Annotated in this window: 65 protein-coding genes and 1 tRNA gene (1 of these 66 only partly in view); 35 read left to right on the top strand and 31 right to left on the bottom strand. The window is 69.3% G+C overall.

The genetic code is table 11. From position 1 onward, the window contains the following. The 3 genes in view from SK224_RS16395 to mscL are tightly spaced (at most 34 nt apart) and all read left to right on the top strand, a layout consistent with a single transcriptional unit that may run on beyond the window. A protein-coding gene (locus SK224_RS16395; protein ID WP_320435711.1) for a 5-formyltetrahydrofolate cyclo-ligase crosses the window boundary here: on the top strand, nt 1–571 show its 3' portion. The gene continues 35 nt to the left of window position 1, outside the view; only the last 571 of its 606 coding nucleotides appear in the window; its start codon lies beyond the left edge, outside the window; its stop codon occupies nt 569–571. 21 nt (nt 572–592) lie between these two features. Beyond that, on the top strand, nt 593–886 hold the full coding sequence (locus SK224_RS16390) for an FmdB family zinc ribbon protein (RefSeq protein WP_320435710.1): 294 nt from the start codon (nt 593–595) through the stop codon (nt 884–886). 34 nt (nt 887–920) lie between these two features. After that, entirely contained in the window at nt 921–1340 is a 420-nt protein-coding gene (gene mscL / locus SK224_RS16385; RefSeq protein ID WP_320435709.1) for a large conductance mechanosensitive channel protein MscL, read from the top strand. 4 nt (nt 1341–1344) lie between these two features. Here mscL and SK224_RS16380 read toward each other — a convergent pair whose 3' ends face one another. Both SK224_RS16380 and SK224_RS16375 read right to left on the bottom strand, forming a co-directional pair. Then, the gene (locus SK224_RS16380) at nt 1345–1524 is read right to left on the bottom strand and encodes a hypothetical protein (RefSeq protein ID WP_309735962.1); all 180 of its coding nucleotides are present in this window, start codon (nt 1522–1524) and stop codon (nt 1345–1347) included. Beyond that, on the bottom strand, nt 1511–5206 hold the full coding sequence (locus SK224_RS16375; protein WP_320435708.1) for an AAA family ATPase: 3696 nt from the start codon (nt 5204–5206) through the stop codon (nt 1511–1513). The genes SK224_RS16380 and SK224_RS16375 overlap by 14 nt, the downstream gene beginning before the upstream one ends. Before the next feature lie 198 nt (nt 5207–5404). Between SK224_RS16375 and SK224_RS16370 the strand changes: the two genes are divergently transcribed. After that, nucleotides 5405–5923, top strand: a complete 519-nt coding sequence (locus SK224_RS16370; RefSeq protein ID WP_320435707.1) for a methylated-DNA--[protein]-cysteine S-methyltransferase — start codon at nt 5405–5407, stop codon at nt 5921–5923. A 21-nt stretch (nt 5924–5944) separates the two neighbouring features. Here SK224_RS16370 and SK224_RS16365 read toward each other — a convergent pair whose 3' ends face one another. Both SK224_RS16365 and SK224_RS16360 read right to left on the bottom strand, forming a co-directional pair. Further along, the gene (locus tag SK224_RS16365; RefSeq protein ID WP_320435706.1) at nt 5945–7561 is read right to left on the bottom strand and encodes a sodium:solute symporter family transporter; all 1617 of its coding nucleotides are present in this window, start codon (nt 7559–7561) and stop codon (nt 5945–5947) included. Next, the gene (locus SK224_RS16360; protein WP_320435705.1) at nt 7558–7911 is read right to left on the bottom strand and encodes a DUF485 domain-containing protein; all 354 of its coding nucleotides are present in this window, start codon (nt 7909–7911) and stop codon (nt 7558–7560) included. The genes SK224_RS16365 and SK224_RS16360 overlap by 4 nt, the downstream gene beginning before the upstream one ends. A 131-nt stretch (nt 7912–8042) precedes the next feature. Between SK224_RS16360 and SK224_RS16355 the strand changes: the two genes are divergently transcribed. Both SK224_RS16355 and SK224_RS16350 read left to right on the top strand, forming a co-directional pair. Continuing rightward, a complete protein-coding gene (locus tag SK224_RS16355) occupies nt 8043–8891 on the top strand; it encodes a LuxR C-terminal-related transcriptional regulator (protein WP_320435704.1) in 849 nt (282 codons plus the stop codon). 27 nt (nt 8892–8918) lie between these two features. Continuing rightward, nucleotides 8919–9266 carry an Lsr2 family protein gene (locus SK224_RS16350; RefSeq protein WP_320435703.1) on the top strand — a complete coding sequence of 116 codons (348 nt, stop codon included), beginning with the start codon at nt 8919–8921 and terminating at the stop codon, nt 9264–9266. 6 nt (nt 9267–9272) lie between these two features. Here the strand turns inward: SK224_RS16350 and SK224_RS16345 are convergent, their stop codons facing one another. Beyond that, the gene (locus SK224_RS16345) at nt 9273–9662 is read right to left on the bottom strand and encodes an ester cyclase (protein WP_320435702.1); all 390 of its coding nucleotides are present in this window, start codon (nt 9660–9662) and stop codon (nt 9273–9275) included. A gap of 86 nt (nt 9663–9748) precedes the next feature. Here SK224_RS16345 and SK224_RS16340 point away from each other — a divergent pair, with 86 nt between their 5' ends. The 3 genes from SK224_RS16340 to SK224_RS16330 are packed head-to-tail and all read left to right on the top strand — an operon-like array spanning nt 9749 to nt 11912. Next, nucleotides 9749–10705, top strand: a complete 957-nt coding sequence (locus SK224_RS16340; protein WP_320435701.1) for an epimerase — start codon at nt 9749–9751, stop codon at nt 10703–10705. 42 nt (nt 10706–10747) lie between these two features. Continuing rightward, nucleotides 10748–11194, top strand: a complete 447-nt coding sequence (locus SK224_RS16335) for an SRPBCC family protein (protein ID WP_309735945.1) — start codon at nt 10748–10750, stop codon at nt 11192–11194. Between the two features lie 37 nt (nt 11195–11231). Then, nucleotides 11232–11912, top strand: a complete 681-nt coding sequence (locus SK224_RS16330) for a helix-turn-helix domain-containing protein (RefSeq protein ID WP_320435700.1) — start codon at nt 11232–11234, stop codon at nt 11910–11912. On the opposite strand, the gene SK224_RS16325 is transcribed toward SK224_RS16330, so the two are convergent. Further along, a complete protein-coding gene (locus SK224_RS16325; RefSeq protein WP_320435699.1) occupies nt 11888–12286 on the bottom strand; it encodes a VOC family protein in 399 nt (132 codons plus the stop codon). The two genes, SK224_RS16330 and SK224_RS16325, sit on opposite strands and share 25 nt — an antisense overlap. Nucleotides 12287–12367: 81 nt before the next feature. Here SK224_RS16325 and SK224_RS16320 point away from each other — a divergent pair, with 81 nt between their 5' ends. Both SK224_RS16320 and SK224_RS16315 read left to right on the top strand, forming a co-directional pair. Further along, a complete protein-coding gene (locus SK224_RS16320) occupies nt 12368–13174 on the top strand; it encodes an alpha/beta hydrolase (RefSeq protein WP_320435698.1) in 807 nt (268 codons plus the stop codon). Between the two features lie 39 nt (nt 13175–13213). After that, a complete protein-coding gene (locus tag SK224_RS16315) occupies nt 13214–13891 on the top strand; it encodes a HEAT repeat domain-containing protein (protein WP_320435697.1) in 678 nt (225 codons plus the stop codon). A gap of 12 nt (nt 13892–13903) precedes the next feature. Here SK224_RS16315 and arr read toward each other — a convergent pair whose 3' ends face one another. Together arr and SK224_RS16305 are read right to left on the bottom strand one after the other, a co-directional pair. After that, nucleotides 13904–14320 (bottom strand): NAD(+)--rifampin ADP-ribosyltransferase, encoded by a 417-nt coding sequence (gene arr, locus SK224_RS16310; RefSeq protein ID WP_320435696.1) that lies wholly within the window; start codon nt 14318–14320, stop codon nt 13904–13906. A gap of 37 nt (nt 14321–14357) precedes the next feature. Then, complete coding sequence (locus tag SK224_RS16305; RefSeq protein WP_320435695.1) at nt 14358–14732, bottom strand: hypothetical protein; 375 nt, start codon at nt 14730–14732, stop codon at nt 14358–14360. Between the two features lie 290 nt (nt 14733–15022). Between SK224_RS16305 and SK224_RS16300 the strand changes: the two genes are divergently transcribed. Then, entirely contained in the window at nt 15023–16291 is a 1269-nt protein-coding gene (locus SK224_RS16300) for a sodium:proton exchanger (protein ID WP_320435694.1), read from the top strand. 5 nt (nt 16292–16296) lie between these two features. Beyond that, nucleotides 16297–16965 carry a metal-dependent transcriptional regulator gene (locus SK224_RS16295; RefSeq protein ID WP_320435693.1) on the top strand — a complete coding sequence of 223 codons (669 nt, stop codon included), beginning with the start codon at nt 16297–16299 and terminating at the stop codon, nt 16963–16965. Nucleotides 16966–16991: 26 nt separating this feature from the next. On the opposite strand, the gene SK224_RS16290 is transcribed toward SK224_RS16295, so the two are convergent. Beyond that, the gene (locus SK224_RS16290) at nt 16992–17195 is read right to left on the bottom strand and encodes a GNAT family N-acetyltransferase (protein WP_320435692.1); all 204 of its coding nucleotides are present in this window, start codon (nt 17193–17195) and stop codon (nt 16992–16994) included. A gap of 352 nt (nt 17196–17547) precedes the next feature. Between SK224_RS16290 and SK224_RS16285 the strand changes: the two genes are divergently transcribed. After that, a complete protein-coding gene (locus SK224_RS16285) occupies nt 17548–18069 on the top strand; it encodes a hypothetical protein (RefSeq protein WP_320435691.1) in 522 nt (173 codons plus the stop codon). Between the two features lie 191 nt (nt 18070–18260). Further along, nucleotides 18261–18581 (top strand): hypothetical protein, encoded by a 321-nt coding sequence (locus SK224_RS16280; RefSeq protein WP_320435690.1) that lies wholly within the window; start codon nt 18261–18263, stop codon nt 18579–18581. 21 nt (nt 18582–18602) lie between these two features. Here SK224_RS16280 and SK224_RS16275 read toward each other — a convergent pair. The 3 genes from SK224_RS16275 to SK224_RS16265 all read right to left on the bottom strand — a co-directional run bounded on the left by SK224_RS16275 (nt 18603) and on the right by SK224_RS16265 (nt 21125). Further along, a tRNA-Arg gene (locus SK224_RS16275) sits at nt 18603–18677 on the bottom strand. Nucleotides 18678–18734: 57 nt separating this feature from the next. Continuing rightward, the gene (gene poxB / locus SK224_RS16270) at nt 18735–20468 is read right to left on the bottom strand and encodes a ubiquinone-dependent pyruvate dehydrogenase (protein WP_320435689.1); all 1734 of its coding nucleotides are present in this window, start codon (nt 20466–20468) and stop codon (nt 18735–18737) included. A gap of 66 nt (nt 20469–20534) precedes the next feature. Next, entirely contained in the window at nt 20535–21125 is a 591-nt protein-coding gene (locus tag SK224_RS16265) for a TetR/AcrR family transcriptional regulator (RefSeq protein ID WP_320435688.1), read from the bottom strand. Between the two features lie 142 nt (nt 21126–21267). Here SK224_RS16265 and SK224_RS16260 point away from each other — a divergent pair, with 142 nt between their 5' ends. From SK224_RS16260 to SK224_RS16245, 4 genes are all read left to right on the top strand, one after another. Continuing rightward, a complete protein-coding gene (locus SK224_RS16260; protein ID WP_320435687.1) occupies nt 21268–21864 on the top strand; it encodes a DUF6230 family protein in 597 nt (198 codons plus the stop codon). Further along, nucleotides 21855–22337, top strand: coding sequence for a DUF6114 domain-containing protein (locus SK224_RS16255; RefSeq protein WP_320435686.1), 483 nt, complete (start codon nt 21855–21857; stop codon nt 22335–22337). The genes SK224_RS16260 and SK224_RS16255 overlap by 10 nt, the downstream gene beginning before the upstream one ends. After that, nucleotides 22334–23035 (top strand): hypothetical protein, encoded by a 702-nt coding sequence (locus tag SK224_RS16250; RefSeq protein WP_320435685.1) that lies wholly within the window; start codon nt 22334–22336, stop codon nt 23033–23035. Before SK224_RS16255 ends, SK224_RS16250 begins: the two co-directional genes overlap by 4 nt. A 113-nt stretch (nt 23036–23148) precedes the next feature. Then, nucleotides 23149–23427: a Fe-S cluster assembly protein HesB gene (locus SK224_RS16245; RefSeq protein ID WP_320435684.1), complete on the top strand. Its 279-nt coding sequence runs from the start codon at nt 23149–23151 to the stop codon at nt 23425–23427. A gap of 47 nt (nt 23428–23474) precedes the next feature. On the opposite strand, the gene SK224_RS16240 is transcribed toward SK224_RS16245, so the two are convergent. From SK224_RS16240 to SK224_RS16220, 5 genes are all read right to left on the bottom strand, one after another. After that, nucleotides 23475–26879: an error-prone DNA polymerase gene (locus SK224_RS16240; RefSeq protein WP_320435683.1), complete on the bottom strand. Its 3405-nt coding sequence runs from the start codon at nt 26877–26879 to the stop codon at nt 23475–23477. After that, nucleotides 26879–28417 (bottom strand): DNA polymerase Y family protein, encoded by a 1539-nt coding sequence (locus tag SK224_RS16235; protein ID WP_320435682.1) that lies wholly within the window; start codon nt 28415–28417, stop codon nt 26879–26881. Before SK224_RS16235 ends, SK224_RS16240 begins: the two co-directional genes overlap by 1 nt. Beyond that, entirely contained in the window at nt 28418–29101 is a 684-nt protein-coding gene (locus SK224_RS16230; protein ID WP_320435681.1) for a hypothetical protein, read from the bottom strand. Between the two features lie 143 nt (nt 29102–29244). Beyond that, the gene (locus tag SK224_RS16225) at nt 29245–29838 is read right to left on the bottom strand and encodes a cysteine hydrolase family protein (protein ID WP_320435680.1); all 594 of its coding nucleotides are present in this window, start codon (nt 29836–29838) and stop codon (nt 29245–29247) included. Next, entirely contained in the window at nt 29835–30770 is a 936-nt protein-coding gene (locus SK224_RS16220) for a DMT family transporter (protein ID WP_320435679.1), read from the bottom strand. Before SK224_RS16220 ends, SK224_RS16225 begins: the two co-directional genes overlap by 4 nt. A gap of 40 nt (nt 30771–30810) precedes the next feature. On the opposite strand from SK224_RS16220, the gene SK224_RS16215 reads away from it, so the two are divergent. Continuing rightward, entirely contained in the window at nt 30811–31308 is a 498-nt protein-coding gene (locus tag SK224_RS16215) for a MarR family winged helix-turn-helix transcriptional regulator (protein ID WP_320435678.1), read from the top strand. Between the two features lie 5 nt (nt 31309–31313). Here SK224_RS16215 and SK224_RS16210 read toward each other — a convergent pair whose 3' ends face one another. From SK224_RS16210 to SK224_RS16200, 3 genes are all read right to left on the bottom strand, one after another. Next, nucleotides 31314–31811, bottom strand: coding sequence for an HNH endonuclease (locus SK224_RS16210; RefSeq protein ID WP_320435677.1), 498 nt, complete (start codon nt 31809–31811; stop codon nt 31314–31316). A gap of 299 nt (nt 31812–32110) precedes the next feature. After that, nucleotides 32111–32995 carry a M23 family metallopeptidase gene (locus SK224_RS16205; RefSeq protein ID WP_320435676.1) on the bottom strand — a complete coding sequence of 295 codons (885 nt, stop codon included), beginning with the start codon at nt 32993–32995 and terminating at the stop codon, nt 32111–32113. Nucleotides 32996–33221: 226 nt separating this feature from the next. Further along, the gene (locus SK224_RS16200) at nt 33222–33923 is read right to left on the bottom strand and encodes a metal-dependent transcriptional regulator (RefSeq protein WP_320435675.1); all 702 of its coding nucleotides are present in this window, start codon (nt 33921–33923) and stop codon (nt 33222–33224) included. A gap of 96 nt (nt 33924–34019) precedes the next feature. Between SK224_RS16200 and serC the strand changes: the two genes are divergently transcribed. Then, nucleotides 34020–35132, top strand: coding sequence for a phosphoserine transaminase (gene serC, locus SK224_RS16195; RefSeq protein WP_320435674.1), 1113 nt, complete (start codon nt 34020–34022; stop codon nt 35130–35132). Nucleotides 35133–35242: 110 nt separating this feature from the next. Here serC and SK224_RS16190 read toward each other — a convergent pair whose 3' ends face one another. Both SK224_RS16190 and SK224_RS16185 read right to left on the bottom strand, forming a co-directional pair. Beyond that, complete coding sequence (locus SK224_RS16190) at nt 35243–35971, bottom strand: DUF3027 domain-containing protein (protein ID WP_320435673.1); 729 nt, start codon at nt 35969–35971, stop codon at nt 35243–35245. Next, the gene (locus tag SK224_RS16185; RefSeq protein WP_137419171.1) at nt 35955–36338 is read right to left on the bottom strand and encodes a cold-shock protein; all 384 of its coding nucleotides are present in this window, start codon (nt 36336–36338) and stop codon (nt 35955–35957) included. Before SK224_RS16185 ends, SK224_RS16190 begins: the two co-directional genes overlap by 17 nt. 117 nt (nt 36339–36455) lie before the next feature. Here SK224_RS16185 and SK224_RS16180 point away from each other — a divergent pair, with 117 nt between their 5' ends. From SK224_RS16180 to SK224_RS16155, 6 genes are all read left to right on the top strand, one after another. Then, nucleotides 36456–36731 (top strand): multidrug ABC transporter ATPase, encoded by a 276-nt coding sequence (locus SK224_RS16180; RefSeq protein ID WP_137417650.1) that lies wholly within the window; start codon nt 36456–36458, stop codon nt 36729–36731. Between the two features lie 2 nt (nt 36732–36733). After that, nucleotides 36734–38455, top strand: coding sequence for a helicase-associated domain-containing protein (locus SK224_RS16175; RefSeq protein WP_320435672.1), 1722 nt, complete (start codon nt 36734–36736; stop codon nt 38453–38455). Between the two features lie 47 nt (nt 38456–38502). Continuing rightward, nucleotides 38503–40164: a DNA repair helicase XPB gene (locus tag SK224_RS16170; protein ID WP_243233495.1), complete on the top strand. Its 1662-nt coding sequence runs from the start codon at nt 38503–38505 to the stop codon at nt 40162–40164. Nucleotides 40165–40220: 56 nt separating this feature from the next. Further along, the gene (locus SK224_RS16165; RefSeq protein WP_137417653.1) at nt 40221–40907 is read left to right on the top strand and encodes a response regulator transcription factor; all 687 of its coding nucleotides are present in this window, start codon (nt 40221–40223) and stop codon (nt 40905–40907) included. A 134-nt stretch (nt 40908–41041) separates the two neighbouring features. Next, nucleotides 41042–42670 carry a HAMP domain-containing sensor histidine kinase gene (locus SK224_RS16160; protein WP_320435714.1) on the top strand — a complete coding sequence of 543 codons (1629 nt, stop codon included), beginning with the start codon at nt 41042–41044 and terminating at the stop codon, nt 42668–42670. A gap of 109 nt (nt 42671–42779) precedes the next feature. Continuing rightward, nucleotides 42780–43067 (top strand): WXG100 family type VII secretion target, encoded by a 288-nt coding sequence (locus SK224_RS16155; protein WP_137417655.1) that lies wholly within the window; start codon nt 42780–42782, stop codon nt 43065–43067. A 78-nt stretch (nt 43068–43145) separates the two neighbouring features. Here the strand turns inward: SK224_RS16155 and groL are convergent, their stop codons facing one another. From groL to SK224_RS16130, 5 genes are all read right to left on the bottom strand, one after another. Next, nucleotides 43146–44765 (bottom strand): chaperonin GroEL, encoded by a 1620-nt coding sequence (groL, locus tag SK224_RS16150; RefSeq protein WP_320435671.1) that lies wholly within the window; start codon nt 44763–44765, stop codon nt 43146–43148. A 182-nt stretch (nt 44766–44947) separates the two neighbouring features. After that, nucleotides 44948–45151, bottom strand: a complete 204-nt coding sequence (locus tag SK224_RS16145) for a cold-shock protein (RefSeq protein WP_137417657.1) — start codon at nt 45149–45151, stop codon at nt 44948–44950. A 135-nt stretch (nt 45152–45286) separates the two neighbouring features. Beyond that, the gene (locus SK224_RS16140) at nt 45287–45889 is read right to left on the bottom strand and encodes a LytR C-terminal domain-containing protein (RefSeq protein WP_320435670.1); all 603 of its coding nucleotides are present in this window, start codon (nt 45887–45889) and stop codon (nt 45287–45289) included. Between the two features lie 46 nt (nt 45890–45935). Next, a complete protein-coding gene (locus SK224_RS16135; RefSeq protein WP_320435669.1) occupies nt 45936–46205 on the bottom strand; it encodes a DUF3263 domain-containing protein in 270 nt (89 codons plus the stop codon). A 9-nt stretch (nt 46206–46214) separates the two neighbouring features. Beyond that, nucleotides 46215–47219: a DUF2332 domain-containing protein gene (locus SK224_RS16130; RefSeq protein ID WP_320435668.1), complete on the bottom strand. Its 1005-nt coding sequence runs from the start codon at nt 47217–47219 to the stop codon at nt 46215–46217. A 69-nt stretch (nt 47220–47288) separates the two neighbouring features. Here SK224_RS16130 and msrB point away from each other — a divergent pair, with 69 nt between their 5' ends. Beyond that, entirely contained in the window at nt 47289–47696 is a 408-nt protein-coding gene (gene msrB / locus SK224_RS16125; protein WP_274285921.1) for a peptide-methionine (R)-S-oxide reductase MsrB, read from the top strand. Nucleotides 47697–47716: 20 nt separating this feature from the next. Beyond that, complete coding sequence (locus SK224_RS16120; RefSeq protein WP_320435713.1) at nt 47717–48232, top strand: nitroreductase family protein; 516 nt, start codon at nt 47717–47719, stop codon at nt 48230–48232. Here SK224_RS16120 and SK224_RS16115 read toward each other — a convergent pair whose 3' ends face one another. Further along, nucleotides 48233–49180 (bottom strand): DMT family transporter, encoded by a 948-nt coding sequence (locus tag SK224_RS16115; protein WP_320435667.1) that lies wholly within the window; start codon nt 49178–49180, stop codon nt 48233–48235. It abuts the gene before it with no gap. A gap of 132 nt (nt 49181–49312) precedes the next feature. Beyond that, entirely contained in the window at nt 49313–49828 is a 516-nt protein-coding gene (locus tag SK224_RS16110; RefSeq protein WP_320435666.1) for a MarR family winged helix-turn-helix transcriptional regulator, read from the bottom strand. Nucleotides 49829–49882: 54 nt separating this feature from the next. Here SK224_RS16110 and SK224_RS16105 point away from each other — a divergent pair, with 54 nt between their 5' ends. From SK224_RS16105 to SK224_RS16095, 3 genes are all read left to right on the top strand, one after another. Beyond that, complete coding sequence (locus tag SK224_RS16105) at nt 49883–50254, top strand: hypothetical protein (protein ID WP_320435665.1); 372 nt, start codon at nt 49883–49885, stop codon at nt 50252–50254. Then, entirely contained in the window at nt 50251–50592 is a 342-nt protein-coding gene (locus SK224_RS16100) for a hypothetical protein (protein WP_320435664.1), read from the top strand. The genes SK224_RS16105 and SK224_RS16100 overlap by 4 nt, the downstream gene beginning before the upstream one ends. Nucleotides 50593–50855: 263 nt before the next feature. Beyond that, complete coding sequence (locus SK224_RS16095) at nt 50856–51119, top strand: hypothetical protein (protein WP_320435663.1); 264 nt, start codon at nt 50856–50858, stop codon at nt 51117–51119. On the opposite strand, the gene SK224_RS16090 is transcribed toward SK224_RS16095, so the two are convergent. After that, complete coding sequence (locus SK224_RS16090) at nt 51112–51342, bottom strand: DUF3263 domain-containing protein (protein WP_320435662.1); 231 nt, start codon at nt 51340–51342, stop codon at nt 51112–51114. The two genes, SK224_RS16095 and SK224_RS16090, sit on opposite strands and share 8 nt — an antisense overlap. 40 nt (nt 51343–51382) lie before the next feature. Here SK224_RS16090 and SK224_RS16085 point away from each other — a divergent pair, with 40 nt between their 5' ends. The 3 genes from SK224_RS16085 to SK224_RS16075 are packed head-to-tail and all read left to right on the top strand — an operon-like array spanning nt 51383 to nt 52003. Beyond that, nucleotides 51383–51511, top strand: a complete 129-nt coding sequence (locus tag SK224_RS16085; RefSeq protein ID WP_320435661.1) for a hypothetical protein — start codon at nt 51383–51385, stop codon at nt 51509–51511. Next, a complete protein-coding gene (locus SK224_RS16080; RefSeq protein ID WP_320435660.1) occupies nt 51508–51654 on the top strand; it encodes a hypothetical protein in 147 nt (48 codons plus the stop codon). The genes SK224_RS16085 and SK224_RS16080 overlap by 4 nt, the downstream gene beginning before the upstream one ends. A gap of 22 nt (nt 51655–51676) precedes the next feature. After that, on the top strand, nt 51677–52003 hold the full coding sequence (locus SK224_RS16075) for a hypothetical protein (protein ID WP_320435659.1): 327 nt from the start codon (nt 51677–51679) through the stop codon (nt 52001–52003). Here SK224_RS16075 and SK224_RS16070 read toward each other — a convergent pair whose 3' ends face one another. Next, nucleotides 52004–52894 (bottom strand): tyrosine-type recombinase/integrase, encoded by an 891-nt coding sequence (locus SK224_RS16070; RefSeq protein WP_320435658.1) that lies wholly within the window; start codon nt 52892–52894, stop codon nt 52004–52006. Nucleotides 52895–53247 lie beyond the last annotated feature (353 nt).

Here is a 53247-nt window from a genome sequence, read left to right as displayed (position 1 = left end):
CGTCAAGCGCGCACTCCGCGCCGACCTGCGGGAGCGGCGGCAGACCCTGTCGGCCGCCGCGCGGGAGAGCGCGGGCGCGGGAGTCCACCAGCAACTCGACGCCCTGACGTCGGCCCACCACGTGACGTCGCTCTCGTGCTTCCTGTCGACCAATGCCGAGCCCGATACGCGTGAGTTCGTGCGCGAGGCCGTGCGTCGCGGCATCCGCGTGCTCCTGCCCGTCACGCGGGTAGACGGTCTGCTCGACTGGGCCGTCGCCACGGAGGACGGCGAGATCGCGGAGGGCCTGTTCGGCCTGCCCGAACCCGTGGGCGAGCTGCTCGGTCCCATCGCCGTCAACGACGTCGACCTGATGATCGTGCCCGCCGCCGCCGTCGACCGCCGTGGGATGCGGCTGGGATGGGGGCGTGGCTACTTCGACAAGACCATCGGGTCGATGCAGAAGTGCCCGCCGGTGTACGCGGTCGTGTACGACTCCGAGATCCTCGACGACGTCCCGACGGATGTGCACGACCAGCCCGTCGACGGCGTCGTCACCCCCACCCGCACCCTGACGCTGCGCGCCCGCTGAGCGCCTGACCCCGGAGGCACCATGCCCACCTACGCCTATGCCTGCAAGTCCTGCGAACACCGCTTCGACACCGTCCAGTCCTTCTCCGACCCCGCGCTGACCGAGTGCCCCGCATGCGGCGGCGTGCTGCGCAAGGAGTACGGCTCGATCGGCGTCACCTTCAACGGCTCCGGCTTCTACCGCACGGACTCGCGCGCCGGCACGTCCGGCTCGAGCGCGACCGGCACGTCGGGTGGAGACTCCGGCTCGTCCGGGGCATCATCGAGAGCGGGAGCCACCGCTCCCGCTGCTCCCGCCGCCCCCGCGGCATCCTGACCAGCCGGACGCCGACGAGATGAGGAGAGATTCGATGATCAAGGGTTTCAAGGAGTTCATCCTCCGCGGCAACGTGATCGACCTCGCGGTCGCAGTCGTCATCGGAGCGGCGTTCACCGCTGTGGTCAACGCGATCGTCGCGTCGATCATCACGCCGCTCATCGAGATCTTCTGGAAGGCCGATGAGAACGGTGTTCCCGGCATCCCGGTCCCCGACATCTACGGCGGCACGGTCACGTTCCCCATCGGCGGGCTCATCACCGCGATCGTGAGCTTCTTCGCTGTCGCGATCGTCGTCTACTTCGCGTTCGTCATGCCGATGAATCTCTGGAAGGCACGCCAGGCCGCGCGCGCCGGTGTCCGCGAGCCCGAAGCGGCTCCGGCTCCCACCGAGCAGGAGCTGCTCGTGCAGATCCGCGACCTGCTCGAGCAGCAGAACAAGACCCGGCCCTGACGCCTCAGTAGTGCGGCGGCACCTCGCGCCGCATCCGCTCGTCGTTCGGGCCCGCCTCAGACGCTGCGGATGCGGCGTCGTCGCGTGTGCTCTCGGGCTCATCGACCGCGCCGGGCGCCGGCGTGAGCCGAGCGCGCCGCGCTCCTGTCACGCGGACGACGCGCTGACGCTCACTCGGCGACATCGATGGGCTGCGTGCTCGCCTGCGGCGATGCACCCGCCTCGACGCCCAACAGCGTCGACACGCGCGCCGCGACCGCCGCGGGATCGCTGTAGAGGTCGAAGGCGTGCACGCGCAGGTAGTGCCACCCGAGCCGCCGCAGGATCTGCGGGCGCAGACGCAACGACTCGCGCAGGGACTCGGGACGCGTCTCCGGGTCGCTCTCGACCACGACGGCCTTGCCGTCATGACCCGCCACCAAAGGCAGCAGCCCGCGATAGTCGAGATCGACCTTGATGCCCTTCGCACGTAGCTCACGGGCGAGAGCGCGGGTCAACGGGTCGGCGAGATCCTCGAGGCGCGTCTCACGCGCTCGAGCCGCCACTCCGCCGAGGATGCTCATCAGCGTCGCCGCGCCGTGCTCGAGCCGGCCGTCCTCGAAAGCGCTGGGACGGATGGAGGAGACGATCACCATCGATCGACGCGCGCGAGTCATTCCGACCGTGAGTAGCCGCTCGCCATCCGCCGTGGACAGGTCACCGAAGTCGCTGAGGACGCGGCCGTGCTTGGTCAGCCCGAATCCGAGCGAGAAGACCACCCGGTCCCGGCTCTCCGCGACCGACTCCTCGAGCGTCAGCACCGCAAACGGCTCGGCCGTCTCGCGCGACACGAAATCGGCCACGTCGGCGCGGCCCGCGAAGGCCACATCCACGGCCGCACGGATGCGTTCGGCGTGCCGCCTACTGGCCGTGACGACCATGAGGCTCTCACCGGAACGGTTGACTGCGTGTTCGGTCACGAGCGTCACGACGCGCGCGACCTCGGCGTCCGGGCTCTCGACGGCTCCGGAGATCGGGTCCGGGGTTCCCGTTCCGCCCTCGACGTAGTCGACGCTGAGGCTTCCCCGGCCGAGGTAGGCACCCGCCCAGGGCAGCGAGACAAGCTCTCCGCCGTAGAACGCGTCGTTCACGAGTTGCGCGAGGTCTTCCCCTCCGGCCCGGTAGCTGCGAGTGAGGGTGGCGACATCGAGCAGCTCCGCCATTCGCTCGAACACGGAGACCTCGTCGAAGGGCTCATCGAACTCGTCCGCGACCGCCCGCTCGCCTGCGCCGACGGCGAAGGGGGTCGGCTTCTGTGTGACCGGGTCGCCGAAGAGCACCACCTGGCGGGCGCGGCGCAGCGCAGGCGCCGCTTCCGCGAGGCAGAGCGCGGCCGCATCCGCGATGATCACGACGTCGAACGGCGGGTGATCGGGGATCTCGGGCACTTCGTAGGGCGAGGCGAGCCACACCGGCGCAAGAGTACGCATGAGCGTCGGCGCCGCCCGGACCAGCTGCTCAGGTGCCGAGACACCGCCCTTCAGCGCCTGCTTGAGAGCGACAGCCTCGTCGGCGTGATCGACCAGGCCGATCTTCCACTGCGTCGCGAGCTGCGCGGCGAGGACGGGCCCGGATGCGGCGGCGTGCGCTTCGTCCACGAGCCGGAAGTCGCGTTCGAGACGGTCCAGAACCGCGGTGTTCGCTCCGAGGAGCGCGCGATCGGTGCGAAGGAGATGCTCGAGAGCGGACTGCCACCACGCGAATTCGAGTTCGGCCGCGACCTGGTCCTCTGGCGCGTGGCGCACCGACAGTTCGGTGAGCAGAGGTGCGAGGCCCATGCGGTCGAGTTCGGTGCGCAGCGTGGCACGCTCGACGAGGTTCTCGAAGTACGACGACTCGGCGGCGAGACCGGCGAGCACGCGCATGAGCTGCGCCACCGGGAGCGAGGCCAGCCGACTCGACTCGCGACGCCGCAGGATCTGGTCGAGTTCGCCGAGCTGCGCGTGCACGCGCTGCCACGCGACGTGCACGTCGGCGAGACCGACCGGCACCTCGGGCACGACGCCCGCGTCGACCAAGCGTTGCCAATCCGCACGCTGCTGCTGAATGCGCACGAGCGACTCGTACATGTCGCCGACGTGCACCCCGGGGCGCACGTACTCACGCGACAGGCGCTTGAGCCGACGTCGATTGGCGCTCGACATCTCGGCGGAATCCCGTTTGGGCGCGTGCGCCTGGATGAGCTCCACGAGCGGACGCTCGAAGACGCTCGGGCTGAACTTGTCGAGAGTCTCGCGGATGCCCTGCAACAGCCGCAGATAATCGCCGAGCTCGTCGATCGTGCGGAAGGGCCGCATCCTCGTCTGCGCGATCAGCTCGTAGCCGCGCTCGAGCAGGCTCGGGACCTCGCGACCGCTCAGCTTGCCGGCGAGCGCGTGCGCCGCGCGTGCCGATTCGGTGGTGTCGAAGCTCACGCCGTACCAGGGCGAATCGTCGGGACCGAAGCGGAACTCCCCCAGCTTCGCGGCGGCCACGAGCTTCGCCGCCGCCTGTGGCCGCGCGTCGCGCAGTGCTTCGAGGGTGGCGATGTCGAAACGGGCAGTGGTCGACGGAGCCGGCGACAGTGCGCTCAGCTCGGTCAGCCGGCGCACGACCTGGAGGGCCGACGTGCCGAGGCTGGGATGCGAGGCGGTCAGCGCGCCCCGGTAGTCGCGCAGCACTGTACGCAGTCGCAGCAGAGCGTCGTCGATCTCCGCGACCTTCGGCGGCTGAGCCTTCTCATTGCGTCCGATCGCGCGGATCAGATCCCGATGCAGGTGTCGCGGGGTGACGGCGAGCGCATCCAAGCCGATGCCGGCGAGGCGATGGCGGACGCCGTCGAGGGTCGAGCGGCGAGCGCTGACCACGAGCACGCGACGACCGCTCTGCACGAGAGCGCCGATCGCGTTGATGACGGTCTGCGTGCCTCCGGTGCCCGGCAGGGTGTGCACCGCCAGCGAGTGACCGGCCGCGATGCGCGCGAGCACGGCTTCCTGCTCCTCGTCCGCATCCAGCAGGAGCGTGTCGGCGGCGGGGGTGCGCTCGTCGGGGCTCGTGACGCGGGGAAGCGCGGGACGCACCGAGAGGCGCGCCCGCTCGTCGGGATGCCCCGCGAGCGCGTTCAGCACCGGGTGGTCGAGGTCGGCGGTGTCGCGCGCCATACCCGAGCCGACGTCGACGAAGTTGGAGACGACCAGACGCGGGACGACGGTGAAGGTCGGGATATGGGTCGTGAGTGCCCGCAGGTGGTCGATCACGGGCTGCGGCCGGAACACCGCGCCGTCGTGAGCGAGGCCGGCGAGGGCTGCCGAGTCCAGGTGGATGCCGAAGTGGGTCCCCAGCGCGCGAACGAGCTCGGGGTTGACGACGAAGGAACCGTGGAGCTTGAGTTCGAAGTCGGTGTGGTGCCGACGGATCGCGAGCGGTCGCAGCAGGACCGGAGCCGTGCACATGATGCCACCGATGCGCCACGAGGCCATTCCGACGGCGAGCGAGACGGTCTCCAACCCCCGCGCGGTGCGCAGTTCGACGTTCTTGGCAGTGATCCGCTCCGCCGCCATCCGCGCCGTGCGCAGGGCGACCTCGTCGCGGTAGAGGTTCGACAGCAGCGTCGACCGGCCGGTCAGAAACTGCGGCAGGCTCCCCGGGTGCGCCTTGTTGATGTCGATACCGCGCTCGGGCGAGTCTTCATAGAAGAGGAGTGTCGAACGCCCGCCGAGCAGGGCGGCCTGTGCGCGCAGCCGCGCCCGCTCCGGGTCGGCTACGTGCGCGACGACGACACCCGGCTCTGCGACGCCGAGATCACTCGGGCGCACCGGATTCGTCGCCTCGTCTGCACCAGAGATCATGGTGCCTTCTCCACGCCACACACGTGTCACCATAGGCGTGAGATGGGCGAGCGGGGCTCAACCACGGCCGAGTTTCGCCGGATTCGCGACACGCCGGAGGGACCGGCCGTTCCTCCCCACAATCACCCGGCCCGCGCGTTGTCCGCCGGGCGGACGCGCTCCCCGCGGGAGGAATGAGCGCACGAGGAGGATGAGCACATGACCCCGACCGGCTTCCGCATCCATCCCACGCCCCTCGGCGACGCTCTCCTTCTCACGAGCGACGCCGGCCTCATCGGCTTCGAGTTCCTCGCCGCGCCGCTCGGCTCCGCCCTCGCTGCGTGGACCCAGCGTCTGGGCCGGGAGCCTGCACCGATCGACGACGATGCCGACACGCTGCTCGGGCAGGTCGACGAGTACTTCGAAGGGACGCGCACGACGTTCGAGGTCGAGTTGGACCTGCGTCTCGTCAGCGGCTTCGCCCGCGATGCGCTCGAGGCGATCTCCCGCATCCCTTACGGCGAGACGGCCAGCTACGGCGAGATCGCGATGGAGGCCGGCTCGCCGCGGGCGCATCGCGCGGTCGGATCGGCGTGCGCCCACACGCCGGTCTCGCTCGTCGTCCCCGCGCATCGCGTCATCCGTTCCGACGGATCGATCGGCGAGTACGGCGGGCGCCCCGAGCACAAGCGCTACCTGCTCGATCTGGAGGCCGCGCATCGTCCGGCGGGCGTGTAGGCCGCCCGCCGGACGATGTCGCTAGTGGTCGACGGCCTTCTCGGCGCCGAACCCGGTGAGCGAGCGCACCTCCATCTCCGCGGCCTTCTTCCGATCCTCGGCACGGCGTGAGGTCACCGACCCCAGCCACCCGAGGAAGAAGCCCAGCGGGATCGAGATGATGCCGGGGTTGTTGAGCGGCCAGATCGCAACGCCGACGTCCTTGAACACGCTCGTGGGCGTGCCCCAGAACACCGGCGACAGCACGATCAGCACGATCGCCGCCCCGAGTCCGCCGTACATGCTCCATACCGCTCCACGCGTCGTGAACCTGCGCCAGAACAGCGAGAACAGGATGGTGGGCAGATTCGCCGATGCGGCGACGGCGAAGGCCAGCGCAACCAGGAAGGCCACGTTCTGCCCCTGCACGCCGATGCCGCCGATGATGGCCAGCACACCGATCACGATGACGGTACGTCGCGCGACCTTGACCTCGCCGTCCGGGGGCACGTTGCCCTTCTTCACGACGCTCGCGTAGATGTCGTGCGCGAACGAGGCCGCCGCCGTGATCGTGAGGCCGGCGACGACCGCGAGGATCGTCGCGAACGCCACCGCGGAGATGAAGCCGAGCAGCACGGGGCCGCCCAGGTAAAGGGCCAGAAGCGGGGCGGCGGAGTTGACGCCGCCGGGCGCGGCCGCGATCGTCTCGGGCCCGACCATCGCGCCCGCACCGTAACCGAGCACGAGGGTGAGCAGATAGAAGAGGCCGATCAACCAGATCGCCCAGACCACCGAACGCCGCGCTTCCTTGGCGGTCGGCACCGTGTAGAAGCGCATGAGCACGTGCGGGAGTCCCGCGGTACCGAGCACGAGCGCCAGCGCGAGCGAGATGAAGTCCCAGGGGTTCTTGCCGTACTGGAGGCCGGGAGCGAGCACAGCGTCACCCTTCGGCGAAGCGGCAACCGCGCTCTCGAGCAGCGTGTTCAGGTTGAATCCGTTGATCGCGAGCACCCAGACGGTCATCACGACAGCACCGCCGATGAGCAGGAATGCCTTCACGATCTGCACCCACGTCGTGCCCTTCATCCCTCCGATGAGTACGTAGACGATCATCAGCACCCCGACCACGGCGACGACGATCGACTGCCCGATCTGGTCGCCGATGCCCAGCAGCAGCGAGACCAGGCCACCGGCGCCCGCCATCTGCGCGAGCAGATAGAAGAAGCACACCGCCAGAGTCGTGATGGCCGCTGCCATCCGCACCGGCCGCTCCTTGAGGCGGAAGGACAGGACGTCTGCCATTGTGAAGCGTCCGGTGTTGCGCATCAGCTCCGCCACGAGCAGCAGGGCGACCAGCCACGCCACCAGGAAGCCGATCGAGTAGAGGAACCCGTCGTAGCCGTTGATCGCGATGGCTCCGCAGATGCCGAGGAAGGACGCCGCCGACAGATAGTCGCCGGCGATCGCGAAGCCGTTCTGCGGCCCCGTGAACGAGCGGCCTGCCGCGTAATAGTCGGCGGCGGTCTTGTTGTTGCGCGACGCGCGGATGACGATGAACAGCGTCACCGCGACGAACGCCGCGAAGATCGAGATGTTGAGGACGGGATCGTTCTCGACCGTCTGGACAGCTGCGTGGATGGCCCCGAAGACCTCGTTCATCGTGCACCCGCCTCTCGCCGCTCCAGGTCCTCGCGGATCGCGCGCGACTGCGGGTCGAGGCGCCGATTGGCATAGGCGACGTAGGCCATGGTGATGGCGAAGGTCGAGACGAACTGGCCGAGTCCCAGCAGCAGGCCGACGGTGATGTCACCCGCGACGCGCGTGGCCATGAAATCGGCCGCGAACGACGAGAGCAGCACGTAGGCGAAGTACCAGAGCAGGAACGCAATCGCGAGGGGGAACACGAACGCGCGCTGCGCTCGTTTCAGGCGTTGGAACGGGGGTGATTCCTCCACCTCGATGTAGTCGATTCCCGCGCCGTCAGCGGCGCGGTCGTGCGATTCAGTCATGTGGCCTCCTTGCCTCATGCCGCGGATGCGGGGGGTCCATCCGAGCCGTCGTCGCCTCTTCGCGGCGATGGTAGGGTCGACGCTACGAAAATCGGCAACGAGGCCGACACCCCCGGAAGTAGGTAGCACCTATGTCCCCCGGAACCACCAGCGATCTCCAGTTGATGACGCGTGCCGTCCACGACCTGGTCGCCCGTACGCGCTTCCCCGTCGCCTTCGGCGGGCTCGTCCGCGAGCACTCCGTGCACGTGAGTTCCATCGTCGGAGCGCGCGGCCGGACCATCGAAGGCCTCATCGTGCGCGAACAGCGGGGGCTCGGGGGAAGGGCTCTCACGGAGAAGCGCCCGCGCCTCGCCCTGGACTACCGGAGCGCACGCGGGATCACCCACGACTACGACGGACCGATCCTCGGCGAAGGCATCGCGACGCTCTTCGCGGTCCCGGTCGTCGCGGCGGGTCGTACCCGCGGCGTGCTGTACTGCGGCTCGTGGGGCCAGACGGCCGTGGACGAGCTGACGGCGGCACCGGCTCTGAAGATCGCCGACGCCCTCGCGTCGGAGCTCCGCATCCGGGACGAGGTCGCTCGCCGTGTCGAGCGCGCACAGGATGCCGCCCCCGAAAGCCCGTGGGACGCCGCCGCGCGCGAGCAGGTGCGGGAGAGCTTCGCGGAGCTGCGTGCGATCTCCGCGACGGTCAGCGACGCCGCACTGCGTGAGCGCCTCGCCGCCGTCGAACGCCGCCTCGCCGAGGTCGCGGCCGGTGACCAACCTGCACCGTCGGCGCCGGTGCAGCTCTCACCGCGGGAGCTGGACGTTCTCGCGTGCGCCGCGCTCGGGTCGACCAATGCGCAGATCGCTCAGGAGCTCGCATTGAAGGAGACGACCGTCAAGTCGTACCTCGCGGCGGCGATGTCGAAGCTGGAGGCCACGACGCGGCACGCGGCCGTGGCGAAGGCGCGCCGGGCGCGGCTGCTGCCGTGAGCAGCCGGCGATCTGTATGGTGACGTCATGGCGCGCAGAATCGTCCACCAGCTCGTAGACGACCTCGACGACTCCGTTCTGGAGGTGGGCGAGGGCGAGACCGTACTCTTCTCCCTCGACGGCATCGCCTACGAGATCGACCTCTCGGATGCGAACGCCGCCGCTCTGCGCGATGCGATGGCTCCGTATGTGTCGGCAGCCCGCCGTATCTCGTCGGCGCGGTCGACCGCGAGCGTCAAGCCGCGTGCTCGATCGGCCTCTTCGTCGCGGGATCTCGCCGCGATCCGAGAGTGGGCGAAGGCCAACGGCCACCAGGTGTCCGAGCGCGGGCGCATCGCCGCATCCGTCATGGACGCGTACGACGCCGCGCGCTGACGCCCGCTATGCCCCGAGCTGCTGGCGCAGCTCGGCGTCTCCGGTTCCGGTGAACTCGGCGATGCGGCCGCCGACCACCCGGTACATCGCGAACTCCGCGACGTTCACGTGGCGACGTGTCGCCGAGATGCCGCGGTAGACGCCGGCGTGGGTTCCACTGCCGCGCAGGTGCGCCGCGATCCTGTCGTCCTCGATCACGAGTTGGATGCGACGCCACTGCCAATCCGGGAAAGCGTGGAACAGATCCGCGAGATCGCCGATCCACGCATCGCGCCCGCCGGGCAGATGCGCACGACGAACGTCGGGAGCGACGAGGCCGCGCACGGCATCCAGGTCGTGACGATTGCAGGCGTCGAGGTACTCCGCATGCCACTCGCGCAGTTCCCACGGCTCCATCCGCTCCATTATCGCGGCCTCCGTGGGGCCGAGCCGCGAGGCGACGGTACGGTCGGAGCACGGGCGGCCGACAGAGGGTGGAGTGCATGGCGGACAAGCGGGTGGCGGTCGTCGCGGGAGCGAGCGGATTCGTGGGGCGCGAGATCGTCGAGGCGTTGCGAGCCGACGGATACCGGATACGACGCATCGGTCGCACAGAACACGTGGCCTGGAACGATCCTCGTGCGATCGTCGACGCGCTCGACGGCGCGGACCTTCTCATCAATCTCGCCGGCAAGTCGGTGAACTGCCGGTACAACGACGTCAACCGGAATGAGATCCTGCGTTCACGCGTCGAGACCACGCGGGCCCTCCGCCACGCCGTGGCTGCGGCAGAGAACCCGCCCCCGCTGTGGTTGAACGCATCGACGGCGACGATCTACCGGCACGAGGAGCAGCGCGCCAACGACGAAGCCTCCGGCGTTCTGGGCGAGGGATTCTCCGTGGATGTCGCGCGCGAGTGGGAACGCGAGTTCTTCGCCGACGAGCTGCCGCGCACGCGCCGCGTGGCGCTGCGAATGGCCATCGTGTTCGGCGATGGCCCCGCGCCCGACATGCTGCGCCGACTCGCCCGTTGGGGACTGGGTGGACCGCAGATCGATTCGCCGTGGTTCCCCCACCGCCGCTACCGCGGCATCGGGCCGCATCCGAGCGGATCCCCCCGCTCCGGCTGGCACCGGACACGTGGGCGACAGAGGTTCAGCTGGATCCACATCGATGACGTGATCGGAGCCGTCCGGTTCCTCGGCGAGCACGAGGAGATCACCGGCGCCGTGAACCTCGCGAGCCCGGAGCCGACCGACAACCGCACCCTCATGCGCGCGCTGCGCCAGAAGACCGGCATGCCGATCGGACTGGCCGCGTGGCGCTGGATGCTGGAGCCCGCGATGTGGGTGCTGCGCACCGAACCGGAACTCGTGCTCAAGAGCCGATGGGTCGTTCCGGGCGTGCTCGACGCCGCCGGGTACACCTTTCGACGGCCGCATCTCGAGGATGCGATCTGACCGTCAGCCACCCGGACGGCATCGCACACGAGGAGTCACAGCATGGTCTCGAGTTTCACCGTCATCACCCGCGCTCCGGTGCCCGTCGAGCGACTGTTCGATCAGTCGCTGAGCATCGACGCGCACCTCGAGTCGATGGCACGTTCCGGTGAGCGCGCCGTCGGCGGAGTCACGAGCGGCCTCATCGGTCTAGGAGAGAGCGTCACATGGAGCGCGCGGCACTTCGGTTGGCGCTTCCGGATGACATCCGAGATCACCGCGCTCGATCGTCCTCGGCGCTTCGTCGACGAGCAGGTGCGGGGGCCGTTTCGCCTCTTCCGTCACGAGCATCGGTTCGAGACGCGCGATGGGCAGACAGTCATGACCGACGTCCTCACGATCGCGTCTCCCCTCTTCGGTCGGCTGGCCGAAAGACTCGTGCTGGTCCCGTATCTGCGGCGGCTCATCCGGCAGCGCAATGACGTTCTGGTTCGGGCAGCGGGAGTCTGACCGCACGCCTGTCGCAGCCTGGGGACACAATGGCAGCGTGTACACCGAACGCGCACTGCCCGATGGATCGGCGCTCTGGCGCTCGACCGGCGGCGCGGGCGGCGCAGTGCCCGCCGACGGATGCGTCGATCTCATCCTGCTCGCCGATCACGTCTATGTCGCCGGCCCCTCGACGCGGTGGATCGCCGCCGTTGCCGACCCGGCGAACGGCTCGTTCGGACTGCGACTGTCGCCGGGCCGCGCGCACGGGCTCCTCGCCGCCGCTCTCCCCCAGCTGACCGACCGGCTCGTTCCCCTCGCCGAGACCGTGGCAGCAGACGAGGCGCGTCGCCTGCGCGAGCGGATGGTCCGCTTCGGCGACGGGCCGCATCCCATCGCGGGTCTCGTCGAGATCGCGTCCCGCGCCGACGTCGAGAACGTGTGGTCTCGTGCGGTCCAGGTCGGCGCTCGGCGCGCGGTCTCCGCGGCCCGTGTCGCCGCGGAGATGAACGAGACCGAGCGCACCTTCCGGCGCCGCATGCGTGAGCGCTTCGGCTACGGGTACGCGACCCTGGTGCGCATCGAGCGAGCGCGTCGCGCGCGGCAGCTCCTGCAGGGCGACCGCACGCTCGCCGACGTCGCCGCGGCGGCGGGTTACGCGGACCAGTCGCACCTCACGCGGGAGTTCCGGCGACTGGTGGGCGCGAGCCCCGCTCAGTTCGCGTCGAGCGCGGCGTAGAGATCGATCGAGTTGCCGTCGGGGTCGAGGAGGGTCGCGTACCGCTGACCCCACGGCGCATCCCACGGTGCGACGTGACCCGCGTAGCCCGCCTCCACGAGCCCGGCGAACACCGCATCCACCCGATCCGGCATCCCCTGGTCGAACGCGAGCGCGATCCGATGACCCCCGGATGCGGGCTCGTAGGCAGGGTCGAAGCCGCGGATGGTGTCAACCGTGTCCCATGCGAGGGCGACCCCGTCATCCAGCCGCGCATCGACATGCGGGGCGTCATCCTGCCCTTCCGGGACGTCGACCCCGAGCGAGCGGTAGAACGCGAGCGAGGCGGCCATGTCCTGCGTGACGATGCCGATGAATCCGAGTCTCAGTGCCATGGGTTCCACGCTAGGTGTGCGTGGCTGCCACGTCTTGAACCGAACGGCCACGATGTCGCAGACGCGACATACGCTCGAGCAGTGATCGCACACACCTCCGGATCCGGCCGCCCGATCGTCATCATCCACGGCTTCGGCGTCGATCACCGCATCATGCTTCCCCTGGAGGAGGCGATCGGCGACCTGCCCTGGCGACGTGTCTACCTCGATCTGCCATGGGCGCAGGGCGCACCGCCGTCTGATGCTGCGAGCGCTCTCGACGTCGCCTCGTCGGTCATCGACGACGTACGCTCTGCGCTCGGTGAGGCGCCGTTCGCCATCATCGGCAACTCTTTCGGCGCGATGATCGGCCGCTACGTCGCGCACGAGATGCGCGAACAGATGCTGGGGCTGGCCACGCTCGCCGGTGTCTTCGAGCCCCGCCATGACGCGCGCATCGTGCCGCCGCGGCAGGTGCTTCGTGTCGACGCGGCCGTACTCGACGCTGCCGGTGATGCTCGCGGCGACTTCGCGGAGGTGAGCGTCGTGCAGGATGCGGCATCGTTCGCCGCGTTCACCGAGTACGTCCTTCCCGGTCTGCGCGGCTCCGATCCGGCCGTCATCGATCGCATCGCGGCCGACTACACGCTGCCCGCGGTTCCCGAGCTGGCGCACCCCGAGCCGTTCACCCTGCCGGCGCTGCACCTTTTCGGGCGGCAGGACGACGTGGTGGGTTACGAGGACGGATGGCACTTTCGCGACCACTATCCGCGCGGCACCTACGCGGTCCTGGACCTCGCGGGGCACAACGTGCACCTGGAGCAGCCGCAGATCACGACCGCGCTGATCCGTGACTGGCTGCGGCGCATGGATGCGGAAGCCGCATCCACGCATTCTCCCGGCGCCTGACGTTCCCTCGTCGCCTCGCCCGGGGATACGGTCAGCAGTATGACCGACTGGCAGGAGCGGTTGCATCAGCTGCCCCTCGAGGAGTGGGCGACGCTGCTCGACGGGAACTCGGGCCTGCCCGGCCCACGCGCCAACACCGCTCTGGCCGCGGCGTTCGCGATGGTCGCTGACGAATCGGCTCTCCGCGCGCTCGGCTCGCGTGACGACGAGTTCACCGCGATGTGTGTCGCTACAGCCTACGGCGCTCGCGCCGACGCGTCGGAGTACGCCGCCGCCGCTCTGCGTGCCGCATCCGATGGGCGGTGGCGCGTACGCGAAGGCGTGGCGACGGGACTGCAGCTCTTGGGTGATCGCGACTTCGCGCGGCTGACCGAGATCGTCACCGCGTGGGCAGAGTCGAACGACCCGCTCGTGCAGCGCGCCGCGGTGGCGGGGATCTGCGAGCCGCGTCTGCTGCGCTCCCCCGCATCCGCCGCCGTCGCCGACGCGGTCTGCGAGCGCGCGACCGCGTCGCTGGCCCGGCGGCCCCTCGCCGAGCGCCGAGATGCGGACGTTCGGACGTTGCGGCAGGCGCTGGGCTACGGCTGGAGCGTGGCGATCGCCGCCGATCCTGCACCAGGTCTGGCCGCCTTCCTGGCGCTCGACGCATCTGATACCGACGTGGCGTGGATCATCGCAGAGAACCGCAAGAAGAAGCGTTTGTCCGTCCTGCTGTGACCGAAGGCCCGCTCAGTTGATGATCTGCGCGTCCGGGTTCTCATTCAGCGCATCGATGCGTTCCCGCCAGGACTGCAGCGCTTCGGGCGTCAGGCGGGTCCAGTCGGTCACTTCCCGAACGATCCGCAGCGGCGCAGCACTGCGGTAAGAGCGCGTGGGATTGCCGGGGAACTTCTTGTCCGTCACGTTCGGATCGTTCTCGAACGGACCCGTCGGCTCCACCTCGTAGACGTGCGGGATCTCATCGTCGCCTCGCGCCGCGATCTCTGCCGCGAGGCCCGCGCCGTCCACCAGCGCCGTGAAGTAGATGTGATTCATCACGACCTCGGGACGATAGTTCGAGCGGTGTCCCGCGACCAGCAGGTCACCGGGCGACAGATGCACTCTGGTGCCGTGGAAGAAGGGTCCGTCGTCGAGTGCATCGCTCACTCGGAACAGGGTAGTCCTGCGGACGGAGGGATCGCCGCTAGAGGTTCCGATCCGCCTTGCACTGATCCCGGATCGCCTCGAATGCGTCGGATGCGGCCTGGAACGCCGCCATGCCGGCAGGATTCGAGGGCGCGGCGGTCACCGCATCGAGCGCCTTGTCGGCGTCCTTCATCTTCGCCAGCATCCATTCCGGTGCGCCGGTCGAGGCGCGGCTCACCGCATCCCGCACCGCAGCGCGCCCCTCGGCTACCGCACCGTCCGCGCGTCCGGGAGTCTCGGCGAAGCTCGCGTACTCCTGCCACGAGTTCATGACGTTGAGGCAGGCCTCCGCGCTGGTGCGCGCGGAGCCGGAGGCGCATCCGGCCAGCGCCAGTACGGCGAGCAGGGGCAGGACGGCGAGACGGCGAGACACGCTGCCCAGATTAGGAGCCGAACTTAGGCGCTGGTTGACAGTCCGACGCGGGCGATGTGTGACGACCCACACTCAGGGTTGTGCGTAGACACACCACCCCGCCCGCGACGAGGGTAAGGGGCGAAGGGGAGTAGTTCCGTCCGTCATGCGGACGAGCGACGTCGACACACTGGCGGTCACGGAGACCGGCCCGGCAACGCACCTCGGTTCCGAGGCGAACGAGACCTTCGGTCGATTCGTCGCGACCGAAGCGCTCCCGGGCGCGGGTCGCGCGTGAGAGAAGGAACCCCGTGACCCGCACCGCGTGGATGAAGATCGTGCTCTGCCTGGCGATCGCCCTGCCTGCCATCGTCTTTCGTACCACTGGTTTCATGCCGAACCCGGTGTTCGACATGTTCGTCTTCGGAGCCGCAGTGGTCGCGGCGTCGTTCCTTCTGGCGTGGGGAGCGGAAGCCGCGCAGAAGGACATCTCGGGTGCGCTGGCGATCGCTCTCCTCGCCCTGATCGCCGTCCTCCCGGAGTACGCCGTCGACCTCTACTACGCCTTCCGGTCCGGGTCCGAGCCGGCCTACGAACAGTTCGCGGCAGCGAACATGACGGGCTCGAACCGCTTGCTCCTCGGCTTCGGCTGGGCCCTCGTGGTCATCGTCGCGCTCTGGGTCGCGCGCCGGGCGCGACGCGGTGCGGGAGGCGCGGCTGAGAAGGTGCGCTCGCTCGTTCTCGACCCGTCGATGCGCCTCGACATCGGGTTCCTCGCGATCCTGGCGATCATCGCCTTCGCCATTCCCGTGATGGGTTCCATCCCCATCTGGTACGGCGCCGTCCTCATCGCCGCGTTCGGCTTCTATCTCTGGCGCGCGAGCCAGGTGCACGACGACGAGGAGGAAGAACTCGTGGGCATGGCCGGCAGGATCGCGGCGCTGCCGCGTACCGGCCGCCGGTGGACGGTGGCCGTGCTCTTCGTCGTCGCCGCCGCGATCATCCTGATGTCGGCGGAACCGTTCGCCGAGTCGCTCGTGTCCGCGGGCTCCTCGCTGGGCGTCGACAGCTTCTTCCTCGTCCAGTGGCTCGCCCCGCTCGCCTCCGAGGCGCCCGAGTTCATCATCGCGGTCATGTTCGCGCTGCGCGGCAAGGGCGCCTTCGCGATCGGAACGCTGATCGCCTCCAAGGTCAACCAGTGGAGTCTGCTCGTCGGCTCGCTGCCCGTCGCCCACGTGCTGGGCGGCGGCAGCACCGGCGGGTTGCCGCTGGACGCTCGGCAGATCGAGGAGTTCACCCTGACCGCGACGCAGACCGTGCTCGGCGTCGCGATCATCATCGGCCTGCGCTTCCACCGATCCGCAGCCATCGCGCTGGCCGCGCTGTTCGCCGTGCAGTTCTTCGTGACGGACACGACAGGACGCTACGTGCTCAGTGCCGTGCATCTGCTCGCCGCGGTCCCCGTCCTCTGGGTGCACCGCCGCGATATCGTCCCGACCCTCGCGGCGCCGTTCCGACGCGAGAAAAACCCCCTCCCGAGCGCCGAAGAACGAGTCCTCGAGAACGACCTGCGAGGATGAGCGGGATGTCCGACCCGCACCCCTCGCGTCTCGTCGAGGACTACCTCACCCTGATCTGGAAAGCGCAGGAGTGGCCGTCCGCCGAGCCCTCCACGACCGACTTGGCCCGTCAACTCGGCGTGACCGCATCCACGGTGTCGGCCAATCTCAAGAAGCTCAGCAGGCAGGGTCTGATCGAGTACCAGCCGTACGGTCGGATACGTCTGACGCCGGCCGGATCGGAGCTCGCTGTGCCGATCGTGCGGCGTCACCGCCTGATCGAGACCTATCTCGTGGAGCGGTTGGGGCTCGGGTGGGATGAGGTCCATGAGGAGGCGGACCGCCTGGAGCACGCGGTGTCCGAGCTCGTCCTCGACCGCATAGATATCGCGCTGGGTCACCCGGAGCACGACCCGCACGGGGACCCGATCCCGAAGGCCGACGGAACCGTTCCGGCGATCGATGACCAGGCGCTCCCCGATGCGCCAGCGGGGATCCGCGTACAGGTGAGCCGGGTACGCGACCGCTCCCCCGAGGTGCTTCGTCACCTCGAGGACGTCGGCATCCGCGTGAATCGGGCCCTGACCGTGCAGCGCGTGAATCGCGACGCCGGAGTGGTCCGGGTCGAGATCGATGCGACATCCGTCGACCTCAGCCTCACCACCGCGGAGGCCGTGCGCGTGGCTCGTTCCTAGCGAGGCAAGGTACGACGGAGCGGGCCTCAGAGGTGCAGCAGCGTGCGGGACGAGGTGAAGCCCGCGCGTTCGTACAGCGGCACCGCGCGGTCCGAGCTGTGCACGACGACCCGCTCCGCTCCGCGAGCGGTCGCCTCATCCACGACATGGGCGATCAGTCGCTGACCGATCCCCCGTCCGCGATAATCCGGATCGACGTAGACACCCTGAAGGTCGGCGGTGACACGCATCAGCGCTCGAGGGCTCGGCACCCTCTCGGTGAGCACCACCTATGCCGCGCCACGGATGCCGCCGGCAACCTCGGCGACGTAGCACTCGTGCTGCGCGGCGCGCGGCCGCTACGGCGGTGTTTCGTCCCGCGAGACTGCATTTCGAGCACGAGATCACGGGTAAACCCCGTGATCTCGTCGCGAAGATGCAGTCTCGCGATGACGGATGCGGGTTGAATGGCGCACGGTGACGCAAGCGAGAGGACGTGCGTGATGCAGTCGATGTCCGCGGATGCGAACGACGCGTGGCCGCCCGGTATGACGGTCACGGTGAAGAACGACTCCGATGCGCTCCTGGAGCTGCTCTGGGTTCGTGAAGCATGGAACCTCCGACCGACCGGTGACGTCCCTCCGCCGTTGGCGACGAGCCCCCATCGCATCGGACGGGCGGCTCCCCCCGGAATGGGCGGAAGAGTGGCCGCGGCTCTGGAGCGCGTGCCTCGAGCACGCGGGCCGCTCGACGGAAGCGGAACTCATCGCGCGGCTGGGGAAGACGCCGCTCGGATCGGTCGAGAGAGCGGAACTTCTCACACGACTGCTGGGGCCGAGTTGGCGCGACAGCTTCGGCGACGACGCGTTCGATGAGTCATACGTCGCGTGGCGGCAGGAGGTGTTCGAGGGCATCCGCGACGCAGGCGCCGCCCCGCTGGAGGAGAGTCCGGAAAGGCGCGCGGTGACAGAACTGACGGCGGCCTGGCGTGTGGGCCTATCGGTGATCGTGACGATCCCGTGCACCGGCGAGTACACCCGGCGTGTCTCCGACACCGCCTTACTCCTCACCGAGGGGACGCGTCAGGCCCCTCGCCGTTACGCAGCCGCTCTGACAGGCTTCTGATCTACGAGACGAGACGGAGGAGCGATATGAAGAGGCGAAAGCTGAACGCAGGAGGAGCCGCCGTTCTGGTGGCGACGCTGACGGCGTGCACACCAGCGGCACCGGCTCCATCGCACACCCCCCTTCCCACGACATCGGCCAGTGCATCGGACGCCCCCTCTGACCAGGAGCGGTTCGCTACGCAGGGAGACATGGTCCTGGCCCGTTACCCCAGCGCGGCCCCGGCCGGCGACTTCTCGGGGAGCCGGGACGAGACCGTCACCCTGCCCGCAGCGCAGCTGGCCGCGCCGGTCGAGGTCGTTCTCCTGCTCACCTGCACCGGCGATAGCGCCTACTCGGTGACCGTCGAACAGACCAACCCGAACACGGTGGGTGCCGTCTGCGGAACGGCGGGCACATCCATCGCTGCCGTGCCGCTCGATGACCCGTCGGCAGCGACGACCCTACGAATCGACGTCCCCGACGGAAGCGACTTCTGGCTCAGTGCCTATTACGCCCCGGAGAAGGGGTGAGCACCGACAAGCAGAGCGCGATGGTGCCCCTGGAGGGATTCGAACCCCCGACCCGCTCCTTAGGACGGAGTGGCTCTTCCACTGAGCTACAGAGGCTGGCCCGTCGAGTCTATCGGCAGCGACGCGACGGACAGGTGCCGCGATGACGCTGCGTCAGTCGAAGAGGCGTCGCCAGAGGTTCGTGTCGGCCAGATCCAGCAGTTCGTCGCCACGACCCGAGAGCACGGTGCGCAGCGCCCACAGCGAGAAGCCCTTGGCCTGCGCCGCGGTGATCGACGGCGGCATCGACAGCTCCTCGCGGGCCACCACGACGTTCACGAGCACCGGACCGGGATCGGCCAGCGCACGCCGCAGCGCGGGCTCGAGGTCGGCAGCGCTCTCGACGCGGATGCCGGTGATCCCGACCGCCTCGGCCACGGCTGCGAAGTCGGGATTGTGCAGATCGGTGCCGTAGTTGACGATCCCGGCCGCCTTCATCTCGACCTCGACGAAGCCCAGCGCGGAGTTGTCGAACACGACGATCTTCACGGGCAGATCGTTCTGACGGATCGAGAGAAGGTCCCCCATGAGCATCGCCAGACCGCCGTCGCCGGCGAGCGCGATCACCTGGCGGGAGCGGTCGACGGCCTGAACGCCGAGCGCCTGCGGCAGCGCGTTGGCCATCGAACCGTGCGTGAACGAGCCCAGCAGACGCCGCTGCTCGGTCATGTGCAGGTACCGCGCCGCCCAGATGACGGGCGTGCCCACATCCGCCGTGAAGACCGCATCCGGCGCCGCCAGCTCGTCCACGAGGCGGGCGACGTACTGGGGGTGGATCGGCTTCTTGCCGTCGTCGTTCGCGAGACCGTCGAGTTCGCGCCGCGTCTTGCGGTAGTGCTCGACCGACTCCTTCAGGTGGTGGTCCTTGCGGCCCTGATCGATCAGCGGCAGCAGCGCGGATGCGGTCGCGCCCGCCTCCCCCACGAGCCCCACGTCGATGGGCGTGCGGTGCCCCAACTGCTCGCCGCGGATGTCGATCTGCACGATCTTCGCCTTCTCGGGGAAGAACTGCCGGTACGGGAAGTCGGTGCCGATCATCAGCAGCGCGTCGCACTTCTCCATGGCGCGGTAGCCGGAGGAGAAGCCGAGCAGCCCCGTCATCCCGACGTCGTAGGGGTTGTCGTACTCGATGTGCTCCTTGCCGCGGAAGGCGTGCACGATCGGCGCCTGCAGGCGGCCGGCGAGCGCCAGCACCTCGTCGTGGGAGCCCGCCACCCCGGCCCCGGCGAGGATCGTCACCTTGCCCGCCGCGTTCAGCACGGCGGCCGCCTCCTCCAGTTCGGACGCGGACGGCACGACGACGGGTCGTGTGGCGCGGATCGGTGCGGACGGGCGCCGGTGGGGCGCGTCCGCGAAGAAGACATCACCCGGAACGACGACGACGGCCACGCCGCGCTTCTCGACCGCGGTGCGCATCGCCGTCTCGAGCACCCACGGCAGTTGGGCCGGGTCGGAGACGAGCTCGGCGTAGTGGCTGCACTCCCGGAAGAGCTCCTGCGGGTGGGTCTCCTGGAAGTAGCCGCTGCCGATCTCGGCGGACGGGATGTGGGAGGCGATCGCCAACAGCGGCACACGGGAGCGATGCGCGTCGAAGAGGCCGTTGATGAAGTGCAGGTTGCCCGGTCCGCAGCTGCCGGCGACGACGGCGAGCTCCCCGGTGATCTCGGCCTCGGCTCCCGCCGCGAACGCCGCCGATTCCTCGTGCCGCGCGTGCAGCCACTCGATGCCGCCATCTTTGCGGAGGGCATCCGTGAAGGCGTTCAAGGAGTCGCCGGGCAACCCCCAGACTCGGGTGATCCCGGCGTGACGAAGAGTGCGGACGAAGAGTTCTGCGACGTTTCCGGCCATGGCACCACGCTAGAACGGCCCGACGGATCCGGCTAAGACGATTGACGAACGGGCACCCGACGTGTGTCAGAGGGCGACGGCGGACACGACACCCTGCACGCTGCGCTCGAGGAAGCCCACGATGTCGTCGATGTCGACGTCGTCATCGACGGCCAGCTCGATCAGCACTTCCTCGGCGAACGCGACCCAAGAGCGTAGAGCGACGTCGAGCAGCGGGCTGGCGGGGACTCCCAGCTCTGCGAACACCTCGCGCAGTCGCTGGGCGTTGGCATCCCGAGCGCGGTCCACGACCACCCGCACCTCGGGGTCTCCGCTGGCGACGCCGCGCACGAGCGAGAAGAAGGTGCCGCGGTTCTCGCGCACGAACAGCGCGATGCGGCGCAGGGTGTCGCGCAGCCGCTCCACCGCGGCCAGCTCCTCGCGCGGATGGGTAGCCTCCAGCAGCGCGTCACCCGCGCGCGCCACCACCGCCTGGTGCAGACCCTGCCGCGAACCGAAGTAGTGGAAGATCAGCGCCCGCGAGACCTCCGCCCGCTCGGACAGCTCCTCGATCGTCAGGTCGTCGAGCGGCCTGTCCGCCAGGAAGGCGACGCCGAGGGCGACCAGCTGTGCGCGACGCTGCTCCGGACTCAGCCTCGTGCGTCGCTCACTCCCCATAGCCAGAGCCTAGGCGAGAGGACGGCCACGCCCGGGGTGAGAGTCCTCTCATACCCGCTCTCACACTATTGACAGTTCGTCAACGAGGTCTAGGCTCACTCACCGACGGCATCGTCGCCGTCCCCTCACCCCCGGAGGATCGATGAAGTTCCCCAACATGGTGCGCTCGCGCGCCGGTCGTGTCGCCCTGGCCACCATCCCCGTCGTGGCCGCATCCAGTCTGTTGTTCGGTGGCGTCGCCCAAGGCGCCGTCCCCGTCTCGTTCGCGGTATCCGGCAGCGAGTTCCAGATCAGCGCCTCTCAACTCGAGGGCACCGGGTTCTCGCAGTATGCCGGCGTCACCCAGGACACCGCCGGCACCCAGCACTCGGTCGCGATCGCCAACATCGCCTCGGCGACGCTGGCCGACCTGTGCCAGTCCGTCGTGTCGGACACCCCGCTCGGCAAGGTCGGGGTGCTCATCACGGCCGGCAGCGGCGGCAACCCGGCGAGCGCCACGAACCTGCAGATCGGCATGACGGGCCTGCGCGGCGACTCGTCCTTCGGCAACATCCGCATCGGCGTGGATGCGTCCACCGTCAACACCGCGGCCAAGGGATCGGCGGGCGACTTCGCGCAGGATGCCGACACGGTGAGCATCGCGAACCTCCAGCAGAACTCCTGGAGCACTCAGGCGTCGACCTTCACCCTGACGGGAATGAAGCTGGAGCTGACCGACGGAACGAAGACATGCTTCTGAACGCCACGCGTCGCTCCCTCGCTGAGCGCGAGGCGACCGAGGACGAGCCTGAGAAGAAGCCGTCGCGCTGGCGAGCCTGGCGTCGGCAGCGCCCGTTCGTCGGCGGTGTGCTGGTCATCGCCGCGGGCCTGGTGATGTTCCTGTCCAGCCAGCTCGACTTCGGCAAACTGCACATCCAGCTCGGCATCGAGGGTCTGCAGGCGACCATCGTGCCGCTGGCTCTCGTTCTCCTCGGCGCCCTGTCGATCTTCATGCCCGCACACCGCATCTTCTACGGCGTGATCGCTCTGGGCCTGGCCGTGTACTCGATCGTCGGGGTGAACCTCGGAGGGTTCATCGTCGGGATGCTGCTCGGCTGCGTGGGTGGCATCACGGTCGTCTCGTGGGCGCCGCGGTCCGGTGAGGCCGCATCCGCGCTCGCGCCGGGCGAGGAGCGGGAGGTGCGAACCCACGGCGAGAAGGAGACCGCATGATCCGCCGCCTGCTGCCCGTCGCCCTGGTCGGCGCGTTGCTCGCGACCACGGCCGCCGCCGCCGCTCCGAACGAGCGACCCACGGCTTGGTGCATTCCACTGTTCATGTCGTGTGACGACCCCACCCCGGCCCCGTCGCCCACGCCCTCGCCGAGCCCATCGTCCGTGCCAGGCCTGCCGGGGCTCCCTGACCTCGGCGGACAGAGCCCCACCCCGAGCGCGACACCGACGCCGCAGGCTCCCGCGGAGCCTGCGGTCCCTGTCGAAGCGGTACCGGACGAGAGCGCCCCCGTGTTCACGCAGCCACCGGCACAACTCGGCTCGGACGGCCTGTCGTTCAGCGGCCTCAAAGGCATCTCGCTCGTGACCGTGCCCCTGGCCGACGGCACCCGGACGCACGCTCTCAAGATCAGCGCGGACAGCATCACGATCACCGGCTTCGCGCTGACTGTGGGGCACGCGGAGGGCCCCGCCCTGGTGACCACGGCGGATACCATGACGCTCTCGGGCGATGTCTCGGTCTACCTGAACTCCCTCACCGCCACCGGCGCCGACGGCACGTCGTACACGCTCGGCGCCGAGACGCCCCCGCCGCGCGATGGGATCACTCCCACGCTGTTGCGGGTCACGCTCGGACTCGTCGGTGCGACCGCCGATTCGATCAGTTACTCGAACACCGACCAGCGCCTGACATCCTGAAAAATTCCCGGTGAACCTCGTGTGAGTTCGATCCGATCCGCGTGCAGGGGTTGATTCCGCTCGGGATTCTCGGAATCGTGGCCGGTCCGCAGACATCGATGGAAGGGAGCACCATGCTCACTCTGACGGAGAACGCTGCTTCGGCGGTCAAGACGATCTCGTCCCAGATCCCGGCGGAAGGTGGCGGGCTGCGCATTCGCGACACCGGCACCGAGACCGGATTCGAGCTCGCGCTCGCTACCGCCCCCGAACCGCAGGACGCGGTGGTGGAGACGTCGGGTGCTCGCGTCTTCGTGGACTCCGGTGCGACGGATGCCCTCGATGACAGGGTGCTCGATGCCGAGGTCGGCGATGACGGCTCGGTCCGTTTCGCCCTCGGCGTCCGGGGCTGAGACCCCCGCCCAAAGGCCCCCGGGTTCGCCCGGGGGCCTTTGCCGTGTCATTGGAAGTCGCGCGAACGGTGCGAGATCCCCACCCGGAGATCCTCGAACGCATCCGCCACGAGGTTGGTGACCCCCTCCACCGAACGCTCCAGCATCCCGCGCACGATGAGCGCCGGCGAGTCGCGCACGATGCGTCGGTATCGGTTCCATACCCCGGTCGAGCAGATCACATTCACCAGCCCGTGCTCGTCTTCGAGGTTGAGGAAGGTGATGCCGGATGCGGTCGCCGGCCGTTGGCGGTGGGTCACGAGGCCCGCGACCTCGATGCGCCGCCCCGACTCGTGGGCGCGCATCTCGCGCGAGGTCAGCACTCCTCGCGCATCCAGCGCGGAACGGTAATGGGTCAGCGGGTGATCGTCGGTGGAGATGCCCGTGGCCCACAGATCGGCCGCGAGCGTCTCATAGCTCGACGGGTCGGGGAACAGGGGCGGCTGCACCGCCATGACGGTGTCGGGGAGGAACTCCGCCCGGTCCTGCGCGGCGGTGCCGGCCGACCAGATGGCCTCGCGGCGGGTCAGCCCGAAGCAGTCGAAGGCGCCGGCGGTCGCCAGCGCCTCCAGCTGCGCCACAGAGAGGTCGCACCGGCGCACCAGATCGCGCATGTCGCGAAACGACCCCTCGGCGTCACGCTCGGCGACGATGCGCGCGGCGACCTTCTCACCGATACCGGTCACCGCCCCGAGCCCCAGCCGCACCGCGAACGCGCCGTCGCGACGGTGCGCAGCGGACTCATCGGGAGCCGCCGCGTCGAACGGCCCCACCGTCGGCTGCGGACCACGGCAGGCATCCATCCCCGTCGGCTCGGTGCTGTCTCCGAGGGGTTCGAGTCCGGCCTGGGCGCCTGAGAGCTGCACATCGGGTCGACGCACCTCGACGCCGTGGCGCCGGGCATCCGCGGTCAGCGTCGCGGGCGAGTAGAAGCCCATCGGTTGCGCCCGCAGCAGCCCCGCGAGAAACGCCGCCGGATAGTGCAGTTTGATCCATGAACTCGCGTAGACCAGCAGGCCGAACGAGAGCGAGTGCGACTCGGCGAACCCGAAGTTCGCGAACGCCTGGATCTTGCGGTAGATCGCATCCGCGTCCTCGCCGATGAGGCCGTGGCGCGCCATGCCGGCGTAGAGCTTCTCTTTGAGCGAGTCGATGCGCTCCTGACCGCGCTTGGACCCCATCGCGCGGCGCATGAGGTCGGCGTCCTCGCCGGAGAGATCGCCCACCACCATCGCCATCTGCATCAGCTGCTCCTGGAAGACGGGGATCCCCTTGGTGCGCTCGAGCACCGGGATGAGGTCGGGATGCGGGTAGGTCACCTCTTCGTGGCCGAGCTTGCGCCGCACGAACGGATGCACCGCCCCGCCCTGGATCGGACCGGGCCGAACGAGGGCGATCTCGATCACGAGGTCGTAGAACGCCCGGGGCTGCAGGCGCGGCAGCAGTCCCATCTGCGCACGTGACTCGACCTGGAACACGCCGATGGAATCGGCGCGGCACAGCATGTCGTAGACCGCCGCCTCCTCCTTCGGCAGGGAGCGCAGCTCCCACGTCTCCCCCGTCGCCGCACGGATCAGATCGAAGCAGTACTGGAGAGCGGAGAGCATTCCGAGCCCGAGCAGGTCGAACTTGACCAGGCCCATCCACGCGGCGTCGTCCTTGTCCCACTGGATGACGGTGCGCCCCGGCATCCGGGCGTGTTCGATCGGCACGACCTCGCCCACCGGTCGCTCGGTGAGCACCATGCCGCCGGAGTGGATGCCGAGGTGGCGCGGCGCCTTCAGCAGCTCGGTCGCATAGGCCACGACCTGATCCGGGATGTCATGGTCGGGCGCGCTCTCGAGCGATGCACCCCAGCGCTCGACCTGCTTCGACCAGGCGTCCTGCTGCCCTGGTGAGAATCCGAGAGCCCGCGCCATGTCGCGCACGGCGTTCTTGGGGCGGTACTGGATGACGTTGGCCACCTGCGCGGCGCGCTCCCGCCCGTACTCCTGGTAGACCCACTGGATGATCTCTTCGCGCCGATCGGAGTCGAAGTCGACGTCGATGTCGGGCTCCTCGTCGCGCAGACTCGACAGGAACCGCTCGAAGGGCAGGTTGTAGGCGATCGCGTCGACCGCCGTGATGTCGAGCAGATAGCAGACGGCGCTGTTCGCCGCCGAGCCGCGACCCTGGCAGAGGATGCCGCGCCGCCGGGCCTCCTGCACGATGCCGTAGACGATGAGGAAGTACCCGGGGAAGTCCTTCATCTCGATGACCTCGAGCTCGCGTTCGATGCGCCGACGCTGATCCTCGGTGAGGTTCGGGTAGTTGCGCGGCACCGCATCCCACACCAGTTGCCGCAGCCACGACATGGGCGTGTGCCCCTCGGGAACGGGGAGCTTGGGCAGCGCCGGCGAAGCCTTCCGCAGCGGGAACGCGAGCTCGTCGGCGAGCACGACACTGCGTGCGACCGCGCCGGGGTATCGGGCGAAGCGCGCGGCCATCTCGGCGCCCGAGCGCAGGAAAGCGCCGCCGTGGGCCGGCAGCCAGCCGTCGAGCTCGTCCATGCTGCGATTCGCCCGCACCGCGGCGATCGCCGCCGCCAGGAGCCGGCGCTCGGGCACCGCGTAGTGCACGTTGCCGGTCGCGACGACGGGAAGGCCGCGCTCTGCGGCGAGGGCGGCGAGGACGTCGTTGGTCCGGGTGTCGTGCGGGTCGCCGTGATCGATGAGTTCGACCTGCACCGCATCCCGTCCGAACAGGCCGACGAGCAGGTCGAGTTCACGCGCCGCCCCCGCGGGGCCCTCGAGCGCGAGCGCCTGGCGTACAGCACCCTTGCGGCATCCGGTGAACACGGCCCACTGCGGATCGCTCGGGCCGCCGGACTGCTCGGCGAGCTCGGTCACGTCGTACACCGGACGCCCTTTCTCCGCGCCCCGCAGCTGGGCGCGGGTGAGAGCGCCGGCGAGACGGTGGTACCCCTCCTGCCCGCGGGCGAGCACCAGCAGGTGGCGCCCGACCGGATCGGGGCGGCCCTTCTGCGGGGCGGGCAGATCGAGCGACAGCTCGGCACCGAAGACCGTCTGCAGCGCGCGGGGCTCCGCCGCCTCCGCGAAACGCACCGATCCGTAGAAGCCGTCATGGTCGGTGACGGCGAGGGCGTGCAGCCCCAGTCGCTCCGCCTGCTCGACGAGTTCCTCGGGCGAGGACGCCCCATCGAGGAACGAATACGACGAGTGCGCGTGCAACTCGGCGTAGGGCACGACCTGCTCGGGGCGCTCGATCGCCGGTGGCATATAGGGGCCGCGTTTGTGCGACCACGCCGGACTGTCGCCGCCGTCCGCCCCGGCAGGAACGGGCCTCGGGCGCCGCGCGTCACTGAGGGCGCGTTCGAGCTCCGACCACGGGACGGGCGGGTTGTGCCAGCCCATCAGTCGTACCTCGCCTCGACGCTCCAGCGGGTGTCTTCGTGCACGAGCAGCCAGGCGACCTGGGCGGCGTCGAGGATCTGGAACCGGTGCGCCACACGTCGGCGGGCCGCATCCCACTCGCGTTCGATGACCGTCCACGGCCCCGCCCACGAGAGCACCCCGCGCCGGACTCCCCCGACGGCGATGTCGGCGGGCGTTCCCGACAGCGCCCCGCGCTCGTCGACGACGATGCGGGTGCCCTCGGCATCACGCACCTCGGCCGGACGGGGCTCGGGGAACACCGTGGTCGGCAGCGGCGCCGGCAGCGACCCCGGCCAGGGCAGCGATGCGTCGCGCGGGGCGACGGCGCGGTCGCCCCAGGGCACCATCACCTGTCGCTCGTCGAGCCAGCGCCCGCCGGCGATGACCGGCGTCAGAACGCTCCGATGCCCGAGCATCGCCTGCACCCGCGACAGCGCATGGTGCACCTTCTCGCGTTCTCCCCGGCCGAACAGCCCCGGCACGTGGTGCGCCTGGTCGTCGACGGCTTCGGGCGAGATGCGCACGCGCGCCACGGGGCTGCGCAGCTCTTGCTGCTCGGCGAGCTGCCAGCGCACCCGGTCCACGACCGCCGCCGCGTCGAAGGTTCCCGGATGCAGCCAGACCCGTTCGCTGCGCTCTCCCCGCTCGGACTCGAGCTCTACGCGCAGCTCGGTGCACACCAGCCTTAGTGCGTCGAGGCGCGCGATGAACTCCTCCGCGGCCACCCGCATCCCGAAGGCCGCCTGCTCGGCGAGCTCGACCGGCGGCTCGAACACGACCTCGCGATCGAGCTCGGGCGGGACGTCGCGGGGGGTCACCGTGCGGGAGTCCGCTCCCGCGGAGAGCGCCTGAAGCCGCACGCCCTGCTCGCCGAGGCGATCACGGATGCCGTCGGTCGGCAGTTCGGCGAACGCGCCCAGCGTGTGGATGCCCAGTCGCGCCAGCAGCGAGGCGAGCGAGGTCTCGGCCCCGGCGTCGTGCAGCAGGGTGGCGGGCAGGGGGGCGAGGAACGGTCCCGAGAGTCCCGGCGGCACGCACCGCACCGGCGCCTCGGCGCTCGTTGCGGCCCGCGCTGCCTGCTCGGCGGTGAAGGGGCCGTCGGCGATGCCGATGCGGACATCGTTCACGCCCGCCTCCTGGAGCGCCGCGCGCAGCACGTTCGCGGCTTCCTCTTCGCCGCCGTAATAGCGGGCGGGCCCCCGCGCCTTCAGCGCGCAGAGCCCCGAGCGGATGATCTGCACGTGCGGCGCGAGCCGTTCGATCGCCGCCACGAGGGGCGCGAAGGCGCGGTGGTCTCGTGCCGCATCCATCGCCACGATCTGCAGGCGAGGACAGGCGCCCTGCGCGTCACGACGACGCTGGCCCCGGCGCACCCCCTCGGCACGGGCCGCTGCGGAGCAGGCGACCACGACGTTCTTCTCGACGACGGCGACCGCCGCCGCGTCCTCGCCGCTCTCGCGTCCGAAGGCGACCACCGGCCAGTCCGGGATCCAGACGACGAGAGTGCGCACGGGCATCTAGCCCACCGCCCTCATGGGCACGGGAGCGGCGGGGGCGGCTGCGGTGAGGGCGCCGTCGCGATCGGGAAGCATGAGACGCGCCCGCCGGGGCACGGGAGAGCGGCGCGACTGCACGGCGATCGTCACCGTGCGCGAGGACAGGTAGCCGTAGCCGTCGCCGAGTCCGTCCCATTGGGAATCGACGATCTGCAGCGCGGCCTCCGCCTGCGGCCAGACCCCCTGCACCAGAAGGCTCGCTCCGCGATCGCGCAGTCGCGCCATGAAGCGGGAGGCCTCGGCATCCGAGACCGCGCCGGCCGGACGCACGGCGACCACCGGCATGACCTCGGCCAGGGTCGCGGCCACGGCCAGCCAGCGAGGGCCGGGTTCGGGGACGAGGACGAGGCGCTCGAGCGCGACTCCCAGTCCCGCCGCGGCTTCGGCGCCCAACTCCGGCATCCCCACGGCCGCACACCATGCCCCCTCGCGCGAGGGGCGGGCGAGCAGTGAGAGCAGCAACGACGTCGAGGGGGCGACCGTATAGGCGGAGCCGGCACGCAGCCCTCCGCCCGGAAGGAGCTCGGCCAGCGCCGGATGCACCGGCCGCACGGCCGCATCCATCCGCCGGCCCTGAACGCGCTCGAGCTGCGCGCGGAGGCGATGGACCTCACCCACGGCGTCTTCTCGCACGATCACCTTCACTCCGACAGGCTAGAACGGATGTTCTAGTTCTTCAATGTCAGATTCGAAGATACGAACGAGTTCGGACATCCTCTTCGCGAGCAGACCCGCGACGTCTGCACGAGGGGGTGGGGCAGGCGGCACCCTACGTGCCGCCTGCGACATCAGGTCAGCGATCGATCGTGCACACGTCGCCCGGATCCGACGATCTCGGCCGTCGTCCGGATGCGGGCGAACCCGCCTTCCTGCAGGACCAGGGCAGTGGTCGCCATGATCTCCGCCGCCGTGCGCGTCACGCGCCCCATTCCGCTGATCTCGGCATCGAGATCGAACGTGCGGGTCGCATCCCACACCACCGTGGTGTCGTACCCGAGATTGCCCGCCATGCGCGCCGTCGTCTCGACGCACATGTTGGTCTGGATGCCGCAGATCAGCAGTTCCCCTATCTCCCGCTCCTGCAACCAGGCGTGCAGGTCGGGGTCGCCGTAGAACGCGGAGTTCACGCTCTTGGTGATCAGCAGCGCAGCCGGGGCGCGATCAACGACATCGACGAGGGCGTTGCCCGCGGCGGACGGATGCAAAACAGACGTCTCGCTGCGGGAGTCGTGACGGACCACGACGACCGGGATGCCCTCGAGCTCGGCGTACCGCAACAACGCGGCGACGTTCTGCTCGCACTGCGGATTCGCCGTCGCCCCCCAGAACTCCAGGTCGTCGAACCCCTTCTGCATGTCGATCACCACGAGCGCGCGCGTCATGCCTTCATCCCACCACGCGACGCCGGCTCCGGCGCCTCACCCGACTGCCGACCGGGGACCGATTCCTGCCGCGTCACGCGGCGACGATGCGGCAGCACGCCCCACACCACACCGCCGAGCACCAGAGCGAGCCCGACCACCTGCGGGGGACCGAACGCCTCACCCGCGAGCACCACCCCCAGCACGACGCCCGTGACGGGATTCAGCAGCCCGACGAGACCGACCGCGGCGGCGGGCAGCCGCTGCAGACCGGCGAACCAGGCCGCGTAGGCCACCGCCGTGCCGATGAGCATGACGTAGGCGAACCCGACAAAGCCCTCGGGCGTGAGCTGCGGGGGCGGACCTTCGACGACCAGCGCGACGGGCACGAGAACGACGGAGCCCGCCAGGAGCTGCCACGACGTCATCGCGAGGGCGGGCACCCTCTGCCCCCAGCGCGAGGTGAGCACGAACCCGAAGGAGGAGGCGACCATCGCCCCCAGCGAGGCGGCGATGCCCCAGGGATCGATCGAGCCCGCGCCGACGCCGAGCATGAGCACGACGCCTGCGATCCCGACGGCCGCCCCCAGCGCAGCGGCGACACGCGGCCGCTGCCCCAGCAGCGCCCAGGCGAAGAGCATGATGCACGCCGCGGAGGTGGACATGAGGGTCGCCGCCAGGCTCGACGGAAGCCGCTGGCCGACGATGTAGATCAGCACGCTGAAGCCGCCGACATTCAGCACTCCCAGCAGCAGCGACCGCCACCACCACGAGCCGCGCGGGAGGCGGCGGGCGAACAGCAGCACGAGCAGCCCGGCGGGCAGGCATCGGATGACAGCACCCCACAGCGGCACATCGGGCGGCAGCAGGTGCCGGGTCACGACATAGGTGCTTCCCCACGCGATCGGCGCGACCGCGGTGATGAGGACCCATCGTCGCCATTTATCTTCCATGGAAGGAAATACTACCTTCCATGGAAGATATCGTGGTCGCATGACCGGAACCGAGGATCGCGTCAGCCGTATCCAAGACGATTGGCGCCGCGAGCGTCCCGATCTCGATCCCTCCCCCCAGGGCGTCATCGGCCGCATCCACCGCGTGGGCATGGCCCTCACCCGCGAGCTCACCGCGGTCTACGCCCGCTTCGGGCTCACCGAGGCGGAGTTCGACCTGCTCGCCTCACTCCGGCGGGCGGGCACACCCTACAGCAGGCCGGCCGGCGAGCTGGCCGAGCACACGATGGTCACCTCGGGCGGGCTCACCAAACGCGTCGACCGCCTCGTCGAGCGCGGCCTCGTCACGCGCTCCGGATCCGACGCCGACGGCAGGCGCCGCCTGGTGGCGCTGACCGCTGCCGGACGCGCGCTGATCGACGACGCCTTCACCGCCCACATCGCCAACGAGCATCGACTGGTCGCGATGCTCGATGCCCCGGATGCGGAGCAGCTCGCCCGCATCCTGCAGCACTGGAGCGAGCGGCTCGAGCGGTAAGGGGCTCAGGCGGCGAGCGCCAGGTACGGCTCCCACCGCGGATCGGCCCGCTCGGTTCCACGCACGCTCCACCCCGAACCGTGGGGCACATCCGGCACGAGCCGCAGCGTCCACGACATCTCCTGCGGCGTGCGATCCCCCTTGACGTTGTTGCAGCGCAGGCAGCATGCCACCAGGTTCTGCCAGGTGTCGCGTCCGCCGCGCGAACGCGGCAGCACGTGGTCGATGGTGGATGCGGCCTTCCCGCAGTAGGCGCAACGGTGCCCATCGCGGCGCAGCACGCCCCGGCGGGTGACCGGCACGTTGCGCACACTCGGTATGCGCACGTAGCGGGTGAGGATGATGACCGCGGGCCGGTCATAGATCTGCGTCGTGCCCCAGATGGGCACATCCTCGACGCGTTCGACGATGGTCGCCTTCTCGTTCATGACGAGCACGAGCGCTCGCTTGAAGGAGACGACGGCCAACGGCTCGTAGCCGGCGTTCAGCACCAGTGTGCGCATTCCCTGTCCTCTCGAATGGCCCGGACGGCTTCGCGGATATTCGATTCGATGGACGCATCAGGGGTGCGGAGGCATGAAAAAAGGCGCTGTCTCATGGACAGCGCCTTGAACACACGGGAAACCCGTGAGTGTCGGTCACGTGATGCCGAAGGACGAGCAGACCGAGCGCATCCATGGTTCGGATGCGTGGTGAACTGCCCATCGGCGCCCTCCGCTTCTCTCAGCGTCGTGCCCTCAGGGTAGCCCACCGCGACGCGCCCGGGACGCGCGCTTGATGAACTCTCGGAATCGTGTCGGCGTCAGCCCGCGTTGGCCTGCAGCCAGGCGTAGGGGTCGACCAGTCCGCCGCCGATGCGCACCTCGAAGTGGAGGTGGTTGGCGGTGGAGGAGCCGGTGCTTCCCATCAGGCCGATGATCTGGCCGGCCTCGACGTAGTCGCCCGGGTTCACCAGAGTCTGAGTCATGTGGCCGTACAGAGTGGTGACGCTCTGACCGTTGATCACGCTGTCGAGCACGACCGCGTAGCCGTAGCCGTAGTACCAGCCGGCGACGCGCACGGTTCCCGCTGCAGCGGCGAACTCGGGGGTGCCCGCGGCGCCCAGCAGGTCGACGCCCTGGTGGTAGCCGTCGGCGCCGAATCCGCGGCCGACGCGGATCTGCGACATGTCCAGAGGCCAGCGCACGGCGCCGCTACCGGGGGCGACCATGTTCAGGTCGACGTTGGCAGCGGAGAACGAGGCGGCGGAACCGGCGGCGGCGATGCGCGCGGCGGCGGCTTCGGCGGCTTTCTTCTTCTCGATCTCTTCGGGCGTGGTCGCCGCGTAGCTGCCGCGGTCGAGATCTGCCGAGGTCACCGTGGAAGCGACGACGAGCGACTGCGGGTTCTCTGCCGCCACCTGTTCGATCGTGGCCGCATCGACGCTGCCGTTGAACGCGGCGTAGGCGGGAAGACCGACGGCCACGACGAGGCCGCCGACCATGCTGAGGGTCACGATGCTGCGCAGGGGCTTGCGGAAGCCGCTGCCGGTGCGGGCCGGGCGCGCGGCGCGGGCGACAGCGGTCTTGGTGCGGGTCACCTGACCCTGGGCGGTGCGGGCCAGTTCGCGCATGCTGCGGCGACTGGTCACGGGATTCGCGGCGGCCTCGGGCGCGCCTGCCGACGAATCGTCGTTCTGTTCAGCCAAATCATCCTCCGGCGCCTCCGCGCTCACAGCGCTGGCTCGTCGGCACTCGATGTCGGGGCACGATATGCGGGTTGCACCACACGGACGACGAGCCGGAGAGGCAATCCGTGCGGGATCCATCGGTGGGCTTCTCACCTGCGGACTGTCCGAGGCTACCCGAAGGTAACGAATAAGTCACGCCGGCGTGGGCCGGTTCAATACCCCCACGGGCTGTGGAGAACAGCTCTCAGCGAGCGTCGGCGACGAGGAAGATGTGACCGGCGACCTCGACAGGAAGCTCCAGCCCCTCCTGCGAACCGTCCATCTGCACGAGGACATAGCCCTCGTTGTACTGGAACGATCCGGCGGCGCCGGGGACGACGCCTGCGGCCCGCAGCTGCTGTAGGAGCTCGGGGTCGACCTGGGCGGGCTCGGCGAGGCGACGCACGGTGCCGGTGATCGGTCCGCCCTCGGCGTCGAGCTTGCGGACGAGGCCGACGACACCCTCTTCGAACGTGGAGGTGGGCAGATCGCCCAGCTGGTCCAGACCCGGGATGGGGTTGCCGTAGGGCGACTCGGTGGGGTGTCCGAGCAACTCGACGAGCCGACGCTCGACCTGCTCGCTCATGACGTGCTCCCAGCGGCAGGCCTCTTCGTGGACATAAGCCCAGTCGAGTCCGATCACGTCGCTGAGCAGACGCTCCGCGAGGCGGTGCTTGCGCATGACGTCGACGGCCTTCTGTCGGCCGGCGCCCGTGAGCTCCAGCGAGCGGTCGTCGGACACGATGACGAGGCCGTCGCGCTCCATCCGACCGACGGTCTGCGAGACGGTCGGGCCGGAGTGACCGAGTCGTTCACTGATGCGTGCACGCAGCGGAACGATGTTCTCCTCCTCGAGCTCGAGGATGGTGCGCAGATACATCTCTGTCGTGTCGATCAGGTCGGTCATGAACGTGTCCTCGAAGTCATAGGGGCCCGAGGAGAGCCTATCCAACGTGACGATGGTCACGGCGGTCGACGGCGAGCACGCCCCTAGAATCGAGCCATGTCCCACGTCGTGCTCCCTCGCGAGATCCTGCCCGCCGACGGCCGCTTCGGATGCGGCCCCTCGAAGATCCGTCCGGAGCAGGTCGCTGCTCTGGCCGAGCGCGGCTCGTCGCTTCTGGGCACCTCGCACCGCCAGGCTCCCGTCAAGAACCTCGTCGCGAGTGTGCGGGAGGGCCTTGCGGCACTGCTGCGCCTGCCCGACGGGTACGAGATCGTCGTCGGCAACGGCGGATCGACCGCCTTCTGGGATGCGGCCGCCTTCGGCCTCATCGAGAACCGCGCGCAGAACCTGGTGTTCGGCGAGTTCGGCGGCAAGTTCGCCGCTGCCGCGGCCGCCCCGTGGCTGCAGGCGCCCGACGTCCGCAAGGCCGACCCCGGCACGAGCGCCTCCCCCGAGGCCGTGGAGGGCGTCGATGTATATGCCTGGCCGCACAACGAGACCTCGACGGGTGTCGCCACCCGCATCGCCCGCGTGGCCGGGGATGCCGGTGCGCTGACCGTGATCGATGCGACGAGCGCGGCGGGCGGCATCGACTTCGATGTCGCCGAGACCGATGTCTACTACTTCGCCCCGCAGAAGAACCTCGGCTCCGACGGCGGCCTGTTCTTCGCGGCGGTCTCGCCCGCGGCGATCGAGCGGATCGAGCGCATCGCCGCATCCGGTCGCTACATCCCGGAGTTCCTGAGCCTGAAGAACGCGCTCGACAACTCCCGGCTGCAGCAGACGCTCAACACCCCGGCACTGTCGACGCTGGTGCTGCTCGACGAGCAGGTGCGCTGGATCACCGCCAGCGGCGGCCTGAGCTGGGCGGCGGCGCGCACCGCCGAGTCCTCCCAGGTGCTCTACGACTGGGCCGAGGCGTCGAGCGTCGCGACGCCGTTCGTCGCCGACGTCGCAGACCGCTCCCCCGTGGTCGTGACGATCGACTTCGACGAGAGCGTGGATGCGGCGGCGGTCGCCGCGAGCCTGCGCGCGAACGGCATCGTCGACACGGAGCCGTACCGCAAGCTCGGCCGCAACCAGCTGCGGGTGGCGACGTTCACCTCGATCGATCCCGACGACGTGCGCCAGCTGACGCGCAGCATCGACTACACGCTCGAGCACCTCTGACCCGGACGGGGCCTGCGCGCCCCACCGGGTGAGTACACGTTCGCCGGGTGAGCATTCATGTGATGCTCACCCGGCGAACGGATGCTCAGCGGGCGTCGCCCGCGGCGGACTCAGTCCTCGTCGGACTCGTCGCCCTCGTCGTCGGACTCGTCGCCGTCGTCGTCGGACTCGTCATCCTCCGACTCGTCGTAGTCGTCGTCGAGTTCGTCGATGTCGACGCCGTCGACGTCGCCCGCGTGGAGGATCGACTCGCCGTCGTCCTCCGACTCGTCGTCCTCGTCGTCGTCGTCATCGTCGAGGTCGTCCGCATCCTCATCGGAGTCGACGTCCTCGGCGCCATCCTCATCACCCTCGGCCTCTGCGGCCGCTTCCGCCGCCGCGGCCTGCTGGGCGTGGTATTCCGCCAGTCGCGTGGCCCACGGCACCCACTCGGGTGCGAGAAGGGCGCCGTCGCCGGGGATCAACTCGACCTCGAGGACGGTGGGCTCGGCACCCTCGACACGCGCCACCGAGACCGTCCAGTACCAGCCCGGATATCCCGCCAGGCGGTTCTCGAAGCGGAGTGAGACGACACCGTCGGGCTCGAGCGTGTATCCGGCCGCCGGCCCCACGGTCTGCGGCTTGGTGATCTCGTGAAGTGCGGAAAGCGCCAGCTCGTGAGCGGCCAGAAGCTCGGCATCGGGCTCACGGAGCTCGACATCGAGCTCGGTCGCGTCGACGACGGCGGCTTCCTCCGCCGCCACCTCCGTCACCACGGTCTCATCGGACTGCGCGACGAGCTCCGCGTCGACGGCCTCATCCCAGACCGGCTCCGCGCCGGACTCAGGCGTCGAGGTCATCGGCTACCTTGCGCAGCACGGCGGCGATCTTCTTGGAGTGCGACGACGAGGGGTAGCGCCCGCGGCGCAGGTCGCCGCCGATCCCGTCGAGCAGCTTCACGAGGTCTTCGAGGATGATCGCCATGTCGTCGGCGGGCTTGCGCGCGCGCTTCGCGAGGCTGACAGGGGCATCGAGCACCCGCACCGACAGCGCCTGCAGTCCGCGCTTGCCGTCGGCCACACCGAACTCCAGCCGCGTGCCGGGCTTGACCGAGGTCGTGCCCTGCGGGAGAGCGGTGGCGTGAAGAAAGACGTCCTGACCGTCATCAGAGGAGATGAAGCCGAACCCCTTCTCCTCGTCGTAGAACCTGACCTTGCCGGTGGGCATGGACACCTCGCTGCTGCTCTGCACCCGGACATCGTTCGCGGGCGCGACGGAACGCGGATCGGAAGATCCCCTGGTTCCAGCCTACGACACCCCCGCCGAAGCGATAGGCTGATGCGGATGAGCAAGCCCACGCCCGACAGCGACCTCCCGGTCAGCCGCCTCGACCGCATCCTCGCGTTCATGGCGCTGGGACTGCTCGCGCTGTCGGTGCTGTCGTTCCTGTCGATCATGATCAGCACGGCGATGGGCCTCACCCACGAGGACTACGGCACGGGCATCTGGCCCGCCGTGAGCGCCGTCGTCTACATCGCGCCCCCGCTGGCCTTCGTTCTCATGCTCACCGTCATCATCCGCGCCTTCATCAGAAGGGCTCGGGCGAACCGAGCCGGGTGACGGTGGCCGGCCCTTCGGACGAACGCGCGCTGGCGTCGCTGCTTGCCGCGTCCGGCGACGAGGAGTTGGCCCAGCTCTTCGCCGCCCGCAGGCTCGCGCCGTCGACGCCCGCGCAGGACTTCTTCGACATCGCGGCGACTCTTCTCAGCGACGTCAGCGTCGATCGCGCCCTGACCCGACTTGCCGCGCCCGAACTCGCCGCCCTGGCCTCGGCGCAGACGGAACCGGTTGCACCGCCCCTGCGGGCGGCGCTCGCTTCCCGAGCCCTGCTCGATGCCGACGGCGTGCCGTTCCAGGCGGTGCGGTCGCGACTGGCCGAACGCGCCGGGTCCGAGGCGTTCGCCTCGCCCGAGGTGAGCCCGCTCGCCCCCGCAGCTCCCCAGAGCGTCGCGGCGGCGGCGGAACGCGCTTTCGAGCAGGTCGCCTCACTGGCCGACATCCTGCTCGCGGCTGCGTCCGCTCCCCTGTCGCGCACGGGCGCCGGCGCGGTGAGCGCGACCGAACGCCGCCGGCTCGTCGAGGACGGCGCCGTCACCTCGACCGGGCAGCTCGAGGATCTGATCCTCCTGGGCGCCGACGCCGGGTTGCTCAGCGACGAGGATCGCAGCTGGCAGGCGACGGATGCGGCACCAGAGTGGCTGGACGCGAGCACGAGCGAACGGTGGAGCCAGGTCGCGACCGCCTACGTGCGCGCTCTGCCGGAGGCCCTTCGCACGTCCGAGGGCGGCTTCCTCCCGCCCGCGGTCTGGCCGGGCGTGTACCGTCTCGATCCCGAGTGGCCGGAGCAGGCTGCGGCCCTGATGCGCCGGGGGGTGCTGTGGGGCGTCCTCGCCGACGACGGCCTGCTGCCCTGGGCGGCGCAACTGTCGCGTACGGGCGATGTCGACACCCGCACGCTGACGGCGGCGCTACCTCCGGAAGTCGACAAGATCTACCTGCAGGCCGACCTCTCGGCGATCTCTCCCGGACCGCTCGCACCGCGGCTCGAGCAGCGGCTGCGCCGGATGGCGGCGCGCGAGACCAGGGCACAGGCCTCGACCTACCGCTTCACCGCGGAGTCGTTGACGGCCGCGATGAGCGGCGGCGAGAGCGCCGAGTCCGTGCACGCCTTCCTGAGCGGTATCTCCCTCACCGGCATCCCCCAGCCGCTGGCGTATCTCATCGATGCGACCGCCGCGCGCCATGGCGCGATCCGTGTCGGCACGGATGCAGCCACGGGTCGCACGGTGGTGCGCAGCGCATCCCCGCAGCTGCTCGCCACCATCGCCGTCGACCAATCGCTGCGTCCCGTCGGCCTCGTCGAGCACGAGGGCGTCCTCGTCTCACGCGCTGGGCGGGATGCGGTCTACTGGTCCCTCGTGGATGCGCGCTACCCCGTGGTCGCCGTCGACGAGAACGATCAGCTCGAGCGGGTCGCGCGCCGAGCGACACGACAGGCCGCGACCGAGCCTGCCCCCAGCGAACAGTACGGGGCACTCATCGCGGCGCTGCGCGGAGCACAGTCCGGGGACGCGGATGCCGCTTGGCTCGAGCGCGAACTCGAACAGGCTGTGCGCGCCCGCGCGGCGATCGACGTCACCGTGAGCCTGCCCGACGGTTCCACGAGGGTCTTCGCGCTCGAGGCGACGGGCCTCGGCGGCGGACGCCTTCGCGGACTCGACCGCGCCGCCGACGTCGAGCGCACCCTGCCGATGACGAGCATCGTCTCGGTGAGTCCGCGCTGACGGCGAGCCGACCCGCATCCGCCGCGACGCCGGTAAACTCGACGGTTATGTCCGACGGCCCCCTGATCGTCCAGAGCGATCGCACGGTTCTGCTCGAAGTCGCCCACCCCGAGTCCGAGAACGCACGGCACGAGCTGGCCGTCTTCGCCGAACTCGAGCGCGCTCCGGAGCACATCCACACCTACCGCATCACGCGTCTCGGACTGTGGAACGCCCGCGCCGCCGGACATGACGCACAGGACATGCTCGACACCCTCGACCGCTGGTCGCGCTTCCCCGTGCCGCCATCGGTCGCCACCGACATCCGCGAGACCGTCGGTCGCTACGGCCGCCTCGTGATCGAGCGAGGCCCGTACGGCGACGATGAGGATGCCCTCTTGCTGCGCTCCACGGATGCGGCCGTGCTCGCCGAGGTCTCACGCAACAAGCGCATCCAGCCCCTGCTCATCGCGCACCCCTCCCCCGGCGTGCACGTGATCGACGCCTGGGCGCGTGGTCAGATCAAACAGGAGTTGCTGAAGATCGGCTGGCCCGCCGAGGACCTGGCCGGCTACACCCCCGGCACCCCGCATCCGATCGACCTCGAAGAGACCGACTGGTCGCTGCGGCCCTACCAGCGTCAGGCCGTGGACATCTTCACGGAGGGCGGCTCCGGCGTCGTCGTGCTCCCCTGTGGCGCGGGCAAGACCCTCGTGGGGGCGGCCGCCATGGCCGACACCAAGACGACGACGCTCATCCTCGTGACCAACGCCGTGAGCGCGCGCCAGTGGCGCGACGAGCTGCTCAAGCGCACCACCCTCACCCCCGAGGAGATCGGCGAGTACTCGGGGCAGGTCAAAGAGGTCAAGCCCGTCACGATCGCGACGTATCAGATCCTCACCGCGAAGCGGAAGGGCGAGTACGCGCACCTCGCGCTGCTCGACGCCCTGGACTGGGGCCTCGTGGTCTACGACGAGGTGCATCTGCTTCCGGCACCCGTGTTCAAGCTGACCGCCGATCTGCAGGCTCGACGCCGCCTCGGCCTCACGGCGACGCTCGTGCGCGAGGACGGACGCGAGGGCGACGTCTTCAGCCTCATCGGCCCCAAGCGCTTCGATGCGCCCTGGAAGGAGATCGAAGCCCAGGGGTTCATCTCCCCGGCCGCCTGCTTCGAGGTGCGCGTCGACCTGCCCGCCGACGAGCGGCTCGAATACGCCGCAGCCGTCGACGAGGACCGCTATCGTCTGGCCGCCACGGCCCCGGCGAAGATCGACGTCGTGCGGGCCCTCGCCGCACGCCACAGCGACGAGCAGATCCTCGTGATCGGTCAGTACCTCGATCAGATCGACATCATCGCAGAGGCGCTCGGCGCCCCCAAGATCACCGGCGCGACGCCGGTCGACGAGCGCGAACAGCTCTACCAGGCCTTCCGCGAGGGTACAGTGCCGCTGCTCGTGGTCTCGAAGGTCGCCAACTTCTCGGTCGACCTGCCGGATGCATCCGTCGCGATCCAGGTCTCCGGATCGTTCGGGTCCCGCCAGGAGGAGGCGCAGCGCCTCGGGCGCCTGCTGCGGCCGAAGAGCAACGGCCACACGGCCAGCTTCTACACGCTCATCGCCCGCGACACCGTCGACCAGGACTTCGCGCAGAACCGTCAGCGCTTCCTCGCGGAGCAGGGCTACAGCTACACGATCCTGGATGCGGACGACCTGCTGGCCGCAACGCGCTGACCCGCCGGAACGCCCGCATCCAGCCATCCCACCGAATCGGTCACCATAATGGGCCTATGACCGCACCGCGCATCCTCGTCGTCGACGACGAACCGAACATCCGCGACCTGCTCATCACGAGTCTCAAGTTCGCCGGTTTCCAGGTTCGCGCCGTCTCCAACGGGGCACAGACGATCTCGGCCGTCCTCGAGGAGGAGCCGGATCTCATCGTGCTCGATGTCATGCTGCCCGACATGAACGGCTTCAGCGTGACCAAGCGCCTCCGCGAGGCCGGATACACCGCTCCCATCCTGTTCCTCACCGCGAAGGACGACACGGAGGACAAGATCACCGGCCTGAACGCAGGGGGCGACGACTACGTCACCAAGCCGTTCTCGCTCGACGAGATCGTCGCCCGCATCCAGGCGATCCTGCGCCGCACGATGCAGGCGGACGAGGAGTCCGTGATCCGTGCCGGCGAGATCACCATGGACCAGGACACCCACGACGTATACGTGGGCGACGCGCAGATCGAGCTGAGCCCGACCGAGTTCAAGCTGCTGCGCTACCTCATGCTCAACCCGAACCGGGTTCTGTCCAAGGCGCAGATCCTCGATCACGTCTGGGAGTACGACTTCAACGGCGACGCGGGCATCGTCGAGAGCTACATCTCGTACCTGCGTCGCAAGATCGACCCGCACTCCTCCGAGCCCCTCATCCAGACCAAGCGCGGCTTCGGCTACATGCTGAAGACCAAGTCCTGACACCGGAGCGCGCCCTGGGCACCGAGAGCGACAGCGTCACACGCTGGTGGCGCGGGATCAGCCTGCGCGCCAAGGTGACCGGGGTCACGGTGGCGGTGCTCGTCATAGGCCTCCTCGCGGCGGGCCTGGGAACCATGGTGTTCCTGCGCACGACGCTGCTGACGAACCTCGACCAGAACCTCAAGCAGGTTGCCCAGTCGGCGATCGCGAGCGCACTGGTCGAAGCCACGATCGACTCGGACGGCACCCTCGAGTTCGCACCGAGGGAGGAAGCCGGCGGCACCGCGTACACGGTGGCCCTCTACGCCTGCACGGCGGAGGGCGCTCGGCTCGCGGTCGCGGGGGGCCAGGATGCGTCCACGACGCCGGTGCTTCCCGACACCTATCCCTGCGATCGCGCCTATATCGACCAGGACACCGTCACGACGCTCGACGGCAGCAACAACTCGCACTTCCGCGCGACGGTGATCGTGACCCCGGTGGAGGGGACCAACGCGACCGTCGTGCAGCTGGTGGCGGTACCCACCGGGCCGACGGAGCGGATCGTCGCGACCTATCTGGGCATCTACGCGATCCTGGCGCTGGTCATCGTGATCGCGAGCGCGTTCCTCATCCGGTGGGTCGTGACCCTCACCTTCCGCAGCCTCGGGCAGGTGGAGCGTACGGCCGACGCGATCGCCGGCGGTGACTTCAGTCAGCGCATGACCGACATCGAGCCGGACACCACCGAGGTCGGCCGGCTCAAGCGCGCCATCAACACGATGCTCGGGCGCGTCGACGCGGCGATCTCGCAGCGCGACGCCACCGTGCGCCAGATGCGCAGATTCATCGGCGATGCGAGCCACGAGCTGCGCACGCCCCTCGTGACCGTGCGCGGCTACGCGGAGCTCTACCGGATGGGCGCGATCCCGGATGCGGAAGCCACCGCGCAGGCGATGGAGCGCATCGAGAAGGAGGCCATGCGCATGACCTCCATGGTCGAGGATCTTCTGGCCCTCGCACGCCTCGATGAGAAGCGCGATCTCGTGCTCGCCCCCGTGGACCTGCGCCCGATCGCCCGCGACGCGGCACTCGATGTCGGAGCCTCGGCCCCGCAGCGCAGCGTCAGCGTGATCGATACGACCTCCGCCGCTCCCGACTCCCTGCGCACGCCCCCGGTTTCGGCCTCGCCGCAGGCACCCGCAGATGTGCCGCCGCGTCGGCGCGGCGCTGTTCCCACGGCCGCGATCACCCTGGCTGCCCGTTTGCGACGACGCCCGCGCGACGGCGGCGACACCGGAGAGGTGCATCCGCTGCCTGTGGCCTTCCACCCGCGCACCCCGATGATGCCGCCGGTCGTCATGGGTGAGGAGAACCGCATCCGTCAGGTCGTCGCGAACCTGCTGGGCAATGCGCAACGCTTCTCCGCACCGGACTCCCCCATCGAGCTGCGCGTGGGCACCGACCTCGAGAACCGCATGGGCTGGATCGACGTGATCGACCACGGCGAGGGCATTCCCGAGCAGATCCGCACGCAGATCTTCCAGCGGTTCTGGCGTGCCGACACCTCTCGCGCCCGGGAGACCGGCGGATCGGGACTGGGGCTGTCGATCGTCGCCTCCATCGTGGAGTCGCTGCAGGGAACCGTCGAGGTACGCGACACCGAGGGCGGCGGTGCGACCTTCCGGGTCTCGCTCCCCCTCGCCGTCGACCAGGATGCCTCCGCACACCTGCTCATCGACACCCAGCCGTTGGAGCGTCTGCCGGATCTCCCGTTGCCCTGATCTCCCCAGCCGACGAGCGCCGGCATGTGGTCCCCATCCGTCGCCGAGGACGCGGCGACCGTAGCGCGCGGCCCCTAGCGTCGGAGTCTCCGACAGAGAGGGGCTCCCCATGGCGACCTTCGCCGTAGACAGCGACCAAGTGGCGTCAGCGACCATCGCGATCCGTGGAACCATCGACCGGCTGCAGGGAGAGTCCACGGCACTGCTCGCGCAGCTCGGCGCGCTCCAGAGTTCGTGGACCGGAGCCGCATCCGGCATGTTCCAGGGCACGATCGAACAGTGGCGGGCCGCCCAGCGCACCGTGGAGGACGCCCTCGCGAGCATCCACGTGGCGCTCGGTGTGGCCGCCCAGCACTACACCGAGGCGGAGCAGGCGAACATGACCCTGTTCCGCTGAGATATCCGGTCCCCCACCGGAAACGGCGGATGCCCCGGTCCCTTGCGGGGCCGGGGCATCCGTTCGTGAGGTCTGGACTCAGAAGTCCATGCCGCCCGACGGGTCAGCGGGAGCGGCAGCAGCCTTCTCCGGCTTGTCGGCGACGACGGCCTCGGTGGTCAGGAACAGACCGGCGATCGACGCGGCGTTCTGCAGCGCCGAACGGGTGACCTTGGCGGGGTCGATGATGCCCTGCGCGAAGAGGTCGCCGTACTCACCGGTCGCGGCATTCAGGCCGTGACCGACGGGCAGGTCCGCCACCTTGTTGGCGACGACACCGGGCTCGAGACCGGCGTTGAGGGCGATCTGCTTGAGCGGAGCCTCGATGGCGACACGAACGATGTTCGCACCGGTCGCCTCGTCACCGATCAGCTGGAGACCCTCGAAAGCGGTCTTGCCCGCCTGGATGAGCGCGACGCCACCACCGGCGACAACACCCTCCTCGACGGCGGCCTTCGCGTTGCGGACGGCGTCCTCGATGCGGTGCTTGCGCTCCTTGAGCTCGACCTCGGTGGCCGCGCCCGCCTTGATGACGGCGACGCCGCCGGCGAGCTTGGCGAGGCGCTCCTGCAGCTTCTCGCGGTCGTAGTCGCTGTCCGTGTTGTCGATCTCGCGGCGGATCTGGGTCACGCGACCCTCGATCTGAGCGGAGTCGCCTGCACCCTCGACGATCGTGGTCTCGTCCTTGGTGATGATGACCTTACGGGCACGGCCGAGCAGGTCGAGGGTGGCGTTCTCGAGCTTGAGACCGACCTCCTCGGTGATGACCTGTCCACCCGTGAGGATCGCGATGTCCTGCAGCTGCGCCTTACGGCGGTCGCCGAAGCCGGGAGCCTTGACGGCGGCCGACTTGAAGATGCCGCGGATCTTGTTCAGCACCAGGGTCGCGAGAGCTTCGCCCTCGACGTCCTCGGCGATGATGAGAAGCTCCTTGCCATCCTGGATCACCTTGTCCACGATCGGCAGGAGGTCCTTGATGTTCGAGATCTTCTGGTTGGCGATCAGGATGTAGGGGTCTTCGAAGACCGCTTCCTGGCGCTCGGGGTCGGTCACGAAGTAGGGGTTCAGGTAGCCCTTGTCGAAGCGCATACCCTCGGTGAGCTCGAGCTCGGTGCCGAAGGTGTTGGACTCCTCGACGGTGACCACACCCTCCTTGCCGACCTTGTCGATCGCCTCGGCGATGAGCTCGCCGATCGCGGGGTCGGCGGCGGAGATCGACGCGGTGGCGGCGATCTGCTCCTTGGACTCGATCTCCTTGGCGTCGGCCAGCAGCGCCTCGGTCACCGCGGCGACGGCCTTCTCGATGCCCTTCTTGAGCGAGATGGGGTCGGCGCCGGCTGCGACGTTGCGCAGACCTTCGCGCACGAGCGCCTGTGCGAGAACCGTGGCCGTCGTGGTTCCGTCACCGGCGACGTCATCGGTCTTCTTCGCGACCTCCTTGACGAGCTCCGCGCCGATCTTCTCGTACGGGTCGTCGAGCTCGATCTCCTTGGCGATGGAGACACCGTCGTTCGTGATCGTCGGTGCGCCCCACTTCTTCTCGAGGACGACGTTGCGGCCACGGGGACCCAGGGTCACCTTGACGGCGTCGGCCAGGATGTTGAGGCCGCGCTCGAGGCCACGACGGGCCTCCTCATCGAAAGCGATGATCTTTGCCATGTGTGTCTCGTCCCTCCCGGACGTTGGCTTGCGTCTTTAGCACTCAGTGATATCGAGTGCTAACTCATTCTGGCACTCGCCCCCGGGGAGTGCAAGCCGCCGAGACCGTCGTGCGAGGACGCAGCACACACGACGAGACCCCCGAGCGCCGACGGGCGCCCGGGGGTCTCGTGAGTGGGGTCTCAGGCGACGATGCGAACCGACTCCGCCTGCGGACCCTTCTGTCCGCTGCCGACCGTGAACTCCACGGCCTGCCCTTCTTCGAGGACGCGGAATCCGGTCATGTCGATGTTCGAGTAGTGGACGAAGACGTCCTCACCGTCGCCGGAGGTGATGAATCCATACCCCTTCTCGGCGTTGAACCATTTGACGGTGCCCTGGGCCATACGAGTCTCCTGATGCTGTAGAACGCAGTCATCGTATGCAGCCGAAACCGCGTGGAAGCGACGGATCCGGCACAGTTGACACAGCAGCAGCGAACTGTTTACGCCGCGGAAACACGCGACCCTCAACGATGAGTCTCAGGGGGTCGGAGTGGGGCTGGGCGCCCCCGCAGCGGTACGGTCGAGGCCGATCACGATCGTCAGCTGCTTCGCCTGCGACTCGTCCACATCGGCCGTGCCGGCATCGTCGGTCGGCTGGTACTGGGTGCTCTGGGCGACATCGGCTCCGCCGATGAGCTCGGCGAGGCCCTTGGCCGCCGCCTCGTCGCCCGGGAACGCGTAATAGACCGTCGTCTGCGCGAAGTCGGTGGCGCTGGCGCTGCTCGCGTTGACCAGGTCGGCGCTCCAGCCCTTCGCGATGAGCTCGTCCTTCATGGTGGTCGCCAGTCCCGTCTCCGGTGTCGCGTTGAGCACCAGCACGGAGAAGGACATGTCGACGACCGGCGTCACCTCGGGGGTCGGCGTGGGTGTGGGCGTCGGAGAGGGCACGAGCACGATCCGTCCAGAGAGCACCAGGCTCCCGAAGATCCCCGCAGCGATGAGGACGATCGTGACGACGATCGCCCAGAGGGTGACCACGCCAGCCCGCATACGCGGGTTCTCGGCGCGGTGCGCTCCGACACGCCCCGAGGCGTTCGCCAGGTCGTCGAAGCGGTCGCGGGGATGCGGGGTTCGGGACACCCCACGATGCTACCGGAGCGCGTCGCCCGGCCCGCGGAGCGAGATGTCAGGCACCGCCGCGGGCCGTCGAACGCTCACGCCGACGCTCGTCGCGGATGCGGCGCAGGCGTCCGACGAGGAGCGGATCCTGGGCGAGAGCTGCCTGCGAATCGATCAGCCTTCCCAGCAGTTGGTAGTAACGCGCCGGCGCGAGCTCAAGCTCGACGCGGATCGCTTCCTCCTTGGCACCGGTGTGACCGAGCCAGCGCGCCTCGAAGGCGAGCAGCTGGGAGTCGCGCTCACTCAGAGCGTCGGATGCGGAGTCGCGCACGGGCACGGGGCAACGCTAACCGAGCCTCCCCGCCGCATCCGGACGCCACTCCACGGCCGCCCCCAACGGGTCGACCGCGGCGAGCACCTCGCCGTCCAGCGCCAGCGCGAAGCGATCCTTCGGCCAGGCGACCGCGTCGATCGGCTCGCTCCAGCTCTCGTGCAATCCCGGCGGGTCGATCGTGATCCAGCGCCCTGATGCCTGAGCCGCATCGATGATGCGTCGCCGCCCGTCCCTCGGGACATGGACGAGCACCCCCGGTGTCGTGACCACGAGGGTCGCGTCGGACGGGGCGGTCAGCGCGAGCTCGGCGATGACGCCGGGCGCCGCCGCATCCGCCGCGCGCAGGATCGGAGGCTCTTCGGCTGCGACGTCGAGTGCCGCCTCGATGCGCTCCCGACGTCCGCTCTCCCCCGGCCATACGAGACCCGTGAGCCAGCGACGATCCTCGACCGAGCGGGCATCGAGCGGGTTCAGGTCGATGCCCGCTCGCCACACGACCGTCGGGAGGCGCAGCTCCGTCTCCCGACCACTCCACGCGGATGAAAGGACGACAGCAGCAGGACCGGCGATCGGATCGAGCTCTTTTGTTGGTCCCGCATCCGCGACGTAGCGATAGGAGTACCGGTCCGGATACAGGCAGAGGCCCGCGCTGGCGCCGATCTCCAGAAGTGCGATGGGGCCTTCGATCTGGGAGAGCGCGGGAAGCAGGGCGGCGCAGCGCCCGGGCTCGTTCGTCTGCACGGAGCGCGCCGTGGCCTCCGCCACGAGCACGTCAGCGTGCGCGAGCACCCACGCTCCCCAATCCGCTCCCTCCGCCTCCGGCGCCCCGAGGAGCCTGCAGACGGCGAAGACGAGGGGCGGCTGCCGATGGGTCGCCGGGATCCGTGCCAGAACAGCGGCGAGTTCCGGCGTGGTCTGCACCGCAAGCGCCCACTGCTCGTAGAGCCGGCTGCGACCCGGCGCCTCTTCCTCGGCGAAGCGCCGGTAGCGCGCGATGACGGCCTCGATTTCGCTCATCCGCTCATTCTCGGTCACACGGGAACAGCACCCTCGCGGGTCGGGTTGAATGGAACAGAAGGAGGACCAATGAGCTACGCAGTGAACAAGTCCGAGGAGCAGTGGCGCGAGGAGCTCGGAGCAGACAAGTACGCGGTCTTGCGTGAGGCAGCGACCGAGCGCGCCTGGACGGGCGAGCTGCTCGACGAGTCGCGAGCGGGCCTGTACGCGTGTGCCGCGTGCGGTGCCGAGCTGTTCCAGAGTGGAACGAAGTTCGACTCGCACTGCGGCTGGCCGAGCTTCTACGAGTCGGTCCGCCCCGAGGCCGTGGAGCTGATCGAGGACAACAGCCACGGGATGGTGCGCACCGAGGTGCGCTGCGCTTCCTGCGGCTCCCACCTGGGTCACGTATTCCCCGACGGCTTCGGCACACCCACGGGCGATCGGTACTGCATGAACTCGATCGCTCTCGAGTTCACGCCGGAGGCCGGCGAGTGACCACCGGCGCGCGCGACGCGATGCGCGTGCGCCGATCGTGGTCGAAGGTGACCGACGAGGCGCCGACGCATGACGAACTCGTCGACATTGTCGCGGCCGCGGGACGGGTGGCCGACCACTCGTCGCTGCGACCGTGGCGGCTGATCGAGCTGCGCGGCGGGGACCGCGAGCGTCTCGGACGCGCGATCCACAAGGCTGAGAAGAAGGATGGCGCGTCGACCAAGCCCCTGCGCGCCCCGCTACTGATCGCGGTCGTCGCCCGCATCCAGAAGGACAAGGTGCCGGAATGGGAGCAGGAGGCGGTCGCGTCCGGCGTCGCCCACATGATGAGCCTGGCTCTCGACGAGGCCGGATGGGGCGTGATCTGGCGCACGGGTCACTACACCCGCAGCAAAGCCGTCGCCAAGGCGCACGGGCTGCGCAAGAACGAACGACTGTTGGGGTGGCTCTACATCGGGGGAAAGCCGGAGCTGACCCGCGAGACGCGGATCAAGCAGATCGACGGCGCCGCGTTCCTCAGCAGACTCCCGCGCTGATCATCGGCGCCGCCATCGTGGGACGGTCGCCACGATCACGCCGATGACCGCCACGACCACGGCGATCAAGGCCACCTCGATGGCTGGCCCGGCACGCCCCGGGAAGAGAGCGTCGATGACGACCGAGGCGCCGAGCAGGCCGACGACCGATCCGAGACCCAGTTGCAGCACGCCGGTATGCCGCACGAGCGCTGCCGACAGGAAGATGTAGACGACGCCGATGGCGCCGCCGACGTAGAGCCAGGGTTCGGTCGGCAATCGAGGCGGTCCTGCGATCCCCAGTCGGACGGCGGCCGCAGCCGTCAGGAGCACAGTGCCACCGGCGAAGTTCACGAGGGTGGCCGTCAACGGGCTCCCCACCTCGTTGCGCAGCCGTCCGTTCGTTGCCTGCTGCCACGCGATTCCGGCTCCCGCCGCCAGGGGAAGCACGAGCAACCAGACCGGAACGGATGCGGCTCCCGCGCCCACCAGTGAGACCACCACCGCGGCAACGACGAGCAGAGCGCCGACGAGGCGTCCGATCGTGACTCCGACGACGCCGGCGGGACCGTAGCCGACCCGATCGAGGATGACACCGTTGACGGTCTGGCCCGCGACCACGCCGACGGTGAACGCCGCGACACCGATCGCTGCGACCGCGACCCCCTGCGTGAAGACGGTGAACGCTCCCGCGGCGCCGCCGAGGATCATCCACACCGGGATGCGGCGCTCGCGAACCCCCGCGATCAGGCGGGCGAATCCCGCTCGACCGCCGGCCAGCAGGGCGCTGAGGGCCAGCAGGATGACGAAGCCCGATCCGAACGAGATGGCGGCGGCCGTCAGCGCGTCGCCGATCGCTGCGCCGAGCGCGCCGTTGATCTGCGCCTGCGTGGCCGTGAGAACGCCCACGAGGACAGCGCCGGCGACGGCGATCGATCGTGGCAGGCGACGTGGGCGGGGCGAGGTCACCGATCGAGACTACGCGGGGGTGCGGTTCACGAGCCCCAGACGGCGGCGACCACGTCCGTCAGCAACGCCTCCCGACCGCGTCGCGCAGCGTGCGCCCGAGCATGCCCGGCACCGCCGGGCAATGAGACGGGTTCAGGCGGTGGAGACCTCTGCGCTGAGGGGGGTATCGCCCGCGCCCACAGCGTCCGTCATCGCGTGGAGGAAGTCGACGATGGCATCGGCATCCCCCGGATCCAGCGACCGGACGGCAGCCATCATCCGCGTGTGCATGCCGTCGAGCGTGCGGCGCACCTCGACGTGGGCGAGATCGGTCGTCTCGACGAGCAATCGTCGTCGGTCGCGCGGGTGCGGTTTGCGCTTGAGGTGCCCGCTGCGCTCGAGCCGATCCAGGATCCCTGTGACCGAGGGCGTCGAGACGCTGAGGTAATGGCCGATATCGCCGGGCGAGACCTCCCTGCCCCGTTTGGCTGCGCGCATGAGGTACTGCAGCACGAGGAGGTCGTTCTCGCCCATGCCCATCGATTCCTGCGTGCGACGACGCATCGCCATCTCCGAGGCGCGATAGGTACGCAGCGCGTCGAGCACTCGCCGGCCGGCGTGCTGGCGCACGTCATGGGCGTCGTACCAGTACATCGCGCGATCGCTCATCGAAACTCACGATTCGCGAAATGTTCATTTGCCATATCGCTAGCCTACCTAGTAATGTCCAAATCGAACAAGCTTTCCTCTCGATCGAAAGGCATCCTCATGGGACACCTCTACTACGCGAACAGCACTGCCCCGGTCGAGATGAACGATCGCCTGCTGGCCCACGTCAAGGTGGTCGCCACCACGAAGCTGCGTCGCCAAGAGTCCTTCACACTCAACCTCCGCGGTGCGGACGGGCGCGAGACTCTCTGGATCCACTCCTCCATCCCACTGCGGTTCGTGTTCTCCTCAGCCGAGCCCGAATCACTGAATCCCGTCTTCCTCCAGACGCTCGCCGAGTCCGCCAGTTCGACGGCGGGGCTCACGGTCGACGTCGATGACGATGTTCCCGCCGCTCAGCAGCAGCCGCGCCGGCGGGCGGCATGACGACGACGCTCGCGCCGTTCGTCGCGGCCGCATCGCGGACCACGTGGAATCAGGCCGACGACGGGTTGTACGTGGCCCAGCGCGACGGCGACTTCTTCGGCTACATCGACCGCAACGACGACGGGAGCTTCGTCTCGTTCGACCGCTTCTCCTCGCCCGTCGGGCGTTATGCGACTCTCGCCGCCGCGAAAGCGTCGCTGACGACGGTCGTCTCCGACCCGATCAACCGGCAGCGCCTGCGAACCCGCGAACGTCTGCCCTTCGTCGCGGCGACGTGGGCGGGGTTGGCTGCGATCGCCGTCGCCGTCACTGCCGGGGTGCTCGTTCCCGGTTTCTGATGCATCCACCAGAGGATGTGAACCTGCAACCCTGGATGACAAACGTGCGCATCGACGCCTCGGTGTTTCCCGTGCCGGCTACAGGACTTGAACCTGCAACCCCCGTTTATCGGGTCGCGAGTTGATACGTGTCCATATGTGTACTTTCCGCTGCAGTTCCACCGTGCCGTACTCATAAGTACACCCAAGTACCGACGCAAAACCACGAGTAAACCGCAGATCCCGGGGCCAACGCTTCCGCCGGGCGCGCTACGCTGCACCTCATGACGACACCGGCCCCGAAGGCAGTAATCCCCGGCTCCGCGATCGCATCGATCACGCTCGGCGCTCTCGGCCTCGTGGCGGTGCTGCTACTTATCCCGGGACTCAAGGTGCTCGGACTCCTTCTCGCCGTCGCCGCGGTGATCGTTGGTGTCCTTGGCGCGGTCAACGCGCGCCGGTCAGGTGGCCCTTCGGTGGCATCGTGGATCGGCGTCGCCCTCGGCGTTACGTCCGTCGTCTACTTCGTCGTCTGGTCGCTCACCTGACGACGAGGTGACGTCGAGCACGATGCCGTGCACGCGCGTCCTGCAGTCGGTGCACCAGCAGCGGGTCCAGCTCGAGCGCTTCACGGGTGTCGATCGTCCGCCCGAGGAGCTGGTAGTACCTCGCTGGCGTGACGCCGAGCTCGTGCCGTATCGCTTCCTCCTTGTGCCCCGTGTGCGCACCCCACTTCGCCTCGAAGGCGAGGAGCGCGGCGACGGGAAGCATGGGGCCATGATCCGTCGGGGGTCGGACATAGGCTGACTGGGTGCTGATCGGTATGGTGCGACCCCGCGAAACGAAGACCGTCGACGTGACGGGAGCGTCGCTCGAGGACGTGCACCAGCAGCTCGTCGACGCCACTCCGGCCGATTCGTGCTCGCGTCCGGGCCGGTGAAGATGAGCGCCGGCACCACCACCCTCGCAGCCACCGGCACCTACCTGCCGACCGCCGTGCAGGAAGTCGAGGCAGACGACATGCCAGCCCTGCGCGCGAAGGTCCCCGACGGGTGGATGCTGCTCAACGTGCGGCGCGTCTGACCCCACCCACACACTGGACCGCATGACCGAGTCCGCCCTCCACCCGCTCGTGCACCTCGGTGTCACGATCAGCAGCCTGTGCAGCCGCGACAAGTACTCCACCGACCCCGCCGTGCACACCGCGGCCGTCGACGAGATCCGCCGCACCGCAGGCGTGCACACCGACATCCGCGACCACGAGGTCGGCGTGTGGGTCGGGTACTACGGCGACGACTACACGAAGACCCGAGCCGCCGCGCTCGTCGACGCGTTCCCCGGATGCGTCCACCACATCGCTCTCGGAGTGCAGCGGCGCGGAGCCGGCGGACATGGCACGTTTGAGACGAGCATGCCCGCCGGCGTCGGCTGATCAGGCGGCGAAGAGCCGGGCGGCGATGTGTGCCGCGTGCGCGTCGAGCGTTTCCCCGCGGGAGTAGTAGCCCTGCGTGGTTCTTGGGTCGGCGTGGTCGGCGAACGTCTGCGCTTGGGCGAGGGTGCCGCCGTTGTCGATGATGGCGGTGATCGCCGTGCGGCGGAGGGAGTGTGGGTGGATGTTGTCGGGCAATCCCGCTTTGCGGCAGAGGATCTTCACCCACGCGTAGGCGCCGTTGCGGTCCTGGCCGCGGCCGTCGCGGCGGAGGATCAGCGGCCCCGACGTTCGGCCGGCGATCGCGGCGTCGATGATCCGCACCAGCGGGACGGGGATCGGCTTCACCGACCGTTTCCCGCCCTTCCCGATGCTGGTTAGCACCCGATACCCGGAGCGGTCCTCAGCGAAGTCCTCGACCCGGATGGCGCACACCGCTGACACGCGCATGCCCAGCATCACCATCACCGCGATCAGCGCATGATGCGCGGGCGACTCCCGCTCCGCGTACTGCAGCAGCCGCTGCGTCTCCCACCGGTCCAACCATGACGGCGTCTTCTCGACACGGTTCGCCGGCATCCTGAGCAGCACGGTGGGGTCACGATCTATGAGCTCGTCGGCGACGGCGAGACGGTAGAAGGATCGGATGGTCTGCAGGCGACGGCGGACGCTGCGGGGCGCGTTGTGCCGGTCGTCTTCGAGGTGCTCCCGGAACCGCTCGAGGTCCGGCCGACGCACCTCGAGCACGTCGAGGCCATGACTGTCGCACCATGCCTGGTAGATGCGGAGATCTCCGGCGTAGAGGGCGCGGGTGGCGCCGCGGTAGCGGGCGAGGAACCCGTCGACGGCGAGGGTGGTGTTGCGCGGGGCGCGCGCGACTGTACTGTCGTGCATGGCGATCTCCAACTGATCCTTGGTGTCGTCTGCCCCCGTCTGCTGCTCCAACAGCGGCGGGGGCGCTCCCGTGTTCGGGAGGTGCCTCGAACCTAACCCCACCCCCAGACGCCACGCCAGGGCCCGGGAACGACGAAAAGCCCCCCGAGCCCGCCGTGAGGCAGGCCCGAGGGGCTGAACGTATGGCTTCGTGCTTTGGTGAGGTCAGTACAGCGCGTAGTTGGCCTGCAGCGCCGCTCGGATGGCGTTGAGCTGCGAGCCGGTGAGGATGTCGGTGTAGCCGATGATCTCGGCCACGTCGAAACGGTAGATCGTGCCGCCCGACACACGCCGGCCGACGACCAGCTGCGACA

The organism is Microbacterium sp. BG28, from assembly GCF_034044005.1.
GTDB lineage: Bacteria > Actinomycetota > Actinomycetes > Actinomycetales > Microbacteriaceae > Microbacterium.
The sequence above is the reverse complement of the archived record's forward strand: the minus strand, read 5'-3'. Positions and strand labels throughout refer to the sequence as shown.

What these genes read in the sequence shown, in the direction of transcription:
- SK224_RS16390 (WP_320435710.1), top strand. Translation starts at nt 593, where the DNA reads ATGCCCACCTACGCCTATGCCTGCAAGTCCTGCGAACACCGCTTCGAC.
- mscL (WP_320435709.1), top strand. Translation starts at nt 921, where the DNA reads ATGATCAAGGGTTTCAAGGAGTTCATCCTCCGCGGCAACGTGATCGAC.
- SK224_RS16380 (WP_309735962.1), bottom strand. Translation starts at nt 1,524, where the DNA reads ATGTCGCCGAGTGAGCGTCAGCGCGTCGTCCGCGTGACAGGAGCGCGG.
- SK224_RS16375 (WP_320435708.1), bottom strand. Translation starts at nt 5,206, where the DNA reads ATGATCTCTGGTGCAGACGAGGCGACGAATCCGGTGCGCCCGAGTGAT.
- SK224_RS16370 (WP_320435707.1), top strand. Translation starts at nt 5,405, where the DNA reads ATGACCCCGACCGGCTTCCGCATCCATCCCACGCCCCTCGGCGACGCT.
- SK224_RS16365 (WP_320435706.1), bottom strand. Translation starts at nt 7,561, where the DNA reads ATGAACGAGGTCTTCGGGGCCATCCACGCAGCTGTCCAGACGGTCGAG.
- SK224_RS16360 (WP_320435705.1), bottom strand. Translation starts at nt 7,911, where the DNA reads ATGACTGAATCGCACGACCGCGCCGCTGACGGCGCGGGAATCGACTAC.
- SK224_RS16355 (WP_320435704.1), top strand. Translation starts at nt 8,043, where the DNA reads ATGTCCCCCGGAACCACCAGCGATCTCCAGTTGATGACGCGTGCCGTC.
- SK224_RS16350 (WP_320435703.1), top strand. Translation starts at nt 8,919, where the DNA reads ATGGCGCGCAGAATCGTCCACCAGCTCGTAGACGACCTCGACGACTCC.
- SK224_RS16345 (WP_320435702.1), bottom strand. Translation starts at nt 9,662, where the DNA reads ATGGAGCCGTGGGAACTGCGCGAGTGGCATGCGGAGTACCTCGACGCC.
- SK224_RS16340 (WP_320435701.1), top strand. Translation starts at nt 9,749, where the DNA reads ATGGCGGACAAGCGGGTGGCGGTCGTCGCGGGAGCGAGCGGATTCGTG.
- SK224_RS16335 (WP_309735945.1), top strand. Translation starts at nt 10,748, where the DNA reads ATGGTCTCGAGTTTCACCGTCATCACCCGCGCTCCGGTGCCCGTCGAG.
- SK224_RS16325 (WP_320435699.1), bottom strand. Translation starts at nt 12,286, where the DNA reads ATGGCACTGAGACTCGGATTCATCGGCATCGTCACGCAGGACATGGCC.
- SK224_RS16315 (WP_320435697.1), top strand. Translation starts at nt 13,214, where the DNA reads ATGACCGACTGGCAGGAGCGGTTGCATCAGCTGCCCCTCGAGGAGTGG.
- SK224_RS16295 (WP_320435693.1), top strand. Translation starts at nt 16,297, where the DNA reads ATGTCCGACCCGCACCCCTCGCGTCTCGTCGAGGACTACCTCACCCTG.
- SK224_RS16290 (WP_320435692.1), bottom strand. Translation starts at nt 17,195, where the DNA reads ATGCGTGTCACCGCCGACCTTCAGGGTGTCTACGTCGATCCGGATTAT.
- SK224_RS16280 (WP_320435690.1), top strand. Translation starts at nt 18,261, where the DNA reads ATGGTCCTGGCCCGTTACCCCAGCGCGGCCCCGGCCGGCGACTTCTCG.
- poxB (WP_320435689.1), bottom strand. Translation starts at nt 20,468, where the DNA reads ATGGCCGGAAACGTCGCAGAACTCTTCGTCCGCACTCTTCGTCACGCC.
- SK224_RS16265 (WP_320435688.1), bottom strand. Translation starts at nt 21,125, where the DNA reads ATGGGGAGTGAGCGACGCACGAGGCTGAGTCCGGAGCAGCGTCGCGCA.
- SK224_RS16260 (WP_320435687.1), top strand. Translation starts at nt 21,268, where the DNA reads ATGAAGTTCCCCAACATGGTGCGCTCGCGCGCCGGTCGTGTCGCCCTG.
- SK224_RS16255 (WP_320435686.1), top strand. Translation starts at nt 21,855, where the DNA reads ATGCTTCTGAACGCCACGCGTCGCTCCCTCGCTGAGCGCGAGGCGACC.
- SK224_RS16250 (WP_320435685.1), top strand. Translation starts at nt 22,334, where the DNA reads ATGATCCGCCGCCTGCTGCCCGTCGCCCTGGTCGGCGCGTTGCTCGCG.
- SK224_RS16245 (WP_320435684.1), top strand. Translation starts at nt 23,149, where the DNA reads ATGCTCACTCTGACGGAGAACGCTGCTTCGGCGGTCAAGACGATCTCG.
- SK224_RS16240 (WP_320435683.1), bottom strand. Translation starts at nt 26,879, where the DNA reads ATGGGCTGGCACAACCCGCCCGTCCCGTGGTCGGAGCTCGAACGCGCC.
- SK224_RS16235 (WP_320435682.1), bottom strand. Translation starts at nt 28,417, where the DNA reads ATGCCCGTGCGCACTCTCGTCGTCTGGATCCCGGACTGGCCGGTGGTC.
- SK224_RS16225 (WP_320435680.1), bottom strand. Translation starts at nt 29,838, where the DNA reads ATGACGCGCGCGCTCGTGGTGATCGACATGCAGAAGGGGTTCGACGAC.
- SK224_RS16220 (WP_320435679.1), bottom strand. Translation starts at nt 30,770, where the DNA reads ATGGAAGATAAATGGCGACGATGGGTCCTCATCACCGCGGTCGCGCCG.
- SK224_RS16215 (WP_320435678.1), top strand. Translation starts at nt 30,811, where the DNA reads ATGACCGGAACCGAGGATCGCGTCAGCCGTATCCAAGACGATTGGCGC.
- SK224_RS16210 (WP_320435677.1), bottom strand. Translation starts at nt 31,811, where the DNA reads ATGCGCACACTGGTGCTGAACGCCGGCTACGAGCCGTTGGCCGTCGTC.
- SK224_RS16200 (WP_320435675.1), bottom strand. Translation starts at nt 33,923, where the DNA reads ATGACCGACCTGATCGACACGACAGAGATGTATCTGCGCACCATCCTC.
- serC (WP_320435674.1), top strand. Translation starts at nt 34,020, where the DNA reads ATGTCCCACGTCGTGCTCCCTCGCGAGATCCTGCCCGCCGACGGCCGC.
- SK224_RS16190 (WP_320435673.1), bottom strand. Translation starts at nt 35,971, where the DNA reads ATGACCTCGACGCCTGAGTCCGGCGCGGAGCCGGTCTGGGATGAGGCC.
- SK224_RS16185 (WP_137419171.1), bottom strand. Translation starts at nt 36,338, where the DNA reads ATGCCCACCGGCAAGGTCAGGTTCTACGACGAGGAGAAGGGGTTCGGC.
- SK224_RS16180 (WP_137417650.1), top strand. Translation starts at nt 36,456, where the DNA reads ATGAGCAAGCCCACGCCCGACAGCGACCTCCCGGTCAGCCGCCTCGAC.
- SK224_RS16170 (WP_243233495.1), top strand. Translation starts at nt 38,503, where the DNA reads ATGTCCGACGGCCCCCTGATCGTCCAGAGCGATCGCACGGTTCTGCTC.
- SK224_RS16165 (WP_137417653.1), top strand. Translation starts at nt 40,221, where the DNA reads ATGACCGCACCGCGCATCCTCGTCGTCGACGACGAACCGAACATCCGC.
- SK224_RS16160 (WP_320435714.1), top strand. Translation starts at nt 41,042, where the DNA reads ATGGTGTTCCTGCGCACGACGCTGCTGACGAACCTCGACCAGAACCTC.
- SK224_RS16155 (WP_137417655.1), top strand. Translation starts at nt 42,780, where the DNA reads ATGGCGACCTTCGCCGTAGACAGCGACCAAGTGGCGTCAGCGACCATC.
- groL (WP_320435671.1), bottom strand. Translation starts at nt 44,765, where the DNA reads ATGGCAAAGATCATCGCTTTCGATGAGGAGGCCCGTCGTGGCCTCGAG.
- SK224_RS16145 (WP_137417657.1), bottom strand. Translation starts at nt 45,151, where the DNA reads ATGGCCCAGGGCACCGTCAAATGGTTCAACGCCGAGAAGGGGTATGGA.
- SK224_RS16130 (WP_320435668.1), bottom strand. Translation starts at nt 47,219, where the DNA reads ATGAGCGAAATCGAGGCCGTCATCGCGCGCTACCGGCGCTTCGCCGAG.
- msrB (WP_274285921.1), top strand. Translation starts at nt 47,289, where the DNA reads ATGAGCTACGCAGTGAACAAGTCCGAGGAGCAGTGGCGCGAGGAGCTC.
- SK224_RS16120 (WP_320435713.1), top strand. Translation starts at nt 47,717, where the DNA reads ATGCGCGTGCGCCGATCGTGGTCGAAGGTGACCGACGAGGCGCCGACG.
- SK224_RS16110 (WP_320435666.1), bottom strand. Translation starts at nt 49,828, where the DNA reads ATGAGCGATCGCGCGATGTACTGGTACGACGCCCATGACGTGCGCCAG.
- SK224_RS16105 (WP_320435665.1), top strand. Translation starts at nt 49,883, where the DNA reads ATGTCCAAATCGAACAAGCTTTCCTCTCGATCGAAAGGCATCCTCATG.
- SK224_RS16100 (WP_320435664.1), top strand. Translation starts at nt 50,251, where the DNA reads ATGACGACGACGCTCGCGCCGTTCGTCGCGGCCGCATCGCGGACCACG.
- SK224_RS16095 (WP_320435663.1), top strand. Translation starts at nt 50,856, where the DNA reads ATGACGACACCGGCCCCGAAGGCAGTAATCCCCGGCTCCGCGATCGCA.
- SK224_RS16090 (WP_320435662.1), bottom strand. Translation starts at nt 51,342, where the DNA reads ATGCTTCCCGTCGCCGCGCTCCTCGCCTTCGAGGCGAAGTGGGGTGCG.
- SK224_RS16075 (WP_320435659.1), top strand. Translation starts at nt 51,677, where the DNA reads ATGACCGAGTCCGCCCTCCACCCGCTCGTGCACCTCGGTGTCACGATC.
- SK224_RS16070 (WP_320435658.1), bottom strand. Translation starts at nt 52,894, where the DNA reads ATGCACGACAGTACAGTCGCGCGCGCCCCGCGCAACACCACCCTCGCC.